Below are 57,671 nucleotides of genomic sequence, written 5' to 3'. Positions count from 1 at the left end.
AACGGTGCGCTTCTTGCGATCGCAACTCCAACCGATGCGAAGGCGGCAAGCACGACCGCGATGAAGTTGGCGGAAACGTGGGTCTCGAACCTGCGAAAGGTATTGACCCTGCCACCGATCTATGTTGAGCCGGAGAGCATGCTGATCCCACTCGGGGAGAAGCGTACTCTCTCGGTAAAGGTATTCATACCCGGCGACATCAGCGCGGAGGTCGCTGATGTCAGTGTGGTCAGAGCGCAACCTGCGTCCAGTGCCGGGATGCTCCTCGTTGAGGGACTGACCGTAGGAGATAGTTCCATAAGAGTGCGCTGCGGACAACATGAAGTGAACGTGCCGGTGAAGGTGCGGAAGTATGCGGCCGCCATCAACGGCGGAGTGAAGGCCACGGTCACGGGCTTGAATCCTCCACAGTCTCTGGCACTTCGATCGATTCGCGAATCGGTTCACTCAATGATATCGCTGGAGCCGGGCGCGTCAATCAGGAAGACGGAAGTCCCTCAATCCGTATCTGTCCCCGTGCCAGGTCGGAGCACGCAGGTACCGGTGTCGCTTGAGGCGGAGGGAGTGGACTACCTTCCGGTGAGACTTACGGGCACGGTGGAACTCCAGAATCGCGTGATGCCCAAGGTCGAATCCGAGAGCATATGGTTCTGCAACGAACCCGAGACCGTGCGCAGATTCCAGGTGCTCTTCACAGGGAAGCTGGTCCCATCGCAGGAGTCTACCCGACTGCTCTATCACCACTTCAATGATATGCAGCAGTGCATGGGGTTTGTTATAGATGTTGTAAATCCATCCGACCAGCCTGCGGAACTGCACATAATCGAAGGTGTCGCGGAGCCGATGGCCGACGTTGTGGTCGTCGGGTACGTTGCGGGCAGGGATTTCCTGAACAGCTATCAGTCGCTGATCGGTCGCATTCTGACCCTTGCCCCCAATTCGAGACGCGTGCTCGTGAGCCAAGCGGTTCATCACCCCAAGACGGCCAGCGGGATCATGGAGTTCCGACAACTCACGGGGCAGCAGCTGGTCGCTCGCGTGATCGCGAAGCCGGAGACGCAGCGACTGGCGGACGACCCGCTCGGTGTTGACCTGCCGTTGACAGGGTTCGATCCAGCGAAAGTCGCCTATTCCGATGGTGTCTTTCCGAGACCTTGGAAGATCGTGGACGCGGAATACACAGTAGGGAAGTCGTGGCAATTCATTCGACTGGGGAAGAACCCCATCCAGCACGCTACTCTCGATAGAGTGCTGTATGGCTTCGGAATCACATACGATATCCGCCTGACGATCGATAATCCGACCGACAGGCAGCAGATCGTTGAGGTTCTCTTTGAGGCACCCGCCGGTCCGGCCGCTGGAATCTTCCTTCTAGATGGCACCTACTCGGAAATCAAACGGATGCATCCGCCGGACGAACGGGTGATCGGTAGGTATACGCTGCAGCCGGGGCAGACCCGCCGGAGCACGATCCGGACGATACCCTTGTCCGGGTCAGCATATCCGGCGACTTTGATCGTACGAGTCGCGAAGTGAGATCCTTCCTAGAGGAGTGAGTGTTTTGCTGAAGCAAGCAAGGATACTCTGGTGCGACGCAGAGGCCAACATCAGCCGCATGGCCGACGTCGAAGGCGTTCGCCGGATCGTAGAGAGCGCGAAGCGGGCGAGGATCAATGCGATAGTGGTGGATGTCAAACCGCTAATCGGAGAAGTGCTGTACAAGAGTGCTGTCGCGCCGAGACTTACGCAGGTAGAGGGATTCGCCTACCCGGGCGATTTTGACCTGCTCCAGGTGATGATCGCTGAAGGGCATGCACGTGGCATCAGGGTGCACGCCAATATCAATGTGTTCTCCGAGGGCCACAGGCACTTCAGGCAGGGACCCGGCTTCGATCGTCCGGAATGGCAGGTTGTCTCGCACGAGGGGTTGTGGCGCATATCGATCGGAAAGGCTGAGTTTGAGGCATCCTCGGTTGACAGGCCGGATTTGCGTGAAACGGTCAGCATCTATACCTCCAGGAATGCGGCATCTCCCTCCGGCGAGGCGAGAACCTTCGTTACGGTGAGCAGAGACTGCGTCAGGGCGGTATCTCCGGAGTATGCTCCTCCTGAAACTGACGGGTGTGTGATTGCGATTCCCGAAGGTCAAGCGCGTGGAATAGCCACTGAGGACAGGGTGAGTTTCTCAGCATCTCCCGTGTTTCGCAGGATGGCCGAATCGCGCCTGCCATCCTACGGCGTATTTGTGAACCCGATCGGGCCGGCCCGCGAATACGAGTTAGATATCGTAGCGGAGATCATGAGTGGCTATCCGGTTGACGGTATTGTCTTCGACCGAATGAGATACCCCAACCTGCATGCCGATTTCAGCGATCTCAGCAGGGAGCGGTTCAGTGCGTGGCTCGGCGACTCATGCCTGATGTGGCCCGACGACGTATTCCGAATCAACGACAGGCCCTGGCTTCCTGTGGTGCAGGGCAAGTACTATCGTGAGTGGCTCGAGTGGCGAGCCCACCAGATCAAGGACTTTGTCGTGGATGCGACTCGTATCTGCCACTCGCTCCGTCCGGGAGCAAAGGTGTCCGCGTATGTCGGCTCTTGGTACGATCACTACTACAACGAAGGTGCAAACTGGGCCAGTGAAGGATACCATGCCGGGGCTCCATGGATGACACCTGCGCATAACCGCACCGGGTATGCCGAGTTGCTCGACTTCCTGTGCACTGGCTGTTACTATCCGATTGCGACGGTAGATCAGGCCAGGCGCGCAGGCCGTCCAGAGGGGGCAACAGTGGAGGCGGCCTGCAGGAGATCGCGCAAGGCAGTGAGGGGTGCATGCCCCGTATACGGCGGTCTGTACCTGAGAGATTACGAGAAAAGCCCTAACGCCTTCGAGTCCGCGGTCCGCGCAGCGCTCGCGCATAGTGATGGAGTAATGCTCTTCGATCTCGTCTACCTTGAGAAATACCACTGGTGGCCCATTGTGGAGCGGTTGTTCGACGAGGAGGCTGTTGCGCCGCATGATGAGGATTTCTGATATGAGGCGAGCATTCTCGTTTGCCCTAGTGACGATCAGTACGTTTGTAGCTTCAGTCTCATGTGCGGGGTTGGACGAGATCGCGCAGGAGAGCCACCGGATCCGCATCCATAACGCTAAAGGGGGGCTGGTTCAGGTCAGCGTAGACCGGGGGGAATCTTACACCACCGTGGGGCGAGTTACGCTGCCGGCGGTGCGGAGCATGCCTGGTTTCGCCGCCGGTGAGTACGCCGATCCAGGGACGGTAGCCGCAATCGCGGTTCACGCAATCCGCATCAGGTCGGGTAATGCCTCACCACGGAATGCATGGCCTCCGGTGTTCAGTATTATACCAAGGGAGTTCGAGTCACCCTCGACCGGGTATGAGAACGGTTCGTCGGGGATATACACTGATATCCCGGCGGGCACGGCTATCTTTCGGAACCTGTCGCCGCTCGTGGGCAACCCTGTGTTCTTGGAGGTCAATGGCAGGCTCAGCCCACTTTCGAGGGACTACATGCCTTCCAGCGGTGACAAGCTCGTCATCACCGTGCTTGTTCCGAGGAGGCGTCCGTCCGAGATCGTCATCGAGAATCGCCGCGGCGGCGCAGTGCAGGCCGTCTACGGCGACAGCATCGAGAGGATCGCCGTTGTCGAGAAGCCGGTGGCGGGTACCGGGCGTTTCGATGCCACGGAGTACACCGGCGTAGGGTGCATCAACACAAACCATTGCGGTGTGATAACCGTCTCCACAGCCCCGCGAGTCGGTCAGACGGCAAGGCACGGTGAGCAGAGAGGGGGATTTCAGATACTCCCGTCCCGGCATGCACACCGTATCGGAATGATCCCTCAGTACATGGTAGTCGCACCCATAGATGCGGGTTCCGCCACTCTGGAGGGTCAACCGCCTCTGTTCCAGGGGTTTATCGGCCTCGCTAGTGATGCTGACACGCCAGGACGTTCCTTCGGTGTCGAGGTGCGGGCCGGAGGTGTTGATTGGCTACCCATCAAACAACTGATCGGTAAGAACGATCGCTCGCTGGTCGACTATCGGGGAGTAGGTGAACCGATGACACACCTCCGCCTCATATTCCCTGATGCCTCAGAAGAGTGGCTCGCTCAGCAGGTTCGCAAGGCTGCCGAGAGTCATGTAGTTCGAAGCTACGGCGGACAGAGGTCAGCCGGTGACGAGTTCAACTTCGCTCTCTCCGGATCGGATCTCTCGGCGGTTCAGACGGCATCGCTGTTTGTGGACGGTGAGTTTCGCGGCATCAGCACTAGTCCGCCGTTCACTTTCCGCATCAACACGCTCAAGTACAACCCCGGCGAACACCGCGTCGAGATCAGGGGCTTGAACGGAGCAGGCCTTGTCGTCGCGACAAGCGAGAGCTGGTTCTACACAGTCAGCCCAGAGGAGGCGCGTAGGCCGTCTGTTAGCCCTGGTAATTCCACGGATTGACCGTCCGCGCGAGCGGGGATATAATGGATTCATTATGGACAGAAGAACTATTTCGATTCTCATTGCCTTCGTCTTTGTCCCGCTCGTTACGGGGATCGCGCCATTGTTCGCGCAGCGGAGTGACAGCGATACCTGCTCACTCGCGTACGGGTTCGGTCAAGGTGAGGTCATAAGGTACAGAATCATCCAGCGGATTACCGGCACCCGGACTCTGCCGGGCGCTACGACTCCTACTCCCGTGGAGAGCGAGTTGACTGCGGTGATAGCCGTCCACCTGATCAAACCCCTGGCCGCCGGGGGCATGGAGATCGCTGCGGATACCGAGTCGGCGTCCCTGAAACTGCCGGGCAGAGGCTCCCGCAGCCTGCCTCCGTCGAAGCAATCGCGGGTTTATCGTATTGACCGGTCCGGCAGGCTGGTCCCGCAGACGCAGGGGAGTGAGACGCCCAAACCGACTGCGAGCCGTTCTGTACTGGATCCTGCATGGATTGAGCCCATCGTGATTCTCGGCGCGCTTCCGCAGAAGCCGATTGCACCAGGGGGTGAGTGGTCGGAACTCGCCGTCAACCCGCTCCATGTGGGTTCGAAGATCAAAGTGACTTCGAAGCTAATGGAGATCAAGCAGACGGATGAAGGGCCGATTGCTATCATTGAGCAGATGCTCGGTTCAGCGGAAACCGAGGCCGAGGATAACCCCGAGGAGGAGGGGAGCCGGGTGCAGGGGCGAGTCGTCCTGAAGTTTCTTGCTGACAGGGAGCGGGTCATGTCGGCCGCCGGGGAGTTGAAGACCGTGGTCCGCGCACCGATGGGACTCCCCGGGTTGCCTGCAGGAGACCTCCCGATGGGGTCGGCGACGGCGCTCAGAGTCGAGCAGTACCAGACCAAGATTACAGTCGAGACACTTCCCCCAAACGCAGGGACGTCCGGGGAGAAATGATGCGCCGCGGGACGGTACCTGCGCAGCAAGCTGAGGAGATCTGACCTATGGGTCATGCCGCAACGGTCGTACTGGGCATAGCTTCTGCCGGTGCGCTTGCGGGCATTCTAGTGGGTCTGTTGGCGCACCGCGTCATCGGCGATTACATTGAGGGAGCCATCAGTGCATACGGGTGCATCGTCTACACTGGCCTGCTCATCGGGCTGATATCGTCCGTGGCGGTCTTCCGGTCGTGGTGGCTTCTGCTTACGGTATCAATAGCGGTCGCGGTATGGCTCGTGCTCTCGAAGCGTACAGAAGTCAATGATCGTTCCCGCTTCTATGAGGAGCGAGTCAGGCAGTATAGGGAGGCGCTGGAGGCTGACCCGAACAACCTGGCAGCCAGAAGCCGCGCCGCTGATGCGCTCTACAAGCTCGGTCATGTAGACGAGGCGATTGAGCAGTATTCCGAGGTGGTACGCCTCGCACCAGGCAGCACCGAGGAGGCTCACAGGCTAATGCAGCTTCTCCGAGAACGCGACGATCAGTGTGTAACCTCTGTTCTGTGTCCCGAATGCAGACACAGAAACCCGAAGGGCAGGCTCCATTGCGCTGACTGTGAAGCAAGCCTTGAAACTGCGAACAGGATGAGGATTTCGCTGGAGGCTGCATCTCTCTCGCGCTATCTGTCCCTCATTGCGGCCTGGGCGACCGTTGTGACGGTTGTGCTTCTCCTTGGAAGCGCCCTTTCACCGATTCAGCAAATGGTCGCCGCGTCTACGGTCATGCTGGTTGTGCTAATCGCGTTCTTAGTGCGGATGCACGTGGGTTGGTAGTGTCCGATTCTCTTCAGCAGCGAGGGGTACTGGGGGCATAGATGTCGAAAGGCAGCAGCGACAGACTACGTCGGCTTCCGGCCATCGAGAAGCTGGTGAGCGATCCTTCGATGGAATCGCTCCGAGCGTCCATACCTCGATCCGTTCTCCTCCAGGCCGCCCGCTGCATCGTGGATGATCTTCGTGACAGGTCAAGCAGCGGTGAGATGTTGGCGGATTCCGATCTTTCGCTTCAGTCGATCTTGGCCGCTGTGCGTGAAGCGGCCTTGCGGATGGCGCGAAAATCTCTGCGCCGGGCCGTGAATGCGACCGGAATCATCCTGCATACTGGTCTGGGGCGAGCCGTTCTGTCCGATGCCGCTCGGGATGCTGTCATGGAGGTAGCCTCCGGCCACTCAACCCTGGAGATGGACGTCGAATCGGGATCGAGGGGGTCTCGCTCAAGTCACTACTCGGATATGCTGTCGCAACTATGCGGTGCTGAAGCGGCACTCGCCGTCAATAACAACGCCGGCGCAGTGCTTCTCGCCCTCAACACGCTTGCGTTCGACGCAGAGATCATAGTGTCCCGAGGACAGCTTGTCGAGATCGGCGGGTCGTTCCGGATGCCCGAGATAATGTCCCGCGCGGGTGCCAGACTAGTGGAGGTTGGGACGACGAATCGAACCAACATTTCCGACTACGAGCGCGCGATCACAGAGAAGACGGCGGTCCTGCTTCGAGTGCATCCGAGCAACTTTCGTATCGTCGGTTTCGCTCAAGAGGCATCGCTCTCCGAGATCGCTGATCTGGGAAGACGATACGGGATAACGGTGATGGACGACGTCGGCAGCGGGGAGTTGCTCGATCTCTCCTCGTTCGGAATGCACGCCGAGCCACTGGTGGCGGAGAGTCTCGGTGCCGGATCTGACATCGTAACGTTTAGCGGCGATAAACTCATGGGCGGGCCGCAGGCGGGGCTGATCGTAGGCAGGCGAGATCTAGTTGATGCCATGGCCGTCAATCCCTTGGCGCGCGCCCTCAGACTCGACAAACTCGTTCTCGCAGCGCTCGAGGCCACATTACGCCTCTACCTCGAACCCGACACAGTCGCCACCAGTATACCGTCTATCCACTGCATGACTCGACCCTCCGATGAGGTCGCCCGAGAAGCCGCGCAACTGAAGAAGAAGTTGGATTCACTAAGACTGCCTGACGTCTACGCGGAACTCCGAACAGGAAACTCCGAGGTCGGAAGCGGATCTCTGCCGGGTGAGCAGATTCCGACCACGCTCGTGGCGATCATCGCAGCCGACCTCTCCCCCGATGCCATCGCTCTCGCTTTCCGCCACAACGACCCGCCGATATTCGGCAGAGTGGCCGACGGCGCATTTCTCCTCGACCTCCGCACGATCCTCCATGGTGAACTTGACCAGATTGTCTGCGCGGCGTCCGGAGTTTTTCGAAACTGACCTTCTGAGCGAAGGCGCACACACCGATAATTACGATCGGATACTGTCCAGATAAGGAGCGGGGCATTCGGCCTTAACGGCTGATCGTTCCTCTATTCCGCGATTACTGCAAGGAGGATTAGTTTTGAACCGAAATCTATCGGATGATGTTACGCAGAGTATCGCTCCGGAGATCCGTGAATCGGACGCGACTACCGATGCGGCTCTGGGAATGCTGAATCTGCGTTCGGCGAAGCTCGGCGCTCCTGACGGGCACAGTGAACGTGTGGCGAGCTATGCCGTGGCGATGGGAAAGCAGCTTGATCTCAATGACAAGATGCTTCGTAGTCTGCAGCGCGCCGCGGTACTTCACGATATCGGCAAGGTCGGAATCTCGTCATCAATCGTGGATAAACTTGGGAGGTTGACCGACCGAGAGTTCGAGATCATGCGACTGCACTCCACCATTGCGATCCGGATGCTAGAGCAAGTCAACGGACTTGAGGATGCGCTTCCGATGATCAAGCACCACCACGAACGCTTCGACGGGAAGGGATACCCGGATGGACTCGCCGGGCACGAGATTCCACTGGGTGCGCGCATCATAGCGGTGGCCGAAACCTTCGATATACTGGTGTCGGACGTACCGTGGCGTGAAGCTCTCCCGCTGAACAGCGCTGTGCAGGAGGTAAGAGATAACTCGGGTACCCAGTTCGACCCAATTATCGTCGATGCATTCCTAACCGCGCTGAATGCGAACGCCATCCCGATTTCGGGTCAAGCTGCAGGAAACAGAGACGAACCGCTGGAGCACGGCAGGCCGAACTAGCGGGGTCGCGTGTCCTTGACATACCTATTGCACCCCCGTATACTTGACCCTGTGCTCTGCAAAGTTGAACGCAATCGGGGGCGGATTGGGTCTGGTGGCTCGCCTGGTCTTCAAAACCTGTGTGAGGCCTGAAGAGGGTCTCAGGTGGGTTCGATTCCCACACGCTCCCGCCATGTCCCGCGTCACTCTTCACCTATCGTAAAGACGCTTTCCAGATCGTGTTTCGAATAGGTCTGGAAAGCCATGTGTGTCTGGGTTCCCAGGATCGCCGGCATCTTCAGCAGGTGTTCGGTCACGACCGACGCGAGTTGATCGTATTCCTTTACACGCACTACTGCGACGATATCGTAGTCGCCCGAAATTGAATAGACCTCGGCGACGCCCTCGATGTCAGCCAATGCCTGAGCCGTCTCCGGGATGCTCGTTCGATCAGCCCTGATCATCACGATCGCGGTCACCATGTTGGCTATCCTCCCAGCAGGTGTGATGGGTAACTCTACGGGATGTTCCACGTTCTGGGCAGAGTCTCCTGTATAGGTAGGACGCTGCTCAGTAGATTCGGCAAGCGGTCCTTCCACTGGAACGGAATCGCTATTGCATTCTGTGGCGTCTCCTTGTATAATGACAACGATGCGTGGGGGTTTAGCTCAGTTGGGAGAGCGTCACGCTGGCAGCGTGAATGTCAGGGGTTCGAATCCCCTAACCTCCACCATTTTCTTTGATCTCCGATGCTGACAGGATCGTCCAGTGAAGTCGCAGGGATGCATGCATCCAGACAGGTCTTCGACAACCCAACTATCCGGTCCCTGCAGATTTCGCTCTATGCGTTATTCTGCCGCGAAGTTCCTCTCGACCCTCGCTCTGGCCGCTATCCTATCCGGATCGGTCTTCACTCCCAAGACCGCTGCCGGTGTCGAGCCGGCATCGCCGACTCAGACCCTTCTGCCGATGCCGGACGTTCTCATGCTCGTACTCGTTACGAAGGACTTTGATTCCGTTTCATTCGCCTATCCGCGGGCGGTGGAGCAGTCGAAGGCGGAACGGCATCTTGCGAATCTACTTCGCGAGACGGGATGGACTGCAGATCAGATTCGGATAGATCAGGCAAAGATGGCGGATGGCAGCGTGACGACAAGCGTGGAGTTTGTAGCACTCGGTACGGTGAACACTGAGTCGGGCGGTTTTCCCCTGGAGCCGATAATCAAGGCATTCAAGGATCAGAGGTATCTCCAAGTTGAGTTTATGCTCTCGACGCCTTTTCGGTTCCGGGGACTTCAACGGTTCGAAAATGATTACTTGAATATTGCCCTTCACCGTGGCACTAATGCTTATGGGTATAGCGTTCGCATCAAGGACTCCTCGTTTCGCACACTTGGGTTGCCGCTTCTTCAGTCGGATCTCCGTCCTGATGAGAGTAGCGGCATTCGCACGCGCACCCCATTTCTGTATGTGGCCTTGATACTTCTGTTGGGACTGTTATCCGCCGTGCTGGTGTATTTCCTGATCAGGAGAGGGACTGCTGCCGACACCAGCGGCGAGGGCTGAAAGAGAGGGTATTCTCATGGATTTGAGCGAACTTCTGAAGATCGGCGCTAGTCAGACAGCATCCGACCTGTTTCTCAAGGAGAACGCGCCGCCGGTGCTGCGCGTTCACGGCAGGATCAGTCCGATGGATCAGCAGGAGCCTATGACAGCCGAGCAGGTACGAGACCTTGCCTACAGCGTCATGACCCACGACCAGATCGGAAGGTTTGAGAATCGCCATGAGATGGACTTGGCCTTTACCATTCCTGACGTCACTCGCGTCAGGGCGAACATATACCAGCAGCGCGGCAGCATGGGCATGGTCTGCCGGCTCATCCCACTTGATATCTTCTCCCTCGACGACCTAGGCATGCCCCCGGTTCTGAAGGACATGGTGTTGCACAGGCAGGGGTTGATTCTTGTCACGGGCCCGACCGGATCAGGCAAGTCCACCACTCTTGCAGCTATGATAGACCTCATAAACCAGACCCGGCGGTGCAACATCGTCACCGTCGAGGACCCGATCGAGTTCGTTCATCCCGACAAGCTCGGTGTAGTGAACCAGAGAGAGGTCGGCATTGACACCAATTCGTTCACTGAGGCACTGAAATATGTCGTGCGTCAGAGCCCGGATATTATCCTGATAGGTGAGATGCGTGACGTCGAGACAATGAATGTCGCCCTGCAGGCTTCAGAGACCGGGCACCTGGTTCTTTCGACGGTACATACATCGAGCGCGGCGGAGACTCTGGATCGAATCATCAACATGTTCCCGCCTCACGATAAGCCGCAGATATGTCTGAGAATGTCTCAGTCGCTTCGCGGCATCGTCTCCCAAAAGCTGATACCCAAGGCCGATGGACAGGGCCGGATTGCCTCCGTCGAGATAATGATCGCTACTCCCACCATCAGCAAGTTGATCGAGGAAGGGCGGTCCAGTCAGATATACGCAGCGATCACCGAAGGTGGATATTGGGGCATGCAGACTATGAACCAGTGCCTCACGAAATTCTTCAAGGGTGGCCTGATTACGGAAGAGGAAGCGTACATAAATGCGGGCAATCTCACCGAACTGAAACAGATGATCCGGAGGCCCTAACCGTCGGTTGCGCATCCGGCACAACCCCGGCGCCCGACCAGAAGACCGACCGCACGTCCGATGATCTCGAGCACAACTTGGCGGTGCTCTCGGGCTACCGAGGCAACGTCATTGTGCGACAGTGGGGTGGGGGATATTCCTGCGGCGTAGTTCGTGACGATTGCCAGGGTACCGTAACACATCCCCAGTTCTCTCGCCAGCACGACCTCCGGGACACCGGTCATTCCCACAACGTCTGCACCAAGCCGTCTGAGCATCCGCACTTCCGCCGGAGTTTCGTAACGCGGACCCTCCGTGCAGGCGTATACGACCTCCGGAAACTTGTCATGTCCTGCCGCCTCGCACAAGGCATCACGAACTTCGGGGCAGTAGGCGACGCTGAGGTCCAGATGTCTCACTGACTCTCCCGGCACATCCTGAAATGTGCTGGGCCTCTGCCGTGTCAAGTCCAAGAAATCCTTGACTACGGCAAGGCTTCCAGGAGCGAGATCGGGCACAAGGGAGCCGACTGCGGCCGTCGCGATTACGGTATCCACCCCGGCATCTCTTAGCGCCCACATGTTGGCGCGATAGTTTATGAGATGCGGCGGGATATTGAGTTCGGATCCATGCCGGGCGAGCATCAGTGTCCTTGACCCGCCGAATGAGACCTCAGAAAGAAACGCCTCTCCGAACGGGGTTGTAGACACGCGCATTTTGCGATCACTTGCTGGATCTGACAGACCAGTACCAGCGATTACCGCAATCGTCATATCACACCTCCGCATCCCTGAACTAGTGCGCCCAGATGCCGGCTGCCCCTTCTTGGCAGGGGGTACGCGATTATTGTAGAGGAATTCCGGCTAAGGTACAAGCTGCTGCTCGCGGCAAGAACATGTGGCGGGGTTAGATGGAGGTACGTTCACGATTCCCGTCGAATACAGTGTTGTACCACGAATGATCGCCATGCAGTCGCAGGGCAATAACGAATGAACCGCGTCTGTATGATTCGGAGAAGGAAATTGGCGGTAGAAGAGAAGGCAGAGGGCAAGAGGTCGAGTCGTGCCACGAAGAGCCTGGAGGATCTGGCTCTGGCGGGATACGGTGACAGAGAAGGCTGGCATCCCGAAGATTTAAAGATGTTCAGGTTCCTTCGGGAGGTCCTAAACCGCATCGAGATCGCGTACGTCGGCACCTACCCGCCCCAGGAATGCGGAATCGCGACCTTCACCAAAGATGTCGTAACGGCGGTGGCAAAGTACACGCCTTTTTCCGATCCGGCGGTAGTCGCGGTGGGCGGCGACATCGCCATCGAGCAATACCCAAAGAGCGTCAAGTATCATATCGAGAAACACGACCTGCAGTCGTACCTTGATGTGGCCGATCAGATCAACGCCTCAACGATTGATGTGGTCAGCGTGCAGCACGAATACGGCATTTTCGGAGGTCCGGACGGTTCGCATGTCTTGGCATTCATGGACAGGCTGCAGAAGCCTATCGTCACGACTCTGCACACCGTGCTGTCTGACCCCTCGGATGGTCAGCGCCAGGTCATGAACCGCGTCGCGGAACTCTCCGATGCCGTAGTGGTTATGATCAAGGCCGGCCGTGCGATTCTCCTGAACACCTACCGGGCGCGTCCGGAGAAGGTTGTGGTAATTCCTCACGGCGTCCCCAACGTACATCGAGTCAGTTCGGTCTCTGTCAAGAAGGCCCTCGGCATCTCTGACAGGCCGGTTATATCAACCTTTGGACTGATCAGCCGCGGGAAGGGCATCGAGTACGGCATCAAGGCAATGGCGACCGTCGTGGAGGAGAATCCCGACGCCATCTATCTGGTACTTGGCGAGACGCATCCCGGCGTACGTAATCACGAGGGAGAGAGCTATCGTAACGAACTGCTTCAACTCGTGTCGGATTTGCATCTCGAGAAGAACGTTCGCTTCAACAACCGGTATCTGACGCTCGAGGAGTTGATTAACTACTTGGGGGCCACGGATGTCTATCTGACGCCGTATATCAACAGAGATCAGATCACCAGCGGGACTCTCGCCTACGCGATTGGGTGTGGAAAGCCAGTGGTCTCTACGCCGTACCTCTATGCGGAAGAGGTCCTTTCCGAGGGCCGGGGGATACTGGTTGATTTCAAGGATCCTGAGTGCACAGGCTTAGCAATCAACAAGATACTCGCTGACCCGGCATTGCGCGAGCAGATGGAGACGAAGGCTTACAAGTATGGCCGACGCGCGGCATGGTTCAACGTAGCTATAGACTATCTCGACCTCTTTCACAAGTTGTGCGCGCGGTGTAAGCTGGAGATCGCGAATGCCAAACCTGTGGACATCAAGAACATCGAGTCACGAGAGGAACGGGATCAGTGACCACGCACCCACCATTGTCGCTGCGCTATTTGAAGTCCATGACCGACGATACGGGTATCCTGCAGCACGGTGTGTTCTCGATCCCCAACCGACGCTTGGGTTACACTACGGACGATAACGCCCGCGCCCTGCTGGTCGCGGTGAGAGGGTACGAACTTACCCATTCCGCAGACGCGCTGGAACTCGCACGGAAGTACCTCAGTTTCGTTCATCATGCACAGAATCCGCAATACCGGTTCAGCAACATAATGACCTACCAGCGATCATTCCTCGACGCGGACGGTACTGAGGACTGCCTTGGGAGATGCATGTGGGGTTGCGGAGTTGCGGCTTCTGCCCGTATTCCCGAGAGCATGAGCACGGTAGCGAAGAAGATCATCAGGGCTGCTGCTCCGCACGTCGGGGACCTGACCAGCCCTCGCGCGATCGCATACTCCCTGATCGGCCTGTGCGAGTACCTTAGGGTCGAGCATGACGAGGGCATACAGAACCAAGTCCGCGCGCTTGCCGACAGACTCGCTTTTCAGGTCAGAGAGTACTCGGACGACCGGTGGCATTGGTTCGAGCCGTACATGACCTACGGTAATGCCGTGCTCCCACTCAGTATGCTGATGGCGGGAAGTGCCACCGACGACAAAGGGTATCTCGATGTGGGCAGGCGGACTCTTGACTTCCTGATTGAGACCACGGTGGTTGGGGGCCGACTCGAGATCATCGGTAACGACGGTTGGTACCAGAAGGGCGGGGACCGCCCATGGTACGATCAACAGAGCATAGATGCGGGCTACTCGGTACATGCCCTCACCGCCGCTTACTCGATCCTGGACGCACCGGAGTACTTGGATTCGGCGCGTACCAGCTACGACTGGTTCTTCGGCAAGAATCGGTCAGGAAGATCGGTTTACGACCCGGAGACCGGCGGCTGCAGAGACGGGATCAATCCGTCTGGGGTCAACGAGAATCAAGGCGCCGAGGCATGTATCTCGCTGCTACTGGCTCAACTCGCGATGGCAAGACACACGGCTGGACAGCGGGAGACACAGTCAGATAAGAAGGATGGACTGAACGAATGAGCAGTATTCGTTTTCTCGAAGCGATCTTGGGAGGCCCGGTGCTGGCCGACGGCGCGATGGGTACCATGCTGCAACGGCACGGAATGGACGCAGGTGAATGCCCCGAGTTGTGGAATGTCGAGCATCCCGACGCGGTGAAGCATGTGTGCACCGCCTATGTAGAGGCAGGATCGGACATGATTTCCACCAACACCTTCGGGGGCACACGGATCAAACTTGCGTGCTACGGACTGGAGAACCGCGCGGCCGAACTGAACGCCGCCGGCGTATCACTTGCCAGACACGCTGCCGGCGATGAGTGCTTCGTGATGGCGTCTCTGGGACCGACAGGCCAGTTTCTTGAGCCACTGGGGAATCTGCGCTTCGCTGACGTGTCGGATGCCTTTGCCCAAGCGGCGGGCGCTCAGGCCTCTGCCGGCGCTGATGCGATCCTTTTGGAGACCTTCTCCGATCTGGACGAACTCAAAGCGGCTCTCGAGGGCGCGCGGCGCTCCGGACTCCCGTGCCTGTGTACTATGGCGTTCGACACTGGGGGTAGGACTATGATGGGCGTGAAGCCCTCAAGTGCGGCAAGTGAACTGACGTCGGCCGGAGCGGATGGCGTCGGCGCCAACTGCGGCGTCGGTCCCGAGGGCATGCTTCAGGTGATTTCAGAGATTCGCGCCTCGACCGACATACCTGTGATTGCACAGCCGAATGCTGGTCTCCCGAAGGTAATGGGAGGCCAAGTTGTTTACGATGCGACTCCGGCCGAGCTTGCCGGTTTCGCCGTCGAATGTGCACGACTCGGGGTCAACGTAGTCGGGGCCTGCTGCGGAAGTACTCCTGATCATATACGCGAGATGAAGAAGCGTCTCAAGGTCTGAATACCGCCTGCTCTTTGAGGCTTCCTGATGCGCACCCCTCTTTTCAATGAACATATCCGGCTAGGGGCCAGAATGACCGACTTCGCGGGATGGGAGATGCCGCTGCAATACTCCGGCATATCGCATGAGACCCTGTCGGTTCGCTACGCCGTTGGCCTTTTTGACCTGTCGCACATGGGCGAGATACTCATCTCCGGCACCGGCGCACTCGAGGCTTTGCAGAGGATTATGACCAATGACGCCTCGAGACTTTGCGAAGGGCAAGCCCAGTACACTCTACTGTGCGCCGATGATGGCGGCGTGCTCGACGACCTAATACTCTATCGCCTAGAGAGCGACTCCTATCTCGCGGTGGTGAACGCATCCAATGCCGACAACGATTTTCGTTGGATCAGTGCTCACGCGGCGCCTGGCGCTGAAGTGACAAACCGGTCCACCGATACCGCCATAATCGCCGTGCAAGGCCCACGTTCTGAACAGGTTCTCACTGAGTCGGCGGATTTAGATCTTACCCTGATACCCAGGTTTCACGCTCGGTACGGTAAGGTGGGCGCTGTCAAGTGTCTCGCGGCGCGCACAGGTTACACCGGGGAAGACGGGTTCGAACTGCTCTGTGACTGGAACGATGCCTCGACTCTATGGTCACATCTGCTGGACACAGGAAAAGCGTACGGCATGGAACCCGCCGGCCTCGGAGCTCGGGATGTGCTCAGGCTGGAGTTGGCCTATCCGCTTCACGGGCACGAACTCTCGGCGGAGATCACTCCCGTAGAGGCACGCCTGATGTGGGCAGTACATCTCGAGAAGGGCGATTTTCTGGGGCGCACAGCCATTGAGTCGCAGTCTGCTGCAGGCGCCGCAAGGAGACTCGTCGGACTTGAGGTCAATGACAGATGCATTCCACGCCATGCGCAAGTCGTTCTCGCGGACGATGTTCAGGTGGGCATTGTCACCAGTGGGACCTTCTCGCCCACGCTGCAGAAACCAATCGCGCTTGCATACGTTGACCGGAAGTTCGTTCAACCGGGAACCGATCTTGCGATCATGATACGCGACAGGAAGTGCGGTGTTCGCGTGACCGGCACTCCATTCTACAGGCCGAAGCCTATCCATGTCGGGATGCCCGCGCAGGAGGAGGGAGAACTATGAATCCTGATGATCTCAAATACACAGCATCGCACGAGTGGCTCAAGGTCGAGGATGACTTGGCCACGGTCGGAATCACGGAGCACGCTCAATCCGAACTGGGAGACATAGTGTTCATGGAGTTGCCCGACGTCGGGGCGACTGTGCAGAGGGGCGACATGTTCGGAACCATCGAGTCGATCAAGAGTGTTTCCGACATCATCGCACCAGTCAGCGGTGAGATAGTGGAAGTCAACGAGGAACTCACTGAGACCCCCGAGCGGGTCAATGAAAGCCCCTATGCAGCGGGATGGATGGTGATCGTCAAGATGGACGACCCCAGCGAAGTGGAGGACCTGATGTCCTCCGAACAATACGAGAGGTTCATCGAAGGGCATTGAGATCACCATACATACCCAACACCGATTCCGACATCCGCACTATGCTGGAGACGATCGGCCTGGCAGAGGTATCAGATCTCTTCGCTCATATTCCTGGCGATCTCCGCCTCGACAAGGAACTGGACGTACCGGGTCCCATGTCCGAGTTGGAGCTACGCCGTTTCGCCGACGGTCTCAGCCGTGAGAACAGGAACCTCGACGAATGCATCTGTTTTCTCGGAGCAGGTGTCTACGACCACTACATTCCCGCGACTGTGCGTGCCATCACGGCGCGATCGGAGTTCTACACATCGTACACACCTTATCAGCCGGAGATGAGCCAAGGGAACCTGCAGGTCATATTCGAGTTTCAGACTATGATCAGCCAGCTCACCGGAATGGAAGTCTCCAACGCTTCCATGTATGATGGCGCTAGCGCGCTCGCGGAAGCGGCACTCATGGCTGACAATATCACAAGTCGCAACCAATGGCTCGTGTCTCGGTCCGTCCACCCCGCGTATCGCAGGACTATGGAGACATACGCATGGGGTTCCGGCAGCGTCATGAAGGAGACACCCCTCTGTGGGATCGAAACCGATCCGGACGGTATCTCGAGACTCATGAGCGATACCGTGTCGTGCGTCGTCATCCAGTACCCGAACTTCTTCGGATTGGTTGAAGACGTACATCTCATTGAAGAGATCGCACATAGGCATGGGGCGATGCTGGTCGTGTGCGCGGATCCAATCTCCCTGGGACTGCTCAAGCCGCCGGGAGAGTTCAATGCGGATATCTGCGTTGCTGAGGGGCAGTCTCTCGGAGTTCACCCCGGGTACGGAGGACCGCTTCTCGGACTGATGGCATGTAAGAAGGAGCACGTTAGGCAGATGCCCGGCAGACTCGTCGGCGGCACTACGGATGCAAACGGATGCCGCTCCTACACGCTCACTCTTCAGACCCGTGAACAGCACATCCGACGAGAGCGCGCGACTTCCAACATATGCACCAACCAAGCCCTTAACGCTCTCGCCGCGACAGTCTATCTCGCGACGCTGGGACCGGAAGGGCTCCGTAACACCGCCCGTCTCTGCTTCGATAAGTCGCAGTACGCGTCACGACTGGCGTCTGAGTCTGAGGGCTTCGCCATCCCATTCGGATATAGCTTTGTTAAGGAATTTGTGCTTAAGACTAATAAGCCTATTAAGTCGTTGAACGCGGAACTGCTCAAGCGCGGCATCATCGGGGGGCTCGACCTCGGAAGCTTCTACTCCGAGTTGGCGGGGCATATGCTGGTCTGCGTGACAGAGAAACACACGAGAGAGCAGATTGAATACTTTGCAGAGTGTCTCAACGCATGAATGACGAGTGCACGGTTTTCGAACTGAGTTCTCGGGGGCGGACCGGCATAATGCTTCCATCAAGCGACGTCCCTGACACCGACGCCGGAGAAATCCTGGGGGAGAGTGCTCTGCGCGCGGAGCTTCCGCTGCCTGAGCTAAGCCAGGCGGATGTGGTGCGCCACTACACGCGACTTTCTCTTCGTAACTACGGTGTTGATACGGGGTTTTACCCACTCGGCTCCTGTACCATGAAACACAACCCGAAGATTCACGAGAGCCTGGCCGCCTTGTCCGGGTTCAGCATGGTGCATCCGTATCAGGATGATTCGACTTGCCAGGGTATCTTGCGGGTGCTCTTTGAGATGGAGCGGTTCCTTGCGGAGATCGCCGGAATGGATTCCGTAACACTGCAGCCGGCAGCTGGCGCGCAGGGCGAACTCGTCGCTATGATGCTCTTCAAGAAACACTATGAGCGGCTGGGAGACGTCCAGCGTCGAGTAGTTCTCGTCCCTGATTCGTCGCACGGCACGAATCCGGCGACCGCCTCTCGATGCGGTTACGAGGTGGTGAAGATCCCCTCCGGACGTGATGGCTGCGTGGACCTGCAGGCTCTGCGCGAGAGCCTCTCAGACGATACTGCTGCCTTGATGCTCACCAACCCGAATACGCTCGGGCTATTCGAAGTGCGGGTGACGGAGATTGCACGTATGGTTCACGAGGCGGGCGCTTTGCTCTATTGCGATGGTGCCAACATGAATGCCATACTGGGAGTTGCACGTCCGGGGGACATGGGATTCGACGCCATGCATTTCAACCTGCACAAGACGTTCGCCTCACCGCATGGTGGTGGAGGACCCGGGTCCGGCCCTGTCGCCGTAAAGAGCTTTCTCGCACCTTATCTGCCGATCCCAAGGATTGTTCGGCGAGATCAAGGGTTCGTGTTGGAGCAGGAACGACCGCATTCGATCGGCCGCGCCCATGCTTTTCTCGGCAACGTAGGCGTGATCATACGCGCATACCTGTACATCCTCGGTATTGGTGGAGCCGGACTCCGAGCGGTCAGCGAGAATGCGGTCCTGAACGCCAACTACTTGCTTGCGAGGGTGGGGGAGCACTACGATGTACCCTATGGGAATCGCTGTATGCATGAGTTCGTAGCATCAGCGACACGCCAGAAGGTCCGCGGAGTCAGAGCCGCGGATATTGCCAAGCGCCTTATGGATTTCGCGTTCCATCCGCCGACGATCTACTTCCCGCTGATCGTTCCAGAGGCGTTGATGATAGAGCCGACGGAGACCGAGAGCATCGAGACTCTGGATGCCTTTGCGGATGCAATGATTAGTATAGCCCGCGAGGCGGAATCCGACCCGGACATCATCTTGTCAGCGCCTCATTCCAAGATTAGAGTCAGGATTGACGAAGCCCAAGCCGCACGGAAGCTGGAGTTGACATGGCAGCAATCTGGCGACTGATTCGGCAGGGTGATCTCGATGCCGCACTTAACATGGCGGTCGATGAGGCGCTTCTGCTGTCCCATGCGGAAGGCAAGTCTCCACCGACGATCAGGTTCTACGGCTGGGATAGACCCTCCATTTCCCTGGGCTACTTCCAGGATTCCGAGCGCGGCCTCAATCCCGACGCTATTCGAGCTCGCGGCTTGCAGTTAGTACGGAGGCTCACCGGAGGTCGTGCAGTGTTGCACGGGCATGACCTGACCTTCAGCATTGTGGTAGGCTCGGAACTGCTGCCAGCAGACCGTAGAAGTGTGCCGGGCAGCCATTCCTGGCTCATGCAGGGCATTATCGGCGGTCTGAGGGCTATGGGACTGGACGCTCGGCTCGGACGGAGTCAAGCGGCTCCATCGGGCCGCAGCGCAGACTGCTTCGCGCATATCGCCTCATGCGATGTCACGGTCGGCGACCGAAAAGTGGCCGGTTCTGCACAAGCACGCAAGCAGGGGATCATTCTGGAACAGGGATCCATCCCCTTACAGAAGCCCGTAGTCAACCTCGAAGACGTCTTTGGCAGCCCCTCTCCTGAGGCCGGGGAGTCAGCCGTTGTACTCGATAGAGACGCACTTGAGAGTGCGATAGTTGGAAGTTTCGCACACATGCTCGGGGCACCGCCCTTTGACGGAGAGCTCTCGCCGCTGGAAGTAGATAAGGCGCTCTCCTTGCGCTCTGCCAAGTATGACGACCCGGAGTGGACGTTGCGGGCGTATCGCCCTGTTCGTTGACACTGGCGAGTACCCATGTTATACTAACGACGATTGTCTTGGAGGAGGACGAGGATGCCTCGGAAGATTCTGACTGTGGACGACGAGAAGCACATAGTCCGACTGATTCAGGTGAACCTGGAACGGCAAGGCTATGAAGTGGTGACGGCCTATGACGGGCGCGAGGCTCTTGAGAAGGTGGACTCCGAGCGCCCCGATCTCGTCATCCTTGACGTTATGATGCCGTATATGGACGGTTTTGAAGTGCTGCAGAACATGAAACGCAACCCAAGTACGCGTGATATTCCTGTAATAATGCTGACAGCAAAAGCCCAGGACGCGGATGTCTTCAAAGGGTGGCAGTCTGGTGTGGACTGCTATCTGACGAAACCATTTAACCCGATGGAACTGCTGTCCTTCGTCCAGCGCATCTTCAAGTCACTGGACCAGGACGATTTCGGCGGCAAGAGATACGAACTCAAGTAGTCTGCGAACTGGTAAGGACGCGGAGGATAGTGGACGTGGACGCGAATGGACGATTGGCGACTGTGTTGGGGGTGACCGCGGGAGTCGTCGGCGGACTTGTTGTAGGACTATACTTGTTCACGCGAACGCGGAGAGAGCCAGTGCATCCGGTTCGGGACGCACAGGATATCATAGCGCAGTGCCACGCAAAGATACGGGAGATCGAGTCCGGTCTCGGGGTCTTACTTGAGTCACCAGTAGGCTGACATTTGCTGCAGCGACATGACGAAATTATAGGCGCACAAGGGTGAGGGGTTGACACAAGTCTCTCACCCTTTCTTGAGCGAGACGGAACGCCTGATAATGTTTGTTATGTTAACTGCACACTACTCGGGCGGTATCAAGTCCTCGCTGACCGCGGCCTGCTGAAGAACGAACTCGGCAACGAATACTGGGGCCCTTGCTCTGAGTGCGAGGGCTATCGCGTCACTCGGTCTCGCATCTATGTCCAACACGCTGTCACCCTTCGCCACGGAGATCTTCGCGTAGTAGGTCTCGTGCCACAAGTCATCAATGACAACGCGCTCCATCGATCCCCCTAGACGATCAATCAGGCTCTTCATCAGGTCGTGTGTCATTGGGCGGTCCGGAGTGGTACCCTCCAAGGCGAGAGATATTGCATAAGCCTCGTAACGTCCAATCCATATCAGAACCTGGCGGCCCTGATCATCTCGCAGGAGGACGAAGGCTGCGGGCTCCATGCCCTGCTCGAGATGTTCGTAGACACCCATCACCCTGACCTCCTTCTCCTCGAGGTCTCGTGGGACGCGATTCTCTATCTCAGAGCTGAACGACCGGTCCGGGCTTGCGCCGGGGTCCTGATCGCTATCATCCGCGTGAGATCCTTCTTCTCCCTCTGCTTCGGGTTCCTGATCGAAGGGCTGTTCGTCTTCCGTCACGATGCAATCCTCTCACTTCCAGCCGGTCGTATGCGTGGGATGCCCCACACCAGTCCTGTAGGCGACGGCAGAGTGGTCTCCTCAATCCGGGTCGCTGCTCTTCATCGTCTTGTCAACTATCTTAAGAAAATCCAGGTTCGTCTTCGTATGCGCCAATCTGTCTATCAGAAGTTCGGTCGCCTCCGCCGCTCCTAGTGCAGACAGCAAACGGTGCAACTGCCAGATTCTCTTCAGCGTATCGTCGTCGTACAGGAGTTCATCGTGCCGTGTCCCTGAGCGTTTGACGTCAATCGCGGGATATATTCTGCGTTCGGCCAATCCCCTGTCAAGCACCAGCTCAGTGTTACCAGTCGCCTTGAACTCCTCGAATATCGCATCGTCCATGCGACTGCCCGTCTCGACTAAGGCTGTCGCAAGCACGGTGAGGCTGCCACCTTCCTCAATATTCCGCGCCGCACCGAAGAACCGCTTCGGCCTGTAGAGCGCTGACGGATCCAGTCCACCGGAGAGTGTCCTGCCGCTCGGAGTAACAGTGAGATTGGATGCTCGCGCGAGTCTGGTCAGGCTGTCAAGCAGAACGACCACATCCCTACCCGACTCAACCAGGCGTTTCGCCTTGTCGAGGACCATCTCGGATACTCTCATATGGTTCTCAGGCATCTCATCGAATGTGGAACTGATGACCTCGCCCTTAACAGAGCGGCGGATGTCCGTGACTTCCTCGGGGCGCTCGTCAATCAGCAGAACCAGGAGGACGATCTCTGGATGGTTGGCAGTGATGCTATTGGCGATAGTCTTCAATATTGTGGTCTTGCCCGCCTTGGGCGGGGCCACGATCATTCCTCGCTGTCCCTTGCCGATCGGGGCAATCAGATCGATGAACCGTGCTGCTGTGTTCTTGCCGTCGGTCTCAAGAACGATTCTCTCGTTAGGATAGATTGGCGTGAGATCGTCGAAGTTGACGCGACGGCGAGCGACCTCGGGATCAAGACCATTGACGGCCTCCACTCGAAGGAGGCCGAAATACTTCTCGCTCTCCTTCGGAGGACGAACCTGACCGGATACCAGATCGCCAGTCTTTAGCCCGAATCTCTTGATTTGCGACTGAGAGACGTAGATATCCTCTGGATCAGGCGCAAAGTTCTTGTTCCTGCGCAGAAACCCCCACCCGTCCGCAAGAATCTCCAAGGTCCCCTGACCGAAGATAAGCCCACTCTGCTCAGTTTGGGCCTGCAGAATTCTGAAGACCAGTTCCTGCTTCTGAAGGTCGTCTTCGTCAGTGCCAATACCGAGTTCCTTGGCGATGTCCTGGATCTCCTCCACGCTCTTGCTCTCGAGATCCGCGAGTTCTAGTGTCTCCATTATGACCGCACCTCTTTATGGGATGGATAATAGTGACTGAGTATGGGAAAGTAAGCTCCGAGAATCGAACCGGAACATCTGGCATTCACATCTGCCAGGGTACGGGTAAGTGAACTGAGGTGATCATCATCCGGCGGCCGCTCGCTACGGCGCAGGGGATTCTTCTGTATCAACGGGAATTATACCATCTCTCACCGCTTCTTGTCTATGAAAACATCTCCCCATATCCGAGCAACTGCGACGTCGTACATCCTCGCATCGGACGAAGGTTACTTCCGTCCATCTCCCAATGCCGCTATGAAAGGAAGGTTCCTGTACATGCCATTCAGGTCTAGGCCGTAGCCGATCACGTATTCGTCCGGCACAACGAATCCCACATAGTCCGGGTTGATGTCGGTCTCTCGCCGACTCGGCTTATCGAGAAAGGTACAGATTCTGACTCCGGCAACCTTTCGTGCCTTGAGATTCTCCACCATATAGCTCAGCTTCAGGGTGAGCCCCGTGTCAATGATGTCCTCAACTATCAGGACGTGTTTCCCCTCGACGCTCTCATCAAGGTCTTTGAGTATCCGGACGACCCCGGACGAAGTTGTAGAAGCCCCATAGCTCGAAAACGCAACGAAATCAACCTCAACCGGTATAGTGACCGCTCTCACCAGATCAGCCAGGAAGACGAACGCACCCTTGAGTATCCCAACGAGTACGAGTTGTCTTCCCTCATAATCGGCCGAGATTCGATCGCCGATCTCTCGCACCCGTTCAGATATCTGCTCGGTGGTCAGGAGTACCCGGCCAATGCCATCTAGCTGGGACATCTGCCGCTACTCCCACTCGATCGTCGAAGGCGGCTTGGAACTTACATCATACAGCAGACGGTTGACGCCCTTCACCTCGTTTATCACGCGGTTGCTTATGCGCTCTAGAACCTCATAAGGAAGTCGAGCCCAGTCAGCAGTCATCGCGTCTTCGCTCGTCACCGCACGCAGAACTATCGGATATGAGTAGGTACGCTGGTCACCCATCACGCCCACCGACCGAACGCATGGGAGAACAGCAAATACCTGCCATAGGTCACGGTACAAGCCAGCGGCCTTTGTTTCCTCGATGACGATGGCATCCGCTTCGCGAAGAATGTCGAGTCTCTCCTTGGTGAGTTCGCCTATGATGCGTATCCCCAGACCGGGTCCGGGGAATGGGTGGCGCCACGTGATCTCCGCGGGCAGGCCCAGTTCATCCCCCACCCTTCTGACTTCGTCCTTGAACAGATTTCGAAGCGGCTCCACCAGTTCCAACTTCATGTCGTCGGGAAGGCCGCCTACGTTGTGATGCGACTTAATCACAGCGGCAGTATCCGTGCCGCTCTCTATCACGTCCGGGTAGAGCGTACCCTGTGCGAGGAATCGGACATCGCCCAGTTTGGCGGCTTCCTCTTCGAAGACACGGACAAACTCCTCACCGATAACCATCCGCTTTTGCTCCGGATCCGTGACACCGTTCAGTTTGGAGAGAAACCGCTCTTCCGCGTCCACATACACCAGGTTGATGTTGAAAGCATCGGCAAACGTGGCGCGAACCTTCTCTTCCTCGTTCTTACGCAACAAACCATGATTGACGAAAATGCACGTCAACTGCTCGCCGACGGCTCTGTGTATCAGCGCCGCGACTACTGAAGAGTCAACGCCGCCGCTTAGTCCGCAAACCACTCTGCCGTCGCCTACCTGCTGTCTAATCGCTGCCACCGCCTCGGCGACAAACGACGATATAGTCCACAACCCTCGACAATCACATATCTCATAGAGGAAGTTCCTGAGAATCTCCATGCCTCTGGGGGTGTGGGCAACTTCGGGATGAAACTGCACCCCGCAGAGCCGGCGCCGTGGGTCAAACATCGAAGCCACCGGAGTGTTGTCCGTTCGCGCGAGAACTTGGAAGCCTTCCGGTGCCTCGTTAACGGCGTCGCCATGGCTCATCCAGCACTCCAAGCTAGGCCCCAGGCCTTTGAAGAGCCCATCCTCGTTGACGATCCCTAGCGCGGTCCTACCGTATTCGCGCTTGTCCCCCGGAAGAACCTTACCGCCTAACAGATGGGCCATGAGTTGCATGCCGTAGCATATGCCCAGCACCGGAACTCCCATCTCAAATATGGCCGCATCGCAAGACGGAGCACCTCCCTCGTAGACGCTGGATGGACCGCCGGATAGAACTATGCCAGACGGCCGTAGAGATTCGAGGTGCTCGACTGGTGTGTCGAATGGGAGTATCTCAGAGTAGACCTTGCACTCGCGAATTCGCCTGGCGATAAGTTGGCTGTACTGAGCGCCGAAGTCGAGGACAACGACGAGTTCGTGCTGTATATCTTGGCTTTTCATATCGAAAACATCTGGGCTCGTGCGCTCAAGGCCTGCGCGCAGCAAGGCGCAATGATCAAAGACCAAGCCCCTCTGCAGACTCTGGTGGATCTCATCTCCGCAACGGACGCGACACCGGAACTACAATGATTTGGACTACGCGACAAACCCTGAAGCACGGGCACGAAACTATATACCGGTAGGATATCCGTTGGGCTTAGAGGATCAGGGGAATCTCGGCTGTCACGAGACCCCGCCGGATGCGTTTTAATTCTAACAAAACGGGCTTCGTCTGTCAAGTGCGAATCAGGATATCCAGGTAGTTTCTCGCGTAGGTTCCTCGGTGTGTTGGGAAGAGGTCTTCGTATGACCGCGTCTCGAACCACGAGCCCCAACGTGCCGACTCCCACCACATCCCCGCGCGATAGCCACTCTGCTTCGAGCGGAGGCCATAGGGTTTACTCCAGTATCGCGAGCACCCCGTATTCGCGCAGAATCACGAACTCCTTGCCGCCGATTCTGATCTCGGTTTCTCCACACCTGCCGTGCATGACCTCTCAGATCGCCTCCTCGATCTGTCCCTCACCACCTTCGGGCAGGGTCACGCCCAACATTTCGGCAAACATCACGGCATTCTGAGCGGCCTTACCCTGGTAGTGGTTGTTGAAGAACACATAGGTCTCCCTGCTCCTTGAGGCCAGCCTCTTGACCTTCGGAGTCCATTCGGCCAGCTCATCTCCCGCGTAGAGGTAATCATACCGTTCCCAGGCTTCCCCGTGATTGAACCACTTGCGGGCATTCCGACCGTGAAAGCGAACATAGGCGATATCGGAGGTAGCGCCTGCGATCGGCGGCATCAGGCCGTTCAGCCTCGGCTCATCCACGCAGCAATACCCGATGTCCAGTCCCCTCAGCAGCGCGGTTACATCGCGAGCCACCCAACTGCAGTGCCGGAACTCCGCAACTAGCGGCAAGTCGCCAAATCCCTCCCGCAGTTGCCGCAACCTCCCCTCATTGACTTTGCTCTTGCGGAAACCCCAAGGATACTGCGCGAGAACACATCCGAGTTTGCCGCATGCAACTAACGGCTGTACAGCCGTGCTGAAGTACCTGAACACGGAGAAATCAGGATCTGGAGCATGCGTGATATCCTTGTGCGCCTTCACCACAAATCGAAAGCCGTCGGGAGTTTTCTCCGCCATGCGCTCGAAGGTAGCGGGCAGAGGGACCGCATAGTACGATGAGTTGATCTCCACCGCCCGGAACTTCGTAGCGTAGTAAGCCAGCATATCCCCTTTAGGCAGGCCCTTGGAGTAGAAGAAACCGCGCCAGTCGTCGTAGCTGAAGCCGGATGTGCCGATCAGTATGTCTCCCATGAGTCAACCGGTCGTTATGCGGAGCGTATTATACCCATGAAATCGTCAACCTTCAGACTAGCTCCGCCTACCAATGCGCCGTCAATGTTAGCCTGACTCAGCAGGTCGCGCGCGTTATCGGGCTTGACGCTTCCGCCGTACTGGATGCGAATACCCTCTGCGGCAGCATCGCCGAAAAGACCGCGTACCACACCCCGTATCATTCCGCACACGCGCTCCGCCTCAGGAGTGCCACAGACCTCACCCGTGCCGATCGCCCACACGGGCTCGTAGGCGACGACCATACCGGCCGCTTCCGCAGGGGTCAATCCGTTCAGACCGACCTCCACCTGGACACGGATCACATCGTCGGTCCTGCCGGCCTTGCGCTCGTCCAGCGTCTCACCGCAACACATGATCGGCTTGAGACCGGCATCCAAAGACACGCGAACCTTCCTGTTCACGCTCTCGTCCGTCTCTCCGAAATGCCTTAGCAGTTCGGAGGTCATCCCCTCTTCGACCTTGCCGAAGCGGCCTCTTGTCTCAGAGTGCCCGATGATCGAGTATGTGCATCCCGCGTCCAGGAGCATGCCAGCCGAGACCTGGCTGGTGTAGGCGCCCTGCCCCTTCCAGAACACATCCTGAGCGCCGACGCCGACCTTTGCTCCCATCAGAGTCCGTGCCACCTCGTAAATGGCCGTATACGGAGGACAGACAATAACTTCGATCTTGTCCAACCCTGCCACCTTGACTCTAAGCTCCTCAACGAAGCTGACCGCCTCTCCTACGGTCTTGTGCATCTTCCAGTTACCAGCTATCAAAGGTATTCGCATGCCACGTTCCTTCCTACTTGTCGCTTAGAGCCACAACGCCCGGAAGCGCCTTGCCTTCCAGGAACTCAAGGGAAGCCCCGCCTCCGGTTGAGACGTGGCTCACCTTCTCCGAATAGCCCATCTGCTCGATTGCAGCCGCGGAGTCACCTCCGCCGACGATCGTAGTGCCGCAGGAATCAGCCATCGCCTTGGCGATTCCGAGGGTACCATTCGCGAATCGGGCATCCTCGAAGACACCCATCGGACCGTTCCAGATGACCGTTCGGGCGCTTCTGATCCTCTCGCCAAAGAGCCGGATAGTATCCGGACCGATATCAAGGCCGCGAAATCCTTCAGACATGGACTCGGTCGGCACGGTCGTGATCTTCACATCGGCGGGAACTCCGGACGGAATGTCGAAGTCGGCCGGAAGCTCAACCTCAATCGTGTCAACCGGTAGCAGCAGCTCGACGCCTCGACTCGCAGCCTTCCGCATGGCATCCTTCGCCAGCTGTATGCCCGGCTCGTCTACCATCGAGTTGCCGACATTCAGGCCCTTCGCGACAAGAAACGTGTAGGTCATCGCGCCGCCGATAAGGAGGGCGTCAACTTTGTCGATCAAGTTGTCTATGACCTTGACCTTGTCAGATACTTTGACCCCGCCTAGAATCGCGACAAACGGCCGATCCGGGCTGCTCAACGCGTTCCCGAGGTAGTCAATCTCCTTCTGCATGAGAAACCCAGAAACCGCTGTCGGAAGGAAGTGTGCGACACCTTCCGTCGAGGCATGGGCTCTGTGCGCCGTGCCAAAGGCGTCATTCACATACACCTCGGCCAGCGCAGCGAGTTTCTTCGCAAACTCGGGGTCGTTGGCCTCCTCCTCAGGATAGAAACGGATGTTCTCGAGTAACACGACTTCTCCTGGCTGCATGCGGCTGACTGCAGAATCGACCTCAGGACCAATAGAATCGTGCAGTTTCGTCACTGGTTTGCCAAGCAACTCGGAGAGCCTCTTCGCAACCGGGTCGAGCCGAAGTTCCTCCTTCGGGCCGCCCTTCGGACGACCGAGATGCGAAACAAGTATGACTCTGCCTCCATGATTCAGGAGGTACTCAATCGTGGGCATCGCCGCCCGTATGCGCCTGTCGTCGGTGACATTGCGGCTCTCGTCCAGAGGCACATTGAAGTCCACGCGCACAAGGACACGTTTGCCCTGAACATCGATGTCGGTAATACTTTTCTTCTGCATACTGATCTCCTTTCGACGGAATACGGGGCCAGGCAAGACCCGTTTCGCACAGGTTACCTGGCCCCGTCTTGCCTTGTTACGGGAGTAAACGAAGCGTCTCTACAGACCCTTCTTCACCATCAGGTCGATCAAGTCCGCCACTCTGCAGGAGTAGCCCCACTCGTTGTCATACCAGGCAAGGACCTTCGCCATGTTGCCGCCAAGCACCATTGTGGAGAGACTGTCGAAAATACTGGAATACGGGCTTCCCTTGAAGTCCATGGATACCACGGGGTCCTCGCAATACTGAAGGATTCCCTTCATCGAGCCGTTCGCCGCAGCCTTGACCGCGTCGTTGATCTCCTGCTCCGTGACATCTCTCTCCAGGTTCACCACTAGGTCAACCAGGGAGACGGTTGGCGTAGGCACCCGCAGGGAGAGGCCGTGCATCTTGCCTTTCAACTCCGGCATGACCAGCGCGATTGCCTTCGCCGCACCGGTAGTCGTAGGTATGATGTTCGCGGCGCCCGCGCGAGCCCTTCGCGGGTCCTTGTGGGCCTGGTCAAGCATCTTCTGGTCGTTCGTGTAGGCGTGAACCGTAGTCATGAATCCCTTCTGGATTCCGAAGCTGTCCTGTAGAACCTTGGCGAAGGGCGCGAGGCAGTTCGTGGTGCAGGAAGCGTTGGACACGATCCTGTGTTTGGCCGGATCGTACTGACCCTCGTTGACTCCGAGCACGACTGTAACGTCCTCGTTCTTTGCGGGTGCGCTGATGATGACCTTCTTCACGCCGTCGTGAATGTGCGCCACCGCCTTCGTAGCATCCGTGAACACGCCGGTAGATTCGAGAACGATGTCAACGCCCTGATCGCCCCAGGGTATCGCCGCTGGATCCTTTTCAGCGTAAACATAAATCTTCTTGCCGTTTACGACGATGTCCTTGTCCTCTGCATAGACCTCACCGGGGAAATTGCCGTAGTTAGTGTCGTACTTCAGCAGATGTGCGTTCGTCTTCGCGTCAACAAGGTCGTTCAGCGCCACAACCTCAATCTCATTCGGATACCGCTCCATCATGGTGCGAAGGGAGAGCCTCCCTATCCGGCCGAAACCGTTGATGCCTACTCGCACAGCCATGTATGAACCTCCTCTGTTCTAGTAGTCTCCCGTTGATTCGGGAACATTTCCGGCGACGCGCAGTATCATCGCGTGACACCGAGACGTGTCATTACGCGCCGGGGAAACCGCTACTTATTTTATAGCGAGGGGGTTTCCGGTGTCAAGCGTTCATTACGGAAAGAACGACTTCTCCGATACCAAGCGGAGTATGGCCTGCGCCAGTTTCTGGGGATCGTGGCGCACCACTTCGGTCTGGCTGATGAAGTTGCCGGTGATCGGCGTGTACCCCATATCGCGAACAGTGGCATCGTCCGGCGACACAAGGTGAGCCCCCTGCGTCTCGTACTTCTCAAGAAGTCGCAGAGAAGGTGCTTCCCGATTAATCAGCACGTAATCGAATATCCTGCGTCCGGCATGCTCGACAACCGCCTTGACGTGGTCCGACGACTGAAAACGATCGGTCTCGCCCGGTTGAGTCATCACGTTGCACACATAGACCTTGACAGCTCTGGATGCCGCCACTGCATCCGATATGCCATTGACGAGTAGATTAGGGATCACGCTTGTATACACACTCCCCGGACCTATGATAATGGCATTCGCCAAGCGAATCGCGTCCAAGGATTCTTCCATCGGTCGCACGTCTTCCGGGACCAGCGACACTCTCTTAATAGGTTTTCCGAAAGCGACTATCTGTGACTCGCCGCACACTACCTCACCGTCCTCCATCTCCGCCCGCAGGTTCACGTTCTGCAGAGTCGAAGGCAGCACGCTTCCCCGGATCGCCAGTACACGGCTGGTCTCCTTTACGGCGCGCTCGAAATCCCCGGTTATATCGGTCATCGCTCCGATTAGCAGGTTGCCAAACGAATGACCGGCCAGTTGGCCATCGTCGGTATCGAAGCGATACTGAAACAACTCGGAGAGCAGCGGCTCGGCATCGGCCAATGCCACCAGGCAGTTGCGAATGTCCCCGGGAGGGAGCATGCCCATATGGCTCTTGAGAGCACCCGAACTGCCGCCATCGTCGCTGACCGTGACTATGGCCACGATGTTGCTGGTATACTCCTTGAGACCTCTCAGCATAGTGGAGAGACCTGTTCCGCCGCCAATCACCACGATCCTGTGGCCCTGTGCGAGATACCGTCGTTTGTAGATGACGTCGGCGAGCCGATCCTTGTCTTCAGGACTGATGACGCTGGCGATCGAACCGATTACCTGACGGAAACTGATAAATATCAGAATCAGTCCGATGCCTATCGCCGCGATTGATACCGGGATGTGAACGCTTGGTTGTGTCAGGATGAGGCCGGTCTTCTCGAAGAGCAGTCCTGCGCCGAGATTCAGGTAGTCCACGACCTGCATGTTGGTGAACAGGACGACTCCTACGACAACGAAGAACAGCCCTATTGGCGTGAGGGCCAGCCATCTCTTCACGCGCATCCCCGGATACAGCCATTTGAACAGACTCTTGACGCGCCTTCTACCAGCCATTGATGGTGTTCCTAAGACTTGCCGACGTCTCGGTGTTCGACGATCGTGCGATATCCCCGCTCCCTGAAGAAAGCTCCGAGTTCGTCGGCGACCGCAACCGATCGATGCCGACCGCCGGTGCATCCGATGGCGATGTTCAGATAGGCCTTGCCTTCCGTCTCGTACTGAGGCAGAGAGAAGCCTATCAGATCGCAGAGCTTATCCAGGTACTGGCGAGTCATGTCGTCGCCCATTACGTAGTCCTGAACCGGTTGATCACGTCCATCGTAAAGACGGAGCTCAGGCACCCAGTGCGGGTTGATGAGAAACCGAACGTCAAACACCAGGTCGGCATCAAGTGGCACCCCCCACTTGAATCCAAAGGAAGTCACGGTAACGATCATCCCCGCGTTCACGGTATCGGCACCAAAGTAGTTCACGATCTCAGACTTCAGTACGCTCGGCTCCAAGTCAGACGTGTCGATGACCTTGTCCGCTAACTCCTTGAACTCGACCAGCATCCGCCTCTCCTCGGACACGCTCTCGATGATACCATGGCTTCGGTCAAAGAGCGGATGCCTGCGTCGCGTCTCTTTGAAACGCTGGATCAGCACCTCATCAGTGGCATCGAGGAACAGAATCCTCGCCTGCCCGTATCCGTTGGAGAGATCCGGGAATGTTCTGGCCAGTTCATCCAGAGGCCGGCCAGATCGTATGTCAACGACGACGGCTACGTTCCCAACGGGACAACTGTCGAGGTTCCCGCAGAAATCCCTCAGGGTGGGCAGTAGGCTGGGAGGGAGGTTGTCCACGCAGAAATAGCCCATATCCTCGAAGGCCCTGATCGCAAGGGTCTTGCCTGCCCCGGACATCCCCGTGACAACTACTAGGTTCATATCCAGCTCTCACTTCTCCCCGCGCGATAGAAGATGGTTGGCCGAACCCGCTATAATACCCATCACTACCGATCCGAAGATCGCCGGAAGCGGGCCGTCCACCCGAAAGCCAGGGACCCATCCCGCGCCGACGAGCCAGAACATCAATGCGTTTACGATAAGGGTAAACAAGCCGAGTGTCAGGCAATTCAACGGCAGGGTCAAGAGCAGTACAAGCGGTCGGATCAGAGCGTTTACGACAGCCAGAACCGCAACCGCAAGCAGCGCACCCGGCGCCCCACTTACCTCGATGCCAAGCTCCACCAACCGGGCGACCAACGCTGTCACGTACAGCGCGACCGCGCTGATCACCCACCGAACAAGAAGACCTCTCATCTCTGCACCGCCCTCTGGCCCTGCTCCATCTCGAGCAATATCCTCTTCCATCGACTCCCGAGGCTGAACCCGCCGGGGCATCCGTCTGACTGAACTACTCTGTGGCATGGAACAATGACGGGCACCGGATTGGAGCCTAGAGCCTGACCGACCGCCCGCGCGCCCCGAATCCGACCGGTTTGTTCAGCAACCCATTGGTAGGTCCGGGTTTCAGCGTAGGGAATCCCGCGAACGACACTCCAGACTGCGCGCCGAAACGGGGTATGCGCGGAGATGTCCAGCTCGCATGAGAAAGTGACAGGATGTCCCGCGAAATACCTCCTGATCCGCCCGCACTCCCCGGAAAAATCGTTCGGCGATTCCACAGCGTCGCCTCCGCCACCGCCCAGCGCATGCGATGCGGCTTCCTCCCGAGAGGGTCTTGGCAGAGTGAGGCGGGAGATCAGCTCGCGGGATCCCACAATGGCGACCCAGCCCATCTGCGTCTCAAATACATACAACCGCCTATCCATCATTCCCCAGCCGGCATTATATCAGATATCGGCCGCCCAACGCATCGCTCACTCATCGGGGCGCAGCGCCTGATAGAGTACCGTGGCGGTCTTCCGGTTCATACCGGGGGTGGACTGGATCTCCTCCAGGGAAGCTGCTCGCACGCCTTTCAGAGAACCGAAACGCTTTATGAGTGCCTTCCGCCTCTGATCGCCGATGCCCGGAATGTCCTCAAGCACGGATTTCGTTGCGCTCTTGCGGCGCAGGTTCTGGTGGTACGATAGTGCAAAGCGATGAGCTTCATCGCGAACCCTCTGCAGCAACCGAAGCCCCGGCGAACTCCTGGCAAGGACGAGCGGCTCGTCCTTGCCAGGAAGATACACCTCCTCGAAACGCTTGGCAAGGCTGATGAAGACTATATCGCCTCTGTGATCGAGGTCGCATTCCCCGCTCCCTTCGACCAGTCCCTCCAGCGCGGCCGAGAGCTGTCCCGGTCCGCCGTCAATGACGACCAAATCAGGAGAGCATGAGAACTTCGGGTTTGCCGACGCCGCAGAAAACCTTCGCCGCACGGCTTCACGAATGGAAGCGTAGTCGTCCGGCCCGTCCACAGTTCGAATCCTGAAGCGCCGATACTCTCTTCTTGCGGGCAACCCCTTCTCAAACACAACCATTGACGCCACTGAGAGTCTACCTTGCGTATTCGAGATATCGAAGGCTTCAATCCTGTTCGGCAGCTGGGCAAGCCCAAGGGTTTCTGCGAGACTCGCCAGACTCTCTTCATGCTGCGCCGATTCATCTTCCTCCCGAGACGCAAGCAGCCGCGCGTTCTGCTGCGCCATCTCAACTAGACGCTTCTTTTCGCCACGAAGAGGCCGGCTTATGGTAACCCGGCTACCTCGCCGTACGGACAGCATATCTTCCAGCAGGCGGTGATCCTCGGGAGCGTGAGATACCAGTAACTCCCTGGGGACGTATACAGCGTCGCGGTAGTACTGCTTGATGAAGCCAGCGACGGCCGTCCCGGGGGAATCCTCGTCGTCCGGGCCATCCAGCTGAAACTGCTCCTGACCTATGACCCGGCCCGAGCGGATGAAGACAAGCAGGGCATAGGTAGAACCGTTGGAACTCAGAATCGAAATGATATCGCGGTCGATCTGATCAGTATTGATCATCCTCTGCCTCTCGGCGAACCTGCGGATTGCGTGAAGCTGATCACGGAGTCTGGTCGCCCGCTCGAACTCGAGTCTCTCTGATGCCTCATTCATCTCCGCTTCGATTCGCGCAGATATCGAGTCCAACCTTCCCTCAACGAATAGACATATGTCGTGCACCGTCTGGCGATAGTCTTCTCGACTGATCGCGCCTGAGCAAGGCGAATCGCATCTTCCCAGATGCAGGTTGAGACAAGGGCGATCTGCTTCCCTGCCAGTGAGCTTCTTATTGCAGCCCCGGATTCTGAAGACGCGCCGAATGAGGCGGAGGCTCTCCCTGAGGGCCCTCGCATCCGTGTACGGTCCGAAGTAGCGGTTGCCGTCGCGTTTGCTCCTGCGGGTCACGATGGCTCGCGGATAGGGTTCGGACATGGTGACGCAAAGATACGGATAGTGTTTGTCGTCGCGGAGTCGTACGTTGTACCTGGGGCGGTGCTTCTTGATCAGATTGCACTCGAGCATCAGTGCCTCAACCTCGCTGTCCGTTACCATCCAATCAACGTCCGCAACGTGGGTAACCATGACGGCGACCTTGGACGGGTGAGCCTGACCACTCTGGAAGTATGAACGGACCCGGCTGCGCAACGAGGAAGCCTTCCCGACGTAGATGATCTCTCCCTCGGAGCTCTTCATCATGTAGGCCCCGGGCCTGTCGGGCAGATGAGACAGCCTCTCCGCGAGTTTGTCTTTCATAGCGAATACGCTCCGTGCGTACTTAGAGCACCTTCTTGAGAAACTGACCGGTGTACGACCCCTTTACCCTGGCGACCTGCTCGGGTGTTCCTACGGCAACAACTCTTCCTCCATCGTCACCGCCCTCCGGACCAAGATCGACGACGAAGTCGGCAGTCTTTATCACGTCCAGGTTGTGCTCGATCACCAACACGGTGTTGCCGGCATCGGTGAGCCGATTCAGGACGTCAAGGAGCCTCTCTATATCAGCAAAATGCAGACCGGTAGTCGGCTCGTCGAGGATGTAGAGCGTCCGGCCTGTGCTCCTCTTGGACAGTTCAGAGGCTAGCTTCACGCGCTGGGCCTCCCCGCCTGAGAGTGTCGTCGCAGGCTGGCCGAGCTTGATGTAGTCGAGTCCCACATCATGGATCGTCTGCAACCTGCGGGTAATGCCGGGTATGTTCTTGAAGAACTCCAACGCCTGACCGACGGTCATGTCGAGCACATCAGCGATGTTCTCTCCCTTGTACCGAATCTCCAGCGTCTCACGGTTGTAGCGCTTTCCACTGCAAATCTCACACGGGACGTAGACATCCGGGAGGAAGTGCATCTCAATCTTTATGATGCCATCGCCCCGGCATGCTTCGCAGCGACCACCCTTGACGTTGAAGCTGAACCTGCCGGGCTTGTAACCCCTCACTCGCGCATCGGCTGTTGCGGAGAAGAGGTCTCGGACGACATCAAAGGTTCCGGTATATGTCGCGGGGTTTGAGCGAGGCGTTCTTCCGATCGGAGACTGATCAATGTCCACGATCTTGTCTATGTTCTCCGCGCCCAGTATCTCGTCGTGATCGCCCCATGCCACGTGCGTGCCGTGTATCTTGTACGTCAATCGAGGGAATAGCGTCTCTTGAACCAGCGTGCTCTTGCCCGACCCGGATACTCCGGTCACGCATATGAAGTTGCTAAGAGGAAGCTTCACGTTAATGTCTTTGAGGTTGTGCTGACGAGCACCTCTCACCTCAATGTAGTTTCCGTTCGGTCTGCGGCGCTTCTTCGGCACCGGTATGGAGCAGGCTCCCGATAGGTACTGGCCAGTAAGCGACTTCTTGCAGTTCAAAACCTCCGCGAGGCCGCCCGAGACGACGATGTGACCCCCGTTTTCTCCCGCTCCTGGTCCTATGTCAACGATATGATCGGCCGAGCGAATGGTCTCCTCGTCGTGCTCGACGACGATGATTGTGTTGCCTATGTCTCGAAGCTTGAGCAGGGTGTCTATCAGTCTCCGATTGTCGCGCTGGTGCAGGCCGATGCTCGGCTCATCTAGGATGTAGATGACCCCCATCAATCCCGACCCGATCTGGGTCGCAAGCCGGATGCGCTGCGCTTCGCCCCCCGCAAGCGTCGCCGCCGTCCGATCGAGGGTCAGGTAGTTCAAGCCAACGTTCATGAGGAAACCGAGTCGTGTCCTGATCTCCTTGATCACCTGCCTGCCGATCGTCACTTCTCGAGTGGTCAGCTTCAGGCCACCAAACCAAGCGTGCGCCTTCTCAACGGAGTACGCACTCACTGCCGAGATGTTTCGGCCGTTGATCTCTACCGCCAGGCTCTCCGGTTTGAGCCGCTGTCCGCCGCATGCCTGGCACTTTCGCGTGGACATGTATCTTTCCGTATCCTCACGGATCATTTGTGAGGTTGTTTCCTTGTAGCGATTCTGGAGTATGTCCACGATCCCGTCGAATGTCGTATCGAATCGCCGCATCCTTCCCCACCGGTTGCGGAAGGTGACCGTGACGCGGCCATCGGCGCCGTTGAAAAGAGCGTCCCTTTGAGCATCGGTCAAGTCCTTGATCGGCGTACCGGTGGAGAACCCGTACTTCTCCGCAACCCCGGCCATGAGCGCTGGAAAGTACTCGCCGGTCGTGCGCGAGAACGGCGCGATGGCTCCATCGTCAATTGAGCGGTCCCAGTCAGGGACGATCAGAGCGAGATCCAACTCCGTGTGCGCCCCTAGGCCGTGGCACTCCGGGCACGCACCGTAGGGACTGTTGAAGGAGAAGTTCCTGGGAGCGATCTCCTCGAGGCTGATGCCGCATTCGGGGCAAGCGAACTGCTCGGAGAAGTTCATGACATCGGCGTCAATGATCTCTATGCCGACGTTGCCCTTCCCGAGTCGGAGCGATGCCTCCAGCGAATCGGAGAGGCGTTTCTCGATCCCGGGTTTTGTGACAAGCCTGTCCACCACAACGTCTATCGAATGCTGCCTGTACCGGTCCAACTTAATGTCGTCGGTAACTTCATAGTTCCGGCCGTCAACGCGTACGCGAACGTAGCCCTCCTTGCGTATGTCCTCGAGCACCTGACGGTACTCACCCTTGCGGCCTCGGACGACCGGCGCCAACACCTGGATGCGTGTCCCCTGAGGAAGCGACATCACGGAATCCACCATCTGGTCCACCGTTTGCCTGCTGATCTCCCGACCGCACTTGGGGCAATGAGGACGCCCGATGCGCGCGAAGAGGAGGCGCATATAGTCGTAGACCTCGGTAACCGTGCCGACCGTCGAGCGTGGGTTCTTGGAGGTCGACTTCTGATCAATGGATACCGCCGGCGAGAGGCCCTCGATGTAGTCTACGTCCGGTTTGTCCATCTGGCCCAAGAACTGACGCGCATACGCACTAAGGGACTCGACGTACCGACGTTGTCCCTCGGCGTAGATGGTGTCGAAAGCAAGCGAGGATTTCCCAGATCCGGATATGCCGGTGATGACGACCAGCTTGTCCCTCGGGATTTCAATGTCGATGTTCTTCAGGTTGTGTTGGCGAGCGCCACGGATGACGATGCTGTGTGACATTTCGGTCTCGCTCTCCGCCGGCACTAGTCCGTCGGCTGCTAGAAAAATATTGTATCAGCAACCACTGTCCGCGTCAACGAACTGCACGACCCGGTGCATGACAAACCGGGCGGGAACATGAGTGTCCCGCCCGGTCATTGGTACTCTACAACCCCTATACTCACGCGCACCGTCACAGGTCGCCCGTGATGATCCGATCCATTCTGGCGGCAACGTCCTTGAGGTATGCAGCGTCGCCGCCGCCGAGTTCGCAGGTCATGTAGCCGCCGTAACCAACCTCTTCGATGGACTTGCGCACCTCCTTCCAGTTGACGCTACCATCCAGGAGATTCGTCCACTGCCTGCCGTCGAGCTTGAAGTCCTTCACGTGGAGACGCCTTATTCTCGGTCCAAGCGTCCTGATCCAGTCCTGTGAGAACCCAAATGCGCCAATCACATTGCCGACGTCGAAATACGCCTGGACGAACGGACTATCGAGTTCATCCACATACCTCGCGAACTCGATAGGACTCAGCAGAAAGCCATTCCAGACGTTCTCAACGGCGATGACAACGCCGAGACGTTTGGCCGTCGGGATGAGTTTCCTGATGCTAGCTTGTGAACGCTCATACACGTCCTGGTAGCGTATCTCCTCGGTGACACGGCCCGGTACTAGAAGCAGGGTGTCGGCTCCCAATGCTCTGGCTCCGTGTAGAGCATCCTTCACCGCCTGTTCACCCTCCTGCCGATCCTTCGGTTCAGGAGCGGAGAGGGGTTTCCCCCATCCGCCATATATCACGGAGTGTATCTCGATGCCGGCGGCGGTCGCGGCCTTCCGCATCGCCTCGCACTCCACCCTATCCGTCACCGGAGGTGCCTCCACCCCGTCGAATCCACATTCGGCGGCGAGCTGGAACCGATCCTCCATGCTCAGGTCGCCCGGCAACATACCATAGACCAGAGCCTTCTTCAGTTCGGGCTTAGACACTAGACCTACCTCCTTGGCGAAAACACCATCGTGAACGATCTGCGGCGCGATGCCTGCGGCTGCGACGGTTCTCGCAGCCCATCCCAGAAACCTGCGTCTGTCCATTCGTACTACCTCGTCCGCTGACCGCGCTTAGACCTTCGGGAACTTCCAGGGCTTGCGATACTTTGGTGTCGCAAGTTCGGATGCCTCCCTATCTCCTGTGACTTCGAGCTTCTGGGGGTCCCAGTACACCCTTCGTCTCGCGTCAAGTGCGACATGCCCCAAGTTCAGAGCCACAGCCATCGGCATATGGTAGTCGAAGTTGCAGAGTGGCTGCTCGCGAGTCTTGATCGCATCGAGGAACTCTCTATCGTGCCCGGGAGAGGACGGTATGCTCGGCTCCGGCAGAGGGACCTCATCGAGCCTGTTGCCCTCGGAGATGACCTTGTGCGATCCATAGTCACCAAGCAGAGTGCCCTCAGTTCCGTGGAAGATAACTCCAAGCCTGCGCCCACCATCCGGCGGCCCGCCAAAATCGAAGTTGAAGCTGTTCCCGCACATGTTCATCCAGGTCATCGTGAAACCGTCGAACTCCCAAAGGACATCAACCGTATCCGGGATAGTGCTTATGTCGTTCGCTATGAACCTTCCCCCGGTTGCCATGACCGATCTCGGCTGCCCCGGATCCATGGCCCAGAAGGCTAGATCCACTATATGCGGCCCCAGTTCGTTCAGCCAGCTTCCCACGTAATCCTTGAAGTATCGGTGAACCGTGAAGCGCGCTTCGTTGAACGGGACCAGCGGCGCGGGACCGCACCACATGTCCCAATCGAGACCGTCCGGCGCGGGACCATCGGCGGGCCGGCCGCACCCGCCGGGATAGTCATTCATCGTGCAGACCACTCGAACAGCATGTATCTTGCCAAGCATCCCCGAACGCACTATCTCCACGCAGCGTCGGAAGTTGTCGAGGGAGTGAATCTGGGTGCCGACCTGCGTGACCCTCTTGTTATCGCGAGCAGCCTTCGCCATTGCGACCGCCTCCGCAGGGTACCGCGAGATCGGTTTTTCGCAGTACACATCCTTGCCCGCCTGGCACGCCTCTATCGATATCAGTGGGTGCCAGTGGGGGGGCGTCGATACGAGGACTGCGTCGAGATCCTTCTGCTCTAGCAGTCTCCGATAATCCTTGTAGGTCTTCGCACTTCCCCCGGCCGCCTCAAGACCGGCCGCCAGATGCCCGTCATCCACATCACATACAGCACCTATCTCCACGTCAGGGTAGCTCATGAAGCCTCGCATGACCCCCGTGCCGCGGCCACCCAACCCGATCACGCCTACGACTATCTTGTCGCCGGCCGAGACGCTCCGCGCGTTTGCCGAATCCGATGTCATGTCTACTCCTCCTATTCCCAGGGCGACCACCGCCGAGGATGTCCTAAGGAAATCTCTTCTGCTCCACTTGCCGCAATCATCAGTCCTCACTGCCGCGAACCTCCCGCAGTGTGCTCTCGTCCATTCGTTCCACGCTCGAGGCCCATTCTCCTTCGACTGGTCCGAGCTAGGCAGCTACTGCCACCCGCACTCATAGCCCGTCTCATACAATGCCACCACGTTACCCGGAGGCCCGACCGCCTGTATGTTGTGGCACGGCGCGATAATATAGCCACCACCGGCGCCAAGAGTTTTGATGTTCTCTTCAACCTCGCTACGGACCTCTTCGACTGTTCCGAACGGTATGGTGTACTGGTTGTCCACACCCCCATGGAAGATCAGCCTGTCTCCGAAATCTCGCTTCAAGCCCTCTCGCTCCATACCGGGGCATCTCCACTGCACGGGGTTGAGGACCTCAATCCCCATCTCGATGAGGTCGGGTAGGATCTCTCTGACCGCGCCGTCCGAATGATGGAACACATAGGAGCCATGCTGCTTGACAAGTTCGACCATCTGCCTCATCCGCGGGATCAGATAGTCGCGTATGTGCTGAGGGGAGTACATCAGCGATGTCTGCCCACCAAGATCCTCTGCGACAAACGTGACCATTACCTTGCCGGGAATCGCCTCAAAGATTCTCAGTGTGTTCTGATAGGCTAACTCGAACAGCCTGTCAAGGCAGTAATGGACTATATCAGGGTTCTCGATCAGATCCATGAAGGCCTGGGCCTCGCCGCGCAGCGCCTTGTATGTGAGAAACGGCTCGGATCCACCACCCCTCATCGGAAGGTGGTCCTTGCCCTCAACCTCCTTCTGCAGGTGGGAATAGTCCCACCAGTCCGGCTTCGGCCAAGCGTAGTCGGCCTCAATCTCCTCTACGGAGCAATACTCCCCCAGTGGAGCGCTCACCGACTCGTCGTACGCGCCGGTCCCGTATTCGACCCTGCGCCGCTCGATACCGAAGACATCACTGTTCTCCGGTATCGGCGGGCCGACGTATCTGCCGCCGAGGCCGACCATAGGATCAATGTGCAACCTCTCAAGCATCTCGTCATGGTCGCAGTTGAGGTGCCGCAGGAGCTTCTCCGTGGCTTCAGGGGTCGCCCAGTACTCCATGGGAATCCGGTCGGGCTTCTCCCGATTCAGAACGGCCAACCACCTCTCGCGCGGCGTCATAGTCTCCCTGTGCATAGCTACTTGCCGCCCTCAGCCAGTCCGTTCGACGTGAGGTAACGATAGCTCTGCTTGACGGCCTCCAACATATGGCCGTCGAAGGCATCCAACTCCACGACCAGCCATTCAAGTACCTGTGGGTCCGCCGCACCGATGATCGCCGAGAAGTCCAGCTTGCCCGAACCGACTGCGACATGAGGGTGTGACTCCTGGAGCATGCCGTCCTTGAGGTGAAGGAACGGAATGCGCGACTTGTGGCGACCTACTACCTCGACCGGTTCGGTCTTTCCCCATGCAGCCCAGTAGACGTCGAGCTCGCTGAAGAAATCAAGGCCTTCGGCCATCAGTATTTCGTACACGGTCTGACCTTCCACCCTGTCGAACTCCCACCAGTGGTTGTGGTAGCCGAACTTTATACCGTAGGGCTCCAGCATCTCGGCAGCCTTCTGGAACTTCGCGGCCGCGGCCTTGCAGTCGTCCACAGTCCTGAACTGATCGGGGCCCAGTCCACTAATGATCCGGGTGCTTCCTAGCGTGCATTCCGTGTCCGCCATCTGCCTCAGAATCTCCGGGGTTGGTAGGCCTGCGTGGCTGCTGCACGCCATGAGTCCGAGATCGTCGAGCAATCGCTTGATCTCCTTGGCATCATGCCCATGGAGTCCGGCGAACTCCACACCCTTGTATCCGATATCGGCAACGGTCCGAAGTACTCCTGGAAAGTCATCTTGGCCTTCTGGGTAGACATCAGGGCGAAGCGTGTATAGTTGCAGGGCAATCGGTGTCAACTTGGGTCACTCCTTCTTCTTGACGGCCGGCTTCGGTCCGGCGCATCTGCCGGACTGTTCTGCAGGCAAGTCCGAAAGACCTTCCGAATGAGAAGTCCCGCGAACGCATGCCGCCCGGTGCACAACGACCGTGAGTATCGAGATATCCGCCGGCGTCAAACCTGGAATCCTCGCAGCCTGGCCGACGGAAACAGGCATCACGTTCGCGAGTTTCTCTCGGCCCTCGCGCGAGATGGCGCCTACCGCATCGTAGTCAAAACCGTAGGGAATCTGCAGATTCCATAGACGTCTCTGCTGGGCCGCCTGCGACTGCTGCCTGCGGATATATCCCTCGTACTTGACCTGCAACTCCACCTGCTCGCACACCTCAGACGGCAGCGGCGAATCCCCCGCACTCAGTCGCTGTATGTCCACGTGCGATACCTCCGGGCGCCTTAGTAGCTCACGCAGGGAAGTTCTTCGTGATACGACGGGTAGCTGCACGGCACGCAGCCTGTCCGCGTCCTCGGCACCAACCCAGGTCTTACCCAGGCGTCTCGTCTCCTCCCGGATCATCTCCGATCGATGCTGGAAGACCTCCCATCTGCCGTCGGAGACCAGCCCCACTTTTCGGCCGATGGCAGTAAGGCGAGCATCGGCATTGGATTGGCGAAGCAGTAGGCGATGTTCCGCGCGGGACGTCAGCAATCGATAGGGGTCATCGGCGCCCTTCGTAACGAGATCATCTACCATGACTCCGATGTACGCCTGAGAACGGAGTAGTACAAGCGGATCCTCGCCGCGAAGAGCAAGGACTGCGTTTATCCCGGCCATTAGTCCCTGGCCGGCGGCTTCCTCGTATCCGGAGGTCCCATTGATCTGGCCGGCAAGATATAGACCGTGGACCAGCTTTGTTTCCAGTGACGGTTTGAGTTGGACTGGGGGAACGTAATCGTATTCGACGGCATATCCAGGGCGGATCATCTCGACTTCCTCTAACCCCGGTATGGTGCGGAGAAAGCCGAGTTGAACATCCTCAGGAAGGCTTGTGGACATGCCCTGCACGTATATCTCGTTCGTATCCCAGCCCTCTTGCTCAAGGAAGACGTGGTGCCTTCGCTTGTCGGGAAACCGGACGAGCTTGTCCTCGATGGAGGGGCAATATCTCGGCCCGACGCCGGAAATCCTTCCACCGTACAGTGCCGAACGGTGAAGGTTCTCAAGTATTACCTCGTGGGTGCGCGAGGTCGTGAAGGTGAGCCAGCACGGAAGCAGGTCATTCCGGCGATGCGGCTGGCTCACGTAGGAAAACAACAATGGGTCCGGATCCGACGGCTGGACCTCGGTATATCTGAAGTCTATGGTCCGCTTGTCAACGCGAGCGGTAGTACCTGTCTTCATTCTGCCCAGATCGAATCCCAGTTCACTGAGACTCCGCGAGAGTCCTTCCGCTGCGAACTCGCCCGACCGCCCGGCCGGGTAGCTCGCCTCCCCGATATGAACGAGGCCATTCAGGAACGTACCCGTCGTCACGATCACCGATTGTGCGAGATACTGCGTTCCTGTCTGTGTCTCAACGCCGATTATTCGACCGTCCTCGACGATCAGCCGCTCGACCATAGCTTGCTTCAACTCGAGGTTGGGCTGGTTTTCGATCACGCGGCGCATCCTGGCCTGGTACAACCTCTTGTCGGCCTGCGCGCGAATCGCTCGGACGGCAGGCCCCTTACCCGTGTTAAGCATCCGCACATGAGTGTACGTCTCGTCGGTGTTGAGCCCCATCTCTCCACCGAGGGCGTCAATCTCGCGCACCAAGTGCCCTTTGGCGGGTCCGCCAATGCTGCAGTTGCACGGCATCAGCGCGATGGTGTCGGGATTCAGCGTGAGAAGAAGAGTTGCGCAACTCAGACGCGCGGACGCCAGGGCTGCTTCGCAACCCGCATGGCCCCCTCCGATAACAATAATGTCGTAACGCTGAGGCACGATGCTATCCTCGCCAGCGATTGGCTCTCGAACACCGAATACGCCACATTATACCACAGGGCATCACCCAGGCGTCTGATCTGCAAGTCGAGACTCTGCGGTAAACTAGTATTTTGCACAACTCACCTCAAGCCTCGGCAATCACGATAATCTCTACTGCGCCCAGTTCAAGTCGGGGCGACGCGCCGAGTGGTCCGGCGTCACCGATAGGTTCACCAATCATGGAGTTTAAGGTGAGACGTTCAGAGGCAACCGTGAGTTCGACCATGAACCGTGAGATAGGAACTGAACGGCCCGTACTCGAATCGCCTCACAAGGCGCAGGAGGACTACGTTCGGCTGGCCAAGTCCGTGTTGGTACGGGTCAACATCCGCAGGTCCAACGGCAACATAACACCGATCGTCTGTTTGTGTCACGAGGTCAATCGAAGAGGGCTCATCCTGGTTCTGCCCGCCAGCCTAGGACTTTCGCAGGGAGACCCGCTCCAGATGGAAATCTTTACGCTGCTCCGCACTACGCCTGTCCCGGTCAAGGCGGTTGTCCGCAAGGTATCGCGGTCCGGCTGCGCCGATACGCTCCACTACTCAGCGGAAGTCCGCTTCCGCGCCCTTTCGGCCACAGACGAAAGGGCGATACGCACATCCATCCGCTGCGACGAACTCCACCAGAGCCATCGGATGCCAATCTGATTCCACTCCAACTCTCCTCGCCGATTTCGGGTATAATCTGAGAGGGATATCGGGGCTTCCCCGAAACGCCGATGAAGGGAGCTTCGAATGTGAAAGCTGTCGTACTCCGCGATACGGAACATCTGGAGGTCGCTGACGTACCCAGACCGCCACTCGGCTCGGACGAGGTAATGGTTCGCGTGACCGACTGTGGAATCTGCGGAAGCGACATCCGCTACCTACACGGGGAAAACCCGTGGGCGCAGCACACTGTCGGAGAGATGCGCGCCAATCCGCGAAATATCATCCCAGGCCACGAGGTGGCCGGGGTCGTCGACGATGTGGGCGATAGGGCCGACCGATCACTCCTGGGGAAGCGCGTCGCGGTTCTATGCTTCAGAGTTGACGGCACATGCTGGTGGTGCCGCCACGGAGAGGAAGAGCTCTGCCCGAACACACAGCATATGGGCCACGGTGCGGGCTGGGGCTATCAAGACTACTACTACGGCGGCATGGCCGAGTTCGTGCCGGTTTGGGCCACCCACGTCTTCCCGTTACCCAGTCACGTCTCCACGGCCGAAGCGACACTGCTAGACGGCCTGGCAGTAGCGGTTCATGCCCTCGAGATGACCCGGATCAGACCAACTGAAAGCGCGCTCGTCATGGGGACCGGTACTCTTGGACTACTGGCGGTGCAGGCACTCAGAGTTTACGGCTGCACCAGTATCATCTGCGCCGACGTCGACGATACCCATCTTGTCCGGGGAGCCGCACTCGGCGCCGATCATGCCATCAACTGCAATGCCCGTGACTTGGGCCACGCTGTCGCGAAGTTCACCGACGGAATAGGCGCGCGAGTGATCATTGATACCGTCGGCAGACCGCTGGAGGAAGTCCTCCCGACTCTCGCGCGCGGCGGACGGCTGGTGAACCTTGCCGTACACGACTACCGAGAGGATTTCGGACAGATTCGCCTCGCGGGTCAGCGAGCGGTAATGACTTCTGCCAACTTCAAATACTCGGAATGGCCCGTTGCACTCGAACTCCTGTCTTCAGGCCGTATAAAGGCGGAGCCGCTCATCACCCACCGCTTCCCGATCTCTGAGGGCATCGAGGCTTTCCAGGTCGCGGATCGCAAGGATAAATCGGGCGCGATCAAGGTGATCATCAACCCATAGCCCAAGAGTGTCGGATTTCCTCGATCACCTCGCGAATTGCCTATGACCATCGCGATGTGGGAAGCAACTTCTTGAGGCGCGCGATTTCGTCGCGAATCTCGGCTGCATACTCGAAGTCCAGATTCTTCGCAGCTTTCTTCATCTCTCGCTCCAGATTGGCCATCACCAGCATGATCTTATCGAGTGGTGTCTCCTCGTCTACGGCACTGCGCGCGCGATACTCGACCTTAGTCTCAGCCACCTTCTTTGCCTCGATTACCTCGCGAACGGCTTTCGTGACGGATGCCGGCGTGATTCCGTGACGCTCATTGAACTCCAACTGAAGCGCTCTACGGCGGTTGGTTTCCTCGATAGCCCGGTGCATCGAGCCCGTAATGTCGTCAGCGTACATGATGACCGTCCCATCGATGTTTCGCGCTGCCCGACCGATCGTCTGTACCAGCGCCGTCTCAGAGCGCAGGAAGCCCTCTTTGTCCGCATCCAGGATCGCGACGAGTGACACCTCGGGAAGATCAAGGCCCTCTCTGAGCAAGTTGATCCCGACGACAATATCGTATACGCCCAGCCGAAGATCCCGCAGAATCTCCATTCGGTCGAGAGTATGTACCTCCGAGTGCAGGTACTGAACCTTGAGTCCCAGTTCAACCAGGTACTCAGTCAGATCCTCTGCCATCTTCTTCGTGAGAGTCGTTACGAGAGTGCGCTCTCGCTTCTCGGTGCGTTCGCGAATCTCGCCGATCAGGTCGTCAATCTGACCGGTCGTAGGTCTTATGATCACCTTCGGATCTATCAGTCCGGTCGGCCTAACGATCTGCTCCACTATCCTCTCGCTGTGCCTCATTTCGAACGGCCCCGGAGTGGCGGAAATGAATACGACCTGGTTGACCCGCTCCTCGAACTCGTCGAACTTGAGCGGCCGATTGTCCAGGGCGGACGGCAGTCTGAAACCGAAGTCGACGAGGATCTCTTTTCGCGATCTGTCTCCCGCGTACATCCCGTGTAGCTGTGGGATCGTCTGGTGGGACTCGTCAATCATCACCAGGAAATCTTCCGGAAAGTAGTCCAGCAGGCAGAAGGGGGGTTGGCCCTGCTCCCGCCCATCTAGTATCCGCGAGTAGTTCTCGATGCCCGAGCAGTATCCCAGTTCCTTGATCATCTCCATGTCGTACTTGGTACGCTGTTCGATCCTCTGGGCTTCAAGGAGTTGCCCGTTGCGCTGGAACTGCTCGACTCTCTCCTGAAGCTCCGCCTCGATCTGTCCCAGAGCGCGCTCGATGCTCTCCGCGGAGGCGACGAAATGGGTGGCAGGGAAAACCGTTATCTTCTCCTCACGGCTCAGAACCTCGCCGGTCAGTGGATCGACGATGGTGATCCTCTCTATTTCGTCGCCGAAGCACTCAACCCGGATGATGATCTCCTCGTCCGCAGGCTGGACCTCCAGGATGTCGCCCTTCACTCTGAATGTCCCTCGCTGCAGGGCCACTTCATTGCGGACGAACTGCATGTCCACCAGCCGTCGAAGAATCTCCTCGCGGGGATACGAACTGCCTGTCGAGAGGGCGAGCATCGTATTCACGTACTCGCGCGGTGAGCCGAGACCGTAGATGCATGAGACACTGGCGACGATGATCACGTCGCGCCGCTCCAAGACTGCCTGGGTGGCCGAGTGCCGCAGACGGTCAATCTCATCGTTGATCGAAGAATCTTTCTCGATATACGTGTCGGTCTGGGGAATATAGGCCTCCGGCTGGTAGTAGTCGTAGTAGCTGACGAAGTATTCGACGGCATTTTCCGGGAAGAACTCCCTGAACTCCCCGCAGAGCTGCGCGGCGAGAGTCTTGTTGTGGGCGATGACCAGGCTCGGCCTCTGCACCCTCTCGATGACGTTCGCCATTGTGAACGTCTTGCCGGAGCCGGTGACGCCAAGAAGCGTCTGGTAGCGCATGCCGTCCCGGATGCCTGCAACCAGTTCCTCTATCGCTTTGGGTTGGTCCCCTGCCGGATCGAACTCGGAAGCTATCCTGAACTTACACACCGCTACACCCCTATAGTCACCTCAACCGCGCACATGCGTTCGACTCATAACATCGTGAGACTCTGCCGCCTGCTATAGCTCTAGAACCCGCCATAGCCCAACTCCAGCATCACCCTCTGCTGAGACTGCGACCACACTGCTATGAGTTCTCGGCTACCGAAGAGCTTTCCCAGCGCATATTCCGTGTCGTTGTAGTGGAGGTCACCGTACCTATTGGATGTAGAACGCACGCCCACTCGCCATTCCCTCGACACGCGATAGCTCAGATCCCCAAAGAAGTTAGACGATGCGTAGTCAAGGCCTCTCATCGCGTAGAGCGTAGCCCCCCAGCGTTTTCCATCGCTCACGCGAAGATTTGCGCTGAGACTCTGTTTCCCGAGCACCGAACTAGTATACGACGTAGCACGATCTGCAAACCTGTAGTTTACCTGAAGCCTGCTGTAGGTCGCCAGCCGCCAGTCGAGCATCGCAGTGGCCACTGAAGAGAGACCGGAGGCACGGTCGCTTCCCCAGAGATACCCCATGCCGAGCGTACTGCGGAAAGTCGCCGAGCTACCCAGTCGGATCGCGCTCGATTGAATGTTGGCGAGGACGGATTGCTGCAGACCGGAATGACCGACCAGACCCGACCCGCTAGAATATGCGGTTCTGCTCAGGAATGTCAGCCTGGCAGGAATCGAACCGACGGGTCTGGGCCGCGTTCGTACACTCATCTCGGTTGTGTGATAGTCCGCGCCATCCCCAGAGTGTGAGCCATATACGTTAAGTCCTGCATTGAACCGATCGTAGCTCCGATTCAGGTTGACCATGCCGTAGAGATCCTCATGCGCGGCCCAGTCCAGGTACAGATAGCCCTGGGTTCGATCATCAAACTGCTGGTTGTGATTGAAGTGGGCACCCCAGTCCTGATTCGTAACCTGGCTTAACAGGATCTGCCCACTCGCATTGGATGAGCTGTATCTCTGCCTAACATCGAGATACCATCCCGGACTCTGGCCGTACCATCCCCACCCCGCGCTCTCCCCGCGTCGAAGGAGAAGCGCGCCACTAGATGTCGGCGTCAGCGAATAGTAGACTGGAAGGTTAAGGGTCAAGCCACCTGTGCCATACCCGACATACTGCTCCTCATCCGCCTGATAGTCGGTCAGCGAGAGCACGTAGTACGGAAAGGAAATGGCGTGTTTTCGATTGACGTAGACAGAGACCCTCTTGAACTGGATCTTGTCGCTCGGGAATATGACGGCCCTCCTCGCCTTGATAAGGATGCTGCTCGCCGACAGGTCCACGAACTCCTGCTCCTCAGGCGGAACGGACGACAGGCCGTCAGAAGGTCTAACAGATCCGGCGGCAAGGTCTACGTCGAAACTGGTACCATCGGCAATAGAGATCAACTGCCCCTGGAGACTCTCCAAGCCGCATACGAGCAGGCTGCCAGTGATCGTCTTCTCTCCAGCTCGGATCGTTATCGGCTTCTCACGGCCCTCACCACGCGCCACGATTCTGTCCATCTGGAGATCCACCTGGGCGCTGTCGGCGGTGATCTCCAACATACGATACCTGATACGGACATCTCCAATGGCTTCCATCACCCTGTAGTCAATGCTGTAGGCCAGATATTCGCCGGACTCGATACTGAGGTACTGGGGACCGACGAACTGCCCCGCCGACACGGCGAAGGTAACCGAAGTCTGCGAGACCGCCTGCCCATCGAGCCACGTTGCGGTCACGACGGAATCCCCGGGTATATCGGCGCTGGTCAGCTTCGCGCGGGCGACGCCCGAGGAAGTTTCGGCAGCCTCCTCCACGAGACCGAGGCTAGCGCTGAACTGTATCTCGGTCCCATCGGGGACAAGGTTGCCATCGCGGTCCCTAACGCTCGCGCTTATGGTGCAGATCGTCTTGCCATCCGCCGGGATGATCGCCGGGTTGACCGTCAGGCGGATGCTTCCGACCCCCCTGTCGGCCTGCAGTGGTCCGCATACGCCACCGATCGCCACTAGACATAGGATTGCAGTGAAGAACCGCCCCATCGTCCCTCAATCACGCCAGTCGAGTTCAGCAATAAGGCCCGCGCCTTGAAAGGCATCGGGCCTCAACGAGCACATAGCGTATTTCCAGAAGGCTCTACTACCTGCCTCCCACGAGCAGGCCGATGAGCAGTGCCGCAAGCATAGCCTGAAGAAGACCCTTGTCGCGCCCTCTGGGCTTCTCACCGGACGAGACGCCCTCCCCGGTAGGCACGGAAGTCTCAACGAGGGTGGCATCGAGGATACCCGAGAGAGCCTTGGACGCGGCATCATCCAGCGCAGCAACGGCCACCCCGCTCTCGGTCTGGCTTTGGTCGTCCAGGCTGCCGGACGCAGATCCTTTGACTGAGATCGTAGTCGCATCCGCATCAGACGCCGCGCGCACGATCTTTACAGTCAATCCTATGTCCACGGTCTTGGCGCCAGCATCGAAAGCATAGCTGTCCAGAGAACTCATAACACACATATCGGCACCGATGGCCTTGCACACCTTGGCCGCCCGAGCTATGCCCTGAGCATCGGTCTTGAATGCCGTGGTCATATCCTCGACCTTCAGCTGCTGCTCCGCGATGGCACGCTGCACGCTCACGCTTGTGGCCGGGTCGCTGCTCAGGACGAGGTATTTTCCGGTGATAGTCAAACCGTCCTTGAGCATCACAACCAAGTCCTCGGCCATCCCAGCTTTGTCCTCACCGATTCCGTTGAAGACGGGCAACACCAGAATGGACCCACGCTGGGTCTGCGCACGCGCCGGCCCGCAAACCAACACCGCAAGACACCAGAGCACTGCCACCACACCAGTCATGCGTGAAGATCGTACCATCCCCTACTCCTTGAGAGATCACTCGCATGATACCGCACTTGCCGGCGCCATGCGACACTGGAACTCGTGTAGACTAGAAGCCCGGCGGATTCGGCGGAGGATCAGCCCCGCCTGGCGTTCCTGAATCGCTGCTGCCGCCCGAGCTACTCACCAGCAGACCCACACCGAGCGACAACAGGAGCATCGGAAGCCAGTTCTTTTTGGAACGCTTCTCAGCGGAAGCAACCACCACCGGCTGCTGCTGCGCAGAATCGTACTGTCCGCCAGTAATCTGCTCCATAAGCTTCATGCCCGCATCGCGTACAGCGTCTTCGGCCAGCACGCCCTCGGCCGTATCATCTCCGGCGGGCCTGGATGCGCGACCAGTAACCGTCGTATCATAGGACTTGGCGCTCTTCACGTCAACCACGTGAACGGTCGCCGTAATGGCCACTTCGCTCTTGCCTGCGTCGAACTTATAGAAGTCGAGAGTACTCGTGATGGCGACATCAGCTGACGTCGCCTTCGCTATCGCCAGCGCTCGCTTCATGGCATCCGGATCGCCCGCAAAGGGTCCTGCAACAAGCTTCTTTCCATCAGGGTCCATACTTGCGATCTTCTGCACTGATGGTAGGCGTTCCGAGTAGTTGACGGTGAGGTATCTCGGATAGCCCGCGAATCCCCTCTGAAGGAGAGCCGTGAGGTGGTCGGCGGCTCTGGCCGCCTTCGCGGCAGACGGTGAATCCGTTTCCATATTCCCGACAGGAAATATGACAGCCGTCTGCCTCAACATTTCCTTGGACGTGGCCGCGAGGACCGCGCCGCCCATGTAGGGCAGTCCGAACTGCACCACGATCATCCAAGCGATCCACCTGACGCATCTCAGTCTAAGCATCGTTCGCATATCCGTACCTTTCATGGCTTGCTGGGCCGCTGATCGCCCAGGGTCACGCTGAATAACTTGCCTCCGACCGCATCTGACGCCGGGAATGTGTAGACTCCACCAGGGGTCATCAACACCCGTTGGCCCGAGGTCTCGTCCACCAGCATCAAGATACGCCCTATCGGCATACTACCCACACCGCTCCACGCGATCTGCGCCAGTCCATCGGCCTGGTCGGTGGTCACCTTGAACTTCCAGGTCTCACCCTGTGCAGCGTTCAGTCTGATATCGTAAGCGAAAGATCCGCCCTTGTCGTCGGTGAAGCTGAGATCAATGTAGTTGTCGAGGTAGCGAGGACTCTCGATCCTCGAGGCTACCTGACCGCTGCCGAAACCGTTATCGGCATCCATCTTGCCCTCCACGCTGACACTCAGGCCGACTTCCCAATCCGAACCGCCAACCGACTCAACGGACATAGGCCTGCTCGCCTCGACCGCGAGAGTCGAAGGAGGCGGAACGACCACGTAACAGGGCGTCAAAGCCCTAAACCAGTAGCCACGCCACGGCTCCAGATACCTGAGAGCGCCGTTCTTGGTCGGATCCACCAACTTGTACTCCCCGGTGTATGGATTGCTCCCCGACTGCTGGAATGCCCACCCGTAGGCCCGCACCCATCCGCGCGAGGCCGCAGTCGCCAAGTCAACGGTCTGCCCGGTGGCGACGCTTCTGACCCTCAGCGCGCTCCAGTCCACCCTCGAGGTAAACGGGCAACCGATCTGGTTCCACCCAGTTGCCGCGTAGATCAGGTAGTTCGATGACGTGCTCGCCAGGTCCCCGCTCGGCGCGAGGTTCATCGTCTGACTTTCGTAGACTTTGACCCAGTACCCATAGCCGAGTTCGATATCGGCGAGCGGGAAGTTAGGCGGTGTCGGCCGCTGTATCGAGAAGTAGTACGCGTAGTCGTTCAGAGATGGGCGCCATCGAGCCACTGCATAGGAACCTTCGCCGAATACCACACCCGGGAACGGGTTCGCCGGGTTCAGAGGTATCGAGATCATGTCCAGACCCCTGACGGTCGTGCTCGGCCCGCTTACCTGTACGACTATCTCACTGGACTCCGTGGGCCCATAGTCGGCGTTCCCAGTCCACGAAGCCGATACTCTCCAGGTTGGGCCGGGCAGCATGCCAGTCATGTTCGGGGTCCAAACCGTCGAGAACACGCCGCTGGAGTTCGTCGTCACTGACCGCAGGAGCGAAGTACCATCCGGCCGCGTGAACTCAAGCATGAGGGTTATCGCCATCCCAGGCGTCACGCTGCCCGTGATCGTCGTCGCCTGGCCGATTGCCGGGGTCGTCGTCGGCTGGTTCACCTGGAGGAAGGCGGTCGGCCTGTCAGCGACCGTCGGGCCGATGAACGTGCCGGTTGACGGATCCCGCGCATCCAGCAGATAGTCGTTCGCCGTGAAGAAGAACGTATGATCGTCGCCTCTCGATAGCCCGACCTTGTTATACGTATACGTCACGCCCGCAGTGTAGTCGTTCTGGTTCGCGACCTTAGTCATGAGGAAGGCATTGGCATCGCCCGAACCGTCTATGTATACCTTCACGAACTGCGGCGCATCGCCGTTCGGGTCTCTGTAAACGACACTATATGTGTACGTGCTGTCCGTCCATCGGCTGACGGGGTTGACCATTCCACTGCTCAGCACGGGCGCGACATTGGCATACACGTATGGCCCAATGATGGTCGTAGTCGGCGTCGCACTCTCGAGTCCATCCGACGCGGTGAAGTAGAAGCTGTGCGAATCCGGCGCACCCGGCGTCAGAATAGTGGGATTCTGGACCGCGAAGCGATATCGCACGCCTGCAGCGAAGTTCGTGCCGAACGAGGTGTCAATCGTCATCGCGTAAGACGTTCCGTCAATCCACACCAGTATGGACGCCGGCGATTGGCTGTCCGGGTCCGTATAGGTCACGGTGTATATGTATTGCCTGCCCTCGTTCCCGGAAGTCGGGGTGACCGCGGGATTCGTAAGCACCGGTTTCCGGTTGATATAGAAAAGGAGCGGCGCAGAGCCGACTGCGGGAAGTCTAGTTGAGACCCATCCGTCGGAGGCCTCGAAGTAGTAGGTGTGAGGACCCTCGGCAAGAGAAGCGCTGTCAACGACCGCCGTGAACACCGCACCGGTAACATAATTCGGGGCAGGCGGCGTCGGCGGGCCGGTCATAGGAATGTAAGCCACGCGCCTGTCATCAATGATCAGCCAGACGTAGCCTTGAACCTGATCCACTTCCCTCAGCTCCGGGGCATGACCGTTCGCATCGCTGTAAGTCACTCTGAAGGTGAATAGATCGCCGGATCTCCCGACCTGAGGAATCGCGCTGCCGCTGGTCAGCACCGGTGCGAGGTTGCCGACAGGGGCGGTCGAAGTGACCTTCAGTCCCGTGATCTCGCCGGTGGCCGGGTACCGAACGACTGTCGTCCTCTTTCCAAGAACGGGATCCGCGCCTATCGTTTCCAGCGTAGAGGTGACGAAATGCAGAGCGTAGTCGCCGATCCCCAGCGTGTTCAGGCGGTACTCGTAGAGCACCCCATCCGCGCAGTTCGTATCGCTCGGATCTGCCTTCGAGAGTATGATCTTTCCTACGCTCAGGGTATTGCCGACTGCGACTCCGGTGAGATTCGTTGCGAACACAGTCAACGTGCTCGCCGTATTCCCGGTGACCTTGAACGATGTTCCAGAGAGTGTGCCGCTCGTCATCTGGAGCGGCAGTCCCTTGAACTCATCAACGGTCCAACTCGGCGTGGAATCGTCGAGATTCAGCAGAGTGATGCTGTTCCCGTTGACTGATCCAACCTTGAAGTCATTGGCAGGTTCGGGCGCGATCGGCGGAGTCGGCTGGCCCGCTATCACCTTGCGTATATACACGACCGGATAGCCGCTACTCGGCCACTCGTTGTTCGCATCGGTGTAGATGATGCTCAAGTTGACCCAGGTGGACTCGTTAATCGGGGTCCCCGGTATCGGGTTGACCGCGCCGCCCGCGGGTGCGGTCAGCGTAGGCTTGTTGTTTACGTACGGACCGGGTATCGGTACAACCGCCCCGATCTCCTCACCTGACTGCCTGCCGCCGTTGTTGTCGAATATCGCGAAGCCGCTTCCATCCGAGGCCTCGAAGTAGTAGCGGTGAGGCAGTTGAGGAGTCAGCGAACTCGTTCGGTAGTAGTAGGTCACGCCGCGCTTGTAGTCGGGTTCACCCTGCCCAGACGCCCGCATCATATCGTAGGCGACACCATCTATTCTCACCCTGATGTAGTACGGCGCCTGACCCGTCGTACCGTCCAGGTCTGTGTATACAACCGTGTAGGTATACTCGTTGATCGACTCCCCAGGGTCGGGAGAGACCCTGCCCTGGGACAAGCTCGGCGGGTTGTTCGCGGTCACACCCGTCGGACCGGCGGTCGCAAACCAGTACTGCAGATCAATCTGAGTCTGGCTCGGAACCGTCACCAGCCCACTCACGTAGCTGACTGAGGTGTAGCTCAACTCCGAGCCGTCGACCACCGACCAGACCAGAGGCGCCCGGTACGGGTTGTACGTGGGAGCATTGGGTATCGGGCCGACGATCGGCTTGTGGGTGGTCTCGAAGACCCCGCTGCCGGAGGAGAGCCGCTCGCCCTTGTGCAGAATCCTGCGAAGGGGATCGAAGAAGTCCGCGCTGCTCCACGTGTACCATACAGTGCCTGAGCTGGGAGATTCGATCTCGTCATACTCGGCTACGTCATAGCCGTCGGATGCCACGAAGCAGTAGTAGTAGTTCTTCCCCGCGGCATCTCCGGTCAGTCTGGAATAGTAGTGGAACGATGCGCCGTCGCCATAGATCACGTCAGTCGGATCAACCGGATCCATGCGGTGGCCGTTGTCCCAACTGATGCTGCCGTTGGACTGCATCTGACCGATGTAGACGTCAATGTACTTCGGCGAGTGGTTGTCAACGTCCACGTAGCGGACTTTGTACTCGAACAGGGTCGCGCTGTTGTTCGCGCCGTCCGTCGCAGTCACTCCGCCTTCGAACAACTGGGGCGGGGTATTCCTGTTGATGTAGGGCCCGTATATCCATGATTCGGGGCGGACGCTGTTCCAGTAGACGGCTTCGCCCCGACGCTGGTCCCTGGGATCGTTCGGAGCGCCCCAGTCGTCCGTGAACTCGAAATAGAACCTGCGCTGGCCGACCTGGAACTGCTGGGCCATATTTGCGGTATCGAAGATGTATCTCACGCCGGTGCCATCGTAGTCGCTGTCAGCAGGATTCTGTTTCACCATCTCACCGACGAGAACCTGGCCGTCCGCGTACTCGATGTATATCTTTGCCGAGAAGGGACGCTGGTTGTCAGCATCCTTGTACAAGACCGAGTAGCGGAACCTGTCACCGGCGGTGCCCGTCGGGGGGTCCACCAGAGGATTGGACAGCACAGGCCTGTGGTTGACGTAAGGCCCCGTGAAGGCATGTGTGCCCTCGTAGAAATGCCCCTCAACCGGATAGCGCGCACGCTTCCGACCATCACTGGTGGTAAAGAAGTACGAATGGGGTCCAGGCGACAGCTGGACCGGCTTGTCGAGGTTGTATAGAATGCCTTCCTTGATGTCGGTTCCGAGAGCGTTATCGGGATCACGCCTCAGCGTATACCTGGTATAGAGAGTACTGGGATCGGCCGGGTTGGGAGTCCTGGTATTGGAGTTATTGATCCAGACACTGATCTCGCCACCCGATCCCTGGCTGGATTCGGGTGTAGTAACGCCGTCGAGATGCTGGTACATAATCAGGAAGTCCCACTTCTGGTTCTCGGCACCGCCCATCTGCACGCCACCTGTCTGGGGGTTCACCATCGGATACGCCGGCGAGACTGTGCACTGCCAAGGCGAAAGGCTGGGATCGGGATGCTTCAGACCGACGCTGACGACCGGATGCCGGTCCGCCAGAAGATAGTACGAGTTCGAGACACCCGGCTGCAGGGTCGGCCTGTCCAAATAGAGACCCATGTTGTAGGCGCTCATGAACGCGTACCAGACGGGGTGCCGCGACCTCGTCGCCCCGGTGATCGGGAGATCCAGCGCCCTCTTGGGCAGGATATCGAGCGGACTGTATATGAGATCGTTGTCGAGCCACCAGGGTATGGCACCGCCCTTCGTCCTGATGAGATCGTCGCTGCATCCAAAGAAATACTCGTACTCACCGATCGGAAGTCCAACGTGAGCGTTTCTGCCCTGGGGCTCGATGGCGTAGAAGTACTCGCAACCATCCGCATAGTTGGTATCGCCCTCGTTCACCTTCTGCATCGGGATGGCGATGAAGTCCGCTTCAGGATCCCATGACTTGTTCCTCAGGTACAGCACGACCCCTGTATCGACTTCACCGGTCCTCAGGCCGATGTAGTCGTCTCCGATAGGCCCGCCCCACTCCGTCAGATACGGTACCGGAGGCAAGTTGTCGCTGTTCACGTAGACGACGCGAAACTCATAGCAGGTCGAGGTCGTGCCGTTGTCCGGCTGGTTCGTGGATGGATCGTCCGGGTTGCGCCACTGGAAGTTCTCGTTGATCGCGTAGGTATTGATCGGGTAGGGCCCGGGCGTCTGATAGCCGTAGTAGGCGTAGAGGAAATCCCTGTCGTAGGAAACGCCCGCGT

General features: G+C 58.1%; 45 protein-coding genes, 2 tRNA genes and 1 pseudogene (1 of these 48 running past the window's edge). 22 read left to right on the top strand and 26 right to left on the bottom strand.

Annotated elements, in window-relative coordinates:
- The 8 genes from KBC96_09365 to KBC96_09330 all read left to right on the top strand — a co-directional run.
- Window positions 1-1,536: the 3' portion of a hypothetical protein gene (locus KBC96_09365; protein ID MBP6964601.1), read on the top strand. 303 nt of this gene lie to the left of the window's left edge; only the last 1,536 of its 1,839 coding nucleotides appear in the window; its start codon lies beyond the left edge, outside the window; it ends in the stop codon at window positions 1,534-1,536.
- A gap of 25 nt (window positions 1,537-1,561) precedes the next feature.
- Window positions 1,562-3,037 (top strand): family 10 glycosylhydrolase, encoded by a 1,476-nt coding sequence (locus KBC96_09360; protein MBP6964600.1) that lies wholly within the window; start codon window positions 1,562-1,564, stop codon window positions 3,035-3,037.
- A 1-nt stretch (window position 3,038) separates the two neighbouring features.
- On the top strand, window positions 3,039-4,475 hold the full coding sequence (locus tag KBC96_09355) for a hypothetical protein (protein MBP6964599.1): 1,437 nt from the start codon (window positions 3,039-3,041) through the stop codon (window positions 4,473-4,475).
- A 34-nt stretch (window positions 4,476-4,509) separates the two neighbouring features.
- Window positions 4,510-5,412 (top strand): hypothetical protein, encoded by a 903-nt coding sequence (locus KBC96_09350; protein MBP6964598.1) that lies wholly within the window; start codon window positions 4,510-4,512, stop codon window positions 5,410-5,412.
- A 47-nt stretch (window positions 5,413-5,459) separates the two neighbouring features.
- Window positions 5,460-6,227: a tetratricopeptide repeat protein gene (locus KBC96_09345; protein ID MBP6964597.1), complete on the top strand. Its 768-nt coding sequence runs from the start codon at window positions 5,460-5,462 to the stop codon at window positions 6,225-6,227.
- 41 nt (window positions 6,228-6,268) lie between these two features.
- Window positions 6,269-7,678 (top strand): L-seryl-tRNA(Sec) selenium transferase, encoded by a 1,410-nt coding sequence (locus KBC96_09340; protein MBP6964596.1) that lies wholly within the window; start codon window positions 6,269-6,271, stop codon window positions 7,676-7,678.
- A 124-nt stretch (window positions 7,679-7,802) separates the two neighbouring features.
- Entirely contained in the window at window positions 7,803-8,486 is a 684-nt protein-coding gene (locus KBC96_09335; protein ID MBP6964595.1) for an HD-GYP domain-containing protein, read from the top strand.
- Between the two features lie 76 nt (window positions 8,487-8,562).
- A tRNA-Sec gene (locus KBC96_09330) sits at window positions 8,563-8,659 on the top strand.
- A gap of 9 nt (window positions 8,660-8,668) precedes the next feature.
- On the opposite strand, the gene KBC96_09325 is transcribed toward KBC96_09330, so the two are convergent.
- Window positions 8,669-8,947, bottom strand: coding sequence for an Lrp/AsnC ligand binding domain-containing protein (locus KBC96_09325; GenBank protein ID MBP6964594.1), 279 nt, complete (start codon window positions 8,945-8,947; stop codon window positions 8,669-8,671).
- A 175-nt stretch (window positions 8,948-9,122) separates the two neighbouring features.
- Here KBC96_09325 and KBC96_09320 point away from each other — a divergent pair.
- The 3 genes from KBC96_09320 to KBC96_09310 all read left to right on the top strand — a co-directional run bounded on the left by KBC96_09320 (window position 9,123) and on the right by KBC96_09310 (window position 11,109).
- A tRNA-Ala gene (locus KBC96_09320) sits at window positions 9,123-9,198 on the top strand.
- 251 nt (window positions 9,199-9,449) lie between these two features.
- Window positions 9,450-10,031 carry a hypothetical protein gene (locus KBC96_09315; protein MBP6964593.1) on the top strand — a complete coding sequence of 194 codons (582 nt, stop codon included), beginning with the start codon at window positions 9,450-9,452 and terminating at the stop codon, window positions 10,029-10,031.
- Between the two features lie 16 nt (window positions 10,032-10,047).
- Entirely contained in the window at window positions 10,048-11,109 is a 1,062-nt protein-coding gene (locus tag KBC96_09310) for a type IV pilus twitching motility protein PilT (protein ID MBP6964592.1), read from the top strand.
- Here the strand turns inward: KBC96_09310 and KBC96_09305 are convergent.
- Window positions 11,106-11,861 (bottom strand): MTAP family purine nucleoside phosphorylase, encoded by a 756-nt coding sequence (locus KBC96_09305; protein MBP6964591.1) that lies wholly within the window; start codon window positions 11,859-11,861, stop codon window positions 11,106-11,108. The genes KBC96_09310 and KBC96_09305 overlap by 4 nt on opposite strands.
- A 249-nt stretch (window positions 11,862-12,110) precedes the next feature.
- Here KBC96_09305 and KBC96_09300 point away from each other — a divergent pair, with 249 nt between their 5' ends.
- The 9 genes from KBC96_09300 to KBC96_09260 are packed head-to-tail and all read left to right on the top strand — an operon-like array spanning window position 12,111 to window position 20,954.
- Window positions 12,111-13,469, top strand: coding sequence for a glycosyltransferase family 4 protein (locus tag KBC96_09300; protein MBP6964590.1), 1,359 nt, complete (start codon window positions 12,111-12,113; stop codon window positions 13,467-13,469).
- Window positions 13,466-14,542: a glycosyltransferase gene (locus KBC96_09295; GenBank protein ID MBP6964589.1), complete on the top strand. Its 1,077-nt coding sequence runs from the start codon at window positions 13,466-13,468 to the stop codon at window positions 14,540-14,542. The genes KBC96_09300 and KBC96_09295 overlap by 4 nt, the downstream gene beginning before the upstream one ends.
- The gene (locus KBC96_09290; protein MBP6964588.1) at window positions 14,539-15,408 is read left to right on the top strand and encodes a homocysteine S-methyltransferase family protein; all 870 of its coding nucleotides are present in this window, start codon (window positions 14,539-14,541) and stop codon (window positions 15,406-15,408) included. The genes KBC96_09295 and KBC96_09290 overlap by 4 nt, the downstream gene beginning before the upstream one ends.
- A 27-nt stretch (window positions 15,409-15,435) precedes the next feature.
- Window positions 15,436-16,557, top strand: coding sequence for a glycine cleavage system aminomethyltransferase GcvT (gcvT, locus tag KBC96_09285; GenBank protein MBP6964587.1), 1,122 nt, complete (start codon window positions 15,436-15,438; stop codon window positions 16,555-16,557).
- Window positions 16,554-16,934, top strand: a complete 381-nt coding sequence (gene gcvH / locus KBC96_09280; GenBank protein ID MBP6964586.1) for a glycine cleavage system protein GcvH — start codon at window positions 16,554-16,556, stop codon at window positions 16,932-16,934. Before gcvT ends, gcvH begins: the two co-directional genes overlap by 4 nt.
- Entirely contained in the window at window positions 16,844-18,271 is a 1,428-nt protein-coding gene (gene gcvPA, locus KBC96_09275) for an aminomethyl-transferring glycine dehydrogenase subunit GcvPA (protein ID MBP6964585.1), read from the top strand. Before gcvH ends, gcvPA begins: the two co-directional genes overlap by 91 nt.
- Window positions 18,268-19,725, top strand: coding sequence for an aminomethyl-transferring glycine dehydrogenase subunit GcvPB (gcvPB, locus tag KBC96_09270; protein ID MBP6964584.1), 1,458 nt, complete (start codon window positions 18,268-18,270; stop codon window positions 19,723-19,725). The genes gcvPA and gcvPB overlap by 4 nt, the downstream gene beginning before the upstream one ends.
- Entirely contained in the window at window positions 19,704-20,489 is a 786-nt protein-coding gene (locus tag KBC96_09265; GenBank protein ID MBP6964583.1) for a lipoate--protein ligase family protein, read from the top strand. Before gcvPB ends, KBC96_09265 begins: the two co-directional genes overlap by 22 nt.
- A gap of 54 nt (window positions 20,490-20,543) precedes the next feature.
- Window positions 20,544-20,954, top strand: a complete 411-nt coding sequence (locus KBC96_09260) for a response regulator (protein ID MBP6964582.1) — start codon at window positions 20,544-20,546, stop codon at window positions 20,952-20,954.
- A 365-nt stretch (window positions 20,955-21,319) separates the two neighbouring features.
- Here KBC96_09260 and KBC96_09255 read toward each other — a convergent pair whose 3' ends face one another.
- From KBC96_09255 to mnmG, 19 genes and pseudogenes are all read right to left on the bottom strand, one after another.
- The gene (locus KBC96_09255) at window positions 21,320-21,892 is read right to left on the bottom strand and encodes a bifunctional nuclease family protein (GenBank protein MBP6964581.1); all 573 of its coding nucleotides are present in this window, start codon (window positions 21,890-21,892) and stop codon (window positions 21,320-21,322) included.
- An 81-nt stretch (window positions 21,893-21,973) separates the two neighbouring features.
- Window positions 21,974-23,254 (bottom strand): transcription termination factor Rho, encoded by a 1,281-nt coding sequence (rho, locus tag KBC96_09250; protein MBP6964580.1) that lies wholly within the window; start codon window positions 23,252-23,254, stop codon window positions 21,974-21,976.
- 269 nt (window positions 23,255-23,523) lie between these two features.
- On the bottom strand, window positions 23,524-24,069 hold the full coding sequence (gene hpt / locus KBC96_09245; GenBank protein MBP6964579.1) for a hypoxanthine phosphoribosyltransferase: 546 nt from the start codon (window positions 24,067-24,069) through the stop codon (window positions 23,524-23,526).
- Window positions 24,070-24,075: 6 nt separating this feature from the next.
- Window positions 24,076-25,623 (bottom strand): glutamine-hydrolyzing GMP synthase, encoded by a 1,548-nt coding sequence (gene guaA / locus KBC96_09240; GenBank protein ID MBP6964578.1) that lies wholly within the window; start codon window positions 25,621-25,623, stop codon window positions 24,076-24,078.
- A gap of 536 nt (window positions 25,624-26,159) precedes the next feature.
- The gene (locus KBC96_09235) at window positions 26,160-26,978 is read right to left on the bottom strand and encodes a DUF72 domain-containing protein (protein MBP6964577.1); all 819 of its coding nucleotides are present in this window, start codon (window positions 26,976-26,978) and stop codon (window positions 26,160-26,162) included.
- Window positions 26,979-26,992: 14 nt separating this feature from the next.
- Window positions 26,993-27,790 (bottom strand): triose-phosphate isomerase, encoded by a 798-nt coding sequence (locus KBC96_09230; GenBank protein ID MBP6964576.1) that lies wholly within the window; start codon window positions 27,788-27,790, stop codon window positions 26,993-26,995.
- A 13-nt stretch (window positions 27,791-27,803) separates the two neighbouring features.
- Entirely contained in the window at window positions 27,804-29,018 is a 1,215-nt protein-coding gene (locus KBC96_09225) for a phosphoglycerate kinase (GenBank protein MBP6964575.1), read from the bottom strand.
- Between the two features lie 99 nt (window positions 29,019-29,117).
- Window positions 29,118-30,131, bottom strand: coding sequence for a type I glyceraldehyde-3-phosphate dehydrogenase (gene gap, locus KBC96_09220; protein MBP6964574.1), 1,014 nt, complete (start codon window positions 30,129-30,131; stop codon window positions 29,118-29,120).
- A 153-nt stretch (window positions 30,132-30,284) separates the two neighbouring features.
- The gene (locus tag KBC96_09215) at window positions 30,285-31,478 is read right to left on the bottom strand and encodes a YvcK family protein (GenBank protein ID MBP6964573.1); all 1,194 of its coding nucleotides are present in this window, start codon (window positions 31,476-31,478) and stop codon (window positions 30,285-30,287) included.
- 140 nt (window positions 31,479-31,618) lie between these two features.
- Entirely contained in the window at window positions 31,619-32,482 is an 864-nt protein-coding gene (rapZ, locus tag KBC96_09210; GenBank protein ID MBP6964572.1) for an RNase adapter RapZ, read from the bottom strand.
- A gap of 9 nt (window positions 32,483-32,491) precedes the next feature.
- The gene (locus KBC96_09205) at window positions 32,492-32,857 is read right to left on the bottom strand and encodes a phage holin family protein (protein MBP6964571.1); all 366 of its coding nucleotides are present in this window, start codon (window positions 32,855-32,857) and stop codon (window positions 32,492-32,494) included.
- Entirely contained in the window at window positions 32,854-33,222 is a 369-nt protein-coding gene (locus tag KBC96_09200) for a methylated-DNA--[protein]-cysteine S-methyltransferase (protein MBP6964570.1), read from the bottom strand. Before KBC96_09200 ends, KBC96_09205 begins: the two co-directional genes overlap by 4 nt.
- Window positions 33,223-33,417: 195 nt before the next feature.
- Window positions 33,418-35,256, bottom strand: a complete 1,839-nt coding sequence (uvrC, locus tag KBC96_09195; protein MBP6964569.1) for an excinuclease ABC subunit UvrC — start codon at window positions 35,254-35,256, stop codon at window positions 33,418-33,420.
- Window positions 35,257-35,278: 22 nt separating this feature from the next.
- Window positions 35,279-38,089: an excinuclease ABC subunit UvrA gene (gene uvrA, locus KBC96_09190; GenBank protein MBP6964568.1), complete on the bottom strand. Its 2,811-nt coding sequence runs from the start codon at window positions 38,087-38,089 to the stop codon at window positions 35,279-35,281.
- A 172-nt stretch (window positions 38,090-38,261) separates the two neighbouring features.
- Entirely contained in the window at window positions 38,262-39,161 is a 900-nt protein-coding gene (locus KBC96_09185; protein ID MBP6964567.1) for a sugar phosphate isomerase/epimerase, read from the bottom strand.
- Between the two features lie 27 nt (window positions 39,162-39,188).
- Window positions 39,189-40,493: pseudogene (locus tag KBC96_09180) on the bottom strand (Gfo/Idh/MocA family oxidoreductase).
- 114 nt (window positions 40,494-40,607) lie between these two features.
- Complete coding sequence (locus tag KBC96_09175; GenBank protein ID MBP6964566.1) at window positions 40,608-41,663, bottom strand: uroporphyrinogen-III decarboxylase-like protein; 1,056 nt, start codon at window positions 41,661-41,663, stop codon at window positions 40,608-40,610.
- A gap of 2 nt (window positions 41,664-41,665) precedes the next feature.
- A complete protein-coding gene (locus KBC96_09170; GenBank protein ID MBP6964565.1) occupies window positions 41,666-42,430 on the bottom strand; it encodes a sugar phosphate isomerase/epimerase in 765 nt (254 codons plus the stop codon).
- A 6-nt stretch (window positions 42,431-42,436) separates the two neighbouring features.
- Window positions 42,437-44,395, bottom strand: coding sequence for a tRNA uridine-5-carboxymethylaminomethyl(34) synthesis enzyme MnmG (gene mnmG / locus KBC96_09165; protein MBP6964564.1), 1,959 nt, complete (start codon window positions 44,393-44,395; stop codon window positions 42,437-42,439).
- 230 nt (window positions 44,396-44,625) lie between these two features.
- Here mnmG and KBC96_09160 point away from each other — a divergent pair, with 230 nt between their 5' ends.
- A complete protein-coding gene (locus KBC96_09160; protein MBP6964563.1) occupies window positions 44,626-45,081 on the top strand; it encodes a hypothetical protein in 456 nt (151 codons plus the stop codon).
- Window positions 45,082-45,170: 89 nt separating this feature from the next.
- The gene (locus KBC96_09155; protein ID MBP6964562.1) at window positions 45,171-46,238 is read left to right on the top strand and encodes an alcohol dehydrogenase catalytic domain-containing protein; all 1,068 of its coding nucleotides are present in this window, start codon (window positions 45,171-45,173) and stop codon (window positions 46,236-46,238) included.
- 40 nt (window positions 46,239-46,278) lie between these two features.
- Here KBC96_09155 and uvrB read toward each other — a convergent pair whose 3' ends face one another.
- The 5 genes from uvrB to KBC96_09130 all read right to left on the bottom strand — a co-directional run.
- Entirely contained in the window at window positions 46,279-48,273 is a 1,995-nt protein-coding gene (gene uvrB, locus KBC96_09150; protein ID MBP6964561.1) for an excinuclease ABC subunit UvrB, read from the bottom strand.
- An 80-nt stretch (window positions 48,274-48,353) separates the two neighbouring features.
- A complete protein-coding gene (locus KBC96_09145) occupies window positions 48,354-50,303 on the bottom strand; it encodes a hypothetical protein (GenBank protein MBP6964560.1) in 1,950 nt (649 codons plus the stop codon).
- Window positions 50,304-50,400: 97 nt separating this feature from the next.
- Window positions 50,401-51,123 (bottom strand): hypothetical protein, encoded by a 723-nt coding sequence (locus KBC96_09140; protein MBP6964559.1) that lies wholly within the window; start codon window positions 51,121-51,123, stop codon window positions 50,401-50,403.
- Window positions 51,124-51,196: 73 nt separating this feature from the next.
- Window positions 51,197-51,997 carry a hypothetical protein gene (locus KBC96_09135; GenBank protein ID MBP6964558.1) on the bottom strand — a complete coding sequence of 267 codons (801 nt, stop codon included), beginning with the start codon at window positions 51,995-51,997 and terminating at the stop codon, window positions 51,197-51,199.
- A 20-nt stretch (window positions 51,998-52,017) separates the two neighbouring features.
- A partial coding sequence (locus tag KBC96_09130; protein MBP6964557.1) for an Ig-like domain repeat protein occupies window positions 52,018-57,671 on the bottom strand: 5,654 nt, incomplete at its 5' end.

The sequence above is a fragment of the Armatimonadota bacterium genome (assembly GCA_017993055.1).
GTDB lineage: Bacteria > Armatimonadota > UBA5829 > DTJY01 > DTJY01 > JAGONM01.
The sequence above is the reverse complement of the archived record's forward strand: the minus strand, read 5'-3'. Positions and strand labels throughout refer to the sequence as shown.

What these genes read in the sequence shown, in the direction of transcription:
- KBC96_09290 (MBP6964588.1), top strand. Translation starts at nt 14,539, where the DNA reads ATGAGCAGTATTCGTTTTCTCGAAGCGATCTTGGGAGGCCCGGTGCTG.
- KBC96_09305 (MBP6964591.1), bottom strand. Translation starts at nt 11,861, where the DNA reads ATGACGATTGCGGTAATCGCTGGTACTGGTCTGTCAGATCCAGCAAGT.
- uvrC (MBP6964569.1), bottom strand. Translation starts at nt 35,256, where the DNA reads ATGAAAGACAAACTCGCGGAGAGGCTGTCTCATCTGCCCGACAGGCCC.
- KBC96_09325 (MBP6964594.1), bottom strand. Translation starts at nt 8,947, where the DNA reads ATGGTGACCGCGATCGTGATGATCAGGGCTGATCGAACGAGCATCCCG.
- KBC96_09235 (MBP6964577.1), bottom strand. Translation starts at nt 26,978, where the DNA reads ATGGGAGACATACTGATCGGCACATCCGGCTTCAGCTACGACGACTGG.
- KBC96_09140 (MBP6964559.1), bottom strand. Translation starts at nt 51,123, where the DNA reads ATGGTACGATCTTCACGCATGACTGGTGTGGTGGCAGTGCTCTGGTGT.
- uvrA (MBP6964568.1), bottom strand. Translation starts at nt 38,089, where the DNA reads ATGTCACACAGCATCGTCATCCGTGGCGCTCGCCAACACAACCTGAAG.
- hpt (MBP6964579.1), bottom strand. Translation starts at nt 24,069, where the DNA reads ATGTCCCAGCTAGATGGCATTGGCCGGGTACTCCTGACCACCGAGCAG.
- KBC96_09230 (MBP6964576.1), bottom strand. Translation starts at nt 27,790, where the DNA reads ATGCGAATACCTTTGATAGCTGGTAACTGGAAGATGCACAAGACCGTA.
- KBC96_09225 (MBP6964575.1), bottom strand. Translation starts at nt 29,018, where the DNA reads ATGCAGAAGAAAAGTATTACCGACATCGATGTTCAGGGCAAACGTGTC.
- gcvPA (MBP6964585.1), top strand. Translation starts at nt 16,844, where the DNA reads ATGGATGGTGATCGTCAAGATGGACGACCCCAGCGAAGTGGAGGACCT.
- rapZ (MBP6964572.1), bottom strand. Translation starts at nt 32,482, where the DNA reads ATGAACCTAGTAGTTGTCACGGGGATGTCCGGGGCAGGCAAGACCCTT.
- KBC96_09355 (MBP6964599.1), top strand. Translation starts at nt 3,039, where the DNA reads ATGAGGCGAGCATTCTCGTTTGCCCTAGTGACGATCAGTACGTTTGTA.
- gcvPB (MBP6964584.1), top strand. Translation starts at nt 18,268, where the DNA reads ATGAATGACGAGTGCACGGTTTTCGAACTGAGTTCTCGGGGGCGGACC.
- KBC96_09175 (MBP6964566.1), bottom strand. Translation starts at nt 41,663, where the DNA reads ATGCACAGGGAGACTATGACGCCGCGCGAGAGGTGGTTGGCCGTTCTG.
- KBC96_09205 (MBP6964571.1), bottom strand. Translation starts at nt 32,857, where the DNA reads ATGAGAGGTCTTCTTGTTCGGTGGGTGATCAGCGCGGTCGCGCTGTAC.
- gcvH (MBP6964586.1), top strand. Translation starts at nt 16,554, where the DNA reads ATGAATCCTGATGATCTCAAATACACAGCATCGCACGAGTGGCTCAAG.
- KBC96_09265 (MBP6964583.1), top strand. Translation starts at nt 19,704, where the DNA reads ATGGCAGCAATCTGGCGACTGATTCGGCAGGGTGATCTCGATGCCGCA.
- KBC96_09345 (MBP6964597.1), top strand. Translation starts at nt 5,460, where the DNA reads ATGGGTCATGCCGCAACGGTCGTACTGGGCATAGCTTCTGCCGGTGCG.
- KBC96_09315 (MBP6964593.1), top strand. Translation starts at nt 9,450, where the DNA reads ATGCTCGTACTCGTTACGAAGGACTTTGATTCCGTTTCATTCGCCTAT.
- KBC96_09215 (MBP6964573.1), bottom strand. Translation starts at nt 31,478, where the DNA reads ATGCAGGTCGTGGACTACCTGAATCTCGGCGCAGGACTGCTCTTCGAG.
- gap (MBP6964574.1), bottom strand. Translation starts at nt 30,131, where the DNA reads ATGGCTGTGCGAGTAGGCATCAACGGTTTCGGCCGGATAGGGAGGCTC.
- KBC96_09350 (MBP6964598.1), top strand. Translation starts at nt 4,510, where the DNA reads ATGGACAGAAGAACTATTTCGATTCTCATTGCCTTCGTCTTTGTCCCG.
- KBC96_09185 (MBP6964567.1), bottom strand. Translation starts at nt 39,161, where the DNA reads ATGGACAGACGCAGGTTTCTGGGATGGGCTGCGAGAACCGTCGCAGCC.
- gcvT (MBP6964587.1), top strand. Translation starts at nt 15,436, where the DNA reads ATGCGCACCCCTCTTTTCAATGAACATATCCGGCTAGGGGCCAGAATG.
- KBC96_09310 (MBP6964592.1), top strand. Translation starts at nt 10,048, where the DNA reads ATGGATTTGAGCGAACTTCTGAAGATCGGCGCTAGTCAGACAGCATCC.
- rho (MBP6964580.1), bottom strand. Translation starts at nt 23,254, where the DNA reads ATGGAGACACTAGAACTCGCGGATCTCGAGAGCAAGAGCGTGGAGGAG.
- KBC96_09145 (MBP6964560.1), bottom strand. Translation starts at nt 50,303, where the DNA reads ATGGGGCGGTTCTTCACTGCAATCCTATGTCTAGTGGCGATCGGTGGC.
- KBC96_09260 (MBP6964582.1), top strand. Translation starts at nt 20,544, where the DNA reads ATGCCTCGGAAGATTCTGACTGTGGACGACGAGAAGCACATAGTCCGA.
- guaA (MBP6964578.1), bottom strand. Translation starts at nt 25,623, where the DNA reads ATGAAAAGCCAAGATATACAGCACGAACTCGTCGTTGTCCTCGACTTC.
- KBC96_09340 (MBP6964596.1), top strand. Translation starts at nt 6,269, where the DNA reads ATGTCGAAAGGCAGCAGCGACAGACTACGTCGGCTTCCGGCCATCGAG.
- KBC96_09135 (MBP6964558.1), bottom strand. Translation starts at nt 51,997, where the DNA reads ATGCTTAGACTGAGATGCGTCAGGTGGATCGCTTGGATGATCGTGGTG.